The following is a 48,608-nucleotide window of genomic DNA, read 5'->3' as shown; positions in this document are numbered from 1 at the left end:
TTTAACTACTTAGCTTTATTATTTAATTAAAGTCTGATTAATAAACCTTGCAATTTAAATAAAATAGGCATCCCAACTAAAGAATACCCTTTAAATTTATATTATAAATTATAATTTTTAGAAACTATAATTAGCACCTAAATAAAAGCGTCGTCCTGAATACTGGTTATAAGTAAAGCGATTACTTTGTTTCCAATAACCTTCTTCAACTTCCTCAGTTAAGTTAACCACAGAGGCTGTTAATGACAACTGCTCAGTCAAACTATAAGCCGCATTAACATCTAACTGACCATAATCTTTCGTGTATAAATTGTAACCTTGATGGATGCCATTAGCCCGATCATCTTTCCAGTTATAGGATGCCCTTACACTAAAGTCATCATTTTCAAAATACACTGAAAGATTATATTGATGTTTGGCTGTTCCTGGGATTTCAGCATCTGTTTTTTGTCCATTCGTTGAAACTTGGCTGGTGCTTGTATCTGTAAAAGTATAGTTAGCTAACACCCCAAAGCCACTCTCGAAAGAGTGTTGAAAAAACAACTCAACCCCTTGTGATTGAGCGTCACCACCGCCAACTTTAGTATTCATTTCAACTTCTATGGGGCCATTACAACAATCATGCTCTCGTTGAACTATTTCAACAGCAGAAATGGGCAAATTAGCAATATCTTTAGTAAAGTATGTAGCACCTAGTGCTGAGCCTTCACCGTAATACCATTCGATACCTAGATCGAACTGATCAGAAATCATTGGATCTAGGCCTGTATTTACAGATGTACCAGTTCCTCGCCCTGTCCAAGAGTCTGGTGAGTTTATATTAACAGGAGGACCATATGACTCAGCTTGGCTCAGGTCAGAATAGCTTACACGAGACATCGTTCTGGCAGCAGCAAATCGAACAACAACATCTTCATTCGCATCCCATGCAAGGTTAAAGCTTGGTAATAATTCACCATCATCGCTGCTGCGTTCATTAGGCGTAGTGTCATTATTATCTTGACCAATAACATCATCATACGTAAGCGTACTTAAATCGGTATTGACATAGCGTACACCGAGATTGCCGCGAAAGTCCTGCCACTGGAAATTACTTTGCGCATAAACAGACCAAATATTTTCTTCTAGTGTATATGTCCCAGCTAAAGATGGCACAACGGTTTGCGTAAAGTTATTGCGTAGATAGCTATCTAATGCAGCAAAATCAAATGCTAAAAAGTTAAAAGCGCCAGTGTTTCCGGCACTGTTATCAACCACGGTATTGCTTACTAACGTTTCTGGATCAGGATGAAAATCTGGGTTATGAAACCATTCGTTTCCGGACAAATAACCACGGTAACCACCGTTATCAGCGATGCCATCATCCCAACGAAAATCATTTTTAATCCCCTTAATTTCATGATTGCGGTATTTAGCCCCAACAAAAAAGGTAGTAAAAATCCCTGTATCGATATCAAATTGCAGATCAGCTTGTGCGTAATCTTCAGTATCTTTATTTTCAGAAGAGTAGGAATCAAACCAGTCATAATATTGATAAGCTTGTTTATCAGACGCTAGATCGGTCGATACTTCATAGCTTGGTTTACCACCCACGGTTGACCACAACCAGCTATTCACAGATCCTTGGCGTGCATCTATATTGGCATAAGTTTCCCGTGAAGTTCCGCCTTCAGCCTCTGTATGGCCGATTTTAAAAGTAGCAGTAAATATATCCCCATAATATTTGGCTTCAAAATCAAAACTATCTGATTTAGAACCACCGATCCTTTCTCTCCCTGTTAATTGAGGAGACAATAAGCCACGGCGAACGGCTACGCCATTATTGACATCAGCATCTCCCCAGTTATTGTCATTAAGTAAACCATTATCTGCATTACCGTAAGCTACGACCGTATCACCGTCTAAAACAACGCCGTAATAGGGGTTATGATTGTCATTCCATTCCGCAAACAATACGCTCTGCGACGATGAGTCATAATCTAATTTTGCACCAAAGTAGTTCAGGTTTAAGTCTAATTTATCTGTAGGCATCCATTGAATAGCAACTTGATAACCATCGCGTGTGCGATCTTCTATTGAGTTACCTGCACTCATTGCACGAGGTGCCCATACATTGTTGTAAACTTCGCCTGTTGCTTGGTCAACAATGGCAGGACGCTCTGCCCCTTCGACTGTGTCAGAATGAAAGCGCCAGTGCGAAGCATTATTAGTAATGGTTGTTACCGTTTTATCTTGGCGAGTAAACCCAGCAAGTACACCAAAATTTGATTCATCATTTTTCCATGAATACAGCACATTCACTTGTGGCTGGGTGTCTTCAGACACATCATCATAGGTTGCCTCTAGGCTAAGTGCGCCTGAGTTAGCCTCCATATCTAATGGCTTGCGGGTGTGCAATATAACAGTCCCACCAATCCCCCCTTCATCTATACGCGCTTCTGCACTTTTAAATACTTCCACACTACTAATCATACTGGATGGCAACAACGTATAATTAAAACTTCGAGTGGGCACACCAGCCCCAGAAGAAGCAATATAATTGCCATTTAACTGTGTGAGGGTCCAATCTGGTGATGTGCCACGAATACTCACTCGACTGCCTTCACCACCGTCACGGTCAATCAATACACCTGAAACTCGTTGCAATGAATCAGCAACATTTTTATCTGGAAATTTACCGATATCTTCAGCTGTTATCGCATCAACAGTTGCATTAGAGAGTCGTTTTATAGCTAAATTTTCAGCAGTTGAAGAACGAATACCTCTCACTTCAATCACTTCAAAGTCATCGTTATTTTGATTATCTTTTTGATCTGCATACGCGACATTGCAGGCAGCCATTAATGCTAAAAATAATACTGATCTATTAAATTTTCGTGAAAGTTCAGTTGATTTATTAATGTTACTATAATCAGCCATACCAATCTCCATCATTGTGTGTGTTATATTTCACTCAGTAAATTTCTAGTTACGTCGAGTGATTTATTATATCTTTACAGCCACTAACTCATGCGGTTAATAAATTGTAAAGGTCACAGTTAGGATAAGGTTACTGTATATAAAGTGATAATATATTTTCGGTGTGAATTAGTATAAAATCGGCGTAAGCCACAATAAAAAACAATTTAAACGGTAAATATTCACCCTTTACTTTATATAAAATTATTCAATAAAAATCATAATTAAAAATTTCGTTGCTTCCTTAATAATTCACAAAATACTCGCCGCATCTAGTAATTTACTTCCTGTCTTAGAGGTTACTGCATAATTAAAACCAGGTTGAATACAATAAGAGCCATATTCACCAGATTTACTCAAGGCTAAAAAACCGACTTGAAACTGTTTATAATCACCCAGCTTATGAGCAATTCGCTCAACTGCGGCCTTACACGCTTGAGTAGGTGTCATACCTTGGCGCATCATTTCAACTACTAAATGGCAGCCTACCGTTTTTATCATCAACTCGCCCATGCCCGTTGCCGTTGCAGCACCGACTTCATTATCAACGTACAAACCTGCACCTATAATGGGCGAATCACCTACTCTGCCTGACATTTTAAAGGCCGCGCCACTAGTGGTACACGCCCCAGATAAATCGCCACTACTATCAAGCGCTAACATGCCGATTGTGTCGTGGTTTTCAATATTGATCACGGGCGCATATTTTGATTCCACCAGCCAATCTTGCCAGGCCTTTTTAGCTTGCGGGGTTAATAAGTTTTCTTCTATAAACCCTTGTGATTTAGCAAATTGCAGCGCCCCTTCACCTACTAACATCACATGCGGGGTGTTATCCATCACTAACCGGGCAACCGAGATGGGATGCTTAATATGTTGTAAACATGCAACAGAGCCGCAGTTTTGATTTTCATCCATAATGCAGGCATCGAGGGTAACGTTCCCTTCTCTGTCTGGATAACCACCATATCCTACTGTCATCACATTCGGGTCTGCTTCAGGAATTCGCACACCGGCTTCCACAGCATCAATGGCTTTACCATGCTCAGCAAGTACCTGCCACGCGGCTTTATTAGCCGCTATACCATGTTGCCACGTTGAGACGACGATAGGCTTATTAACTTTACTTTTAGCTACTGTCTTAAACGGTATTAATGCAACAGCACTTGAAATAGCTGATAACTTTAAAAAGTCACGTCTGTTAGTGATCATTATTGTTCCTCATTAAATTTGCGAATATCGGCTGTAAATCAAAAGCAAGCGATTTAATTTAACCACGACTTGCATACAGGGTTGGTATATCTGTTTAATCTTTAACGGAGCGTATATTTAAAGACTGTTGAAAACGCTCACTCCAATAATGAGTTCGTTTTAAATAGTAATCAGCAGCTAAAGGGCTGTAATCAAGGTACTTATAGTCACCCACTTGCTTCTCAATCGCAGGCTCAATCTGAGTCCCTTCGTGCCATTCATTAAATGAGGTCACTCCGATAAAGGTTGGAGCCACTGCAATTGCTTTTTTAAACATCGTGTCGTAGTACTTTCCAGCTTCGCGTGCTCTGAAGTTTTTTTTGTTCCACGGACGAATTCTATCGTCTGCATACCCAGGACCGACACTTGGAATAAATAGTTTATTATGTTGCTTTGCCCACTTAGCTAGGTATGGCCAGTTTTTAGTGGTACTGCCATAAACAAACCCATCAACAGCAAAGTAGGTATAAAAGCCATCCATACCACTGTTTAAAAAGAATGACTCCTCACCTTCATCAACCCACAGCCCTATAAAGTTAGCATCATACGTTTTACCTCTGACTGTTAATTCGCCTTTTGGTAGCAACACCTTCTGCCATTCACTGATTGGCATTTTGTATGAGTCATAAACATAATATAATGGCTTGCCTTGGTAATGATATAAAGCGGGATGTTGCCCAAAGCGCTGGTCTAGCTGTTTTACTACCTGTAAAAATTCAGCCGCACTGTGATAGATAGGTTCAATATGGAAGTTAACTTTAAGGCCGATTTTAGCGGCTTTATCCATAAAAACTGGCACTGAACTGGTACCAAAATCGCTATCGCCCCACCAGCTTAATATAATTACGCTAACTCCTGCTTGTTTCATCATCGCTAAATGGGTATCCATAAGTGCTTCGTCGTTTGCACTGTAAGTACCTAATTCAGGATAAAAATTAGCACCAATGTCATCGCCGCCAGGGTAGCCTTTACGTCCAACAATAGGTTGATCACCGTAAGGTAATACCTGATGATTCCAGTGCGCCCATTGACCATCAACTTTTAAGTTGCCATACCAACTGTAATAAAATATATGCAGACCACGCTGTTGTGATCCGGCTGCAGATCCAGCAGTCACATAAAAACTGCATAATAAAAAGCTTATTAAGATGGCCGGGCACCTTATTAATCGTGAAAGTTTATTCTTAAACAACATATTATTTACCTTTTCACCTAAAAACAGGCAGCTTGAAGCGCTATTTAGCACCTACAAGCTACCAAACAATCAAAACTAAAATGGTTGCTGTGGGCCTATTAGTTCAAGTTCAGAAACGTGAACTTGCTGAGCATCACCATTGTTAGCACTAATACTTAAGCGATATAAGCTAAAGGCAAAACCATTCCCTATTGTAAAGAGACGTCGTTGATTCAATTGTTCAAATTCCTCGTCTTTAAAGCTCGCTATTTCTAACCATGTTTTACCGCCATCATTTGAGCCTTGTAAGGTGAAGTTTTTCGGATCTTTGTTGTTACTATCACTGCCATTCGTGATTGCGATATTAGTGACAATCTGTGCTTGAGGTAATGCAACATCAAGCCATACAGGCATAGTTTCAGTGGCTGCCGTCCATACCGTCGCTTTATCATCATCCGTTGCATTACTTTCTACCACTCCCTCTTGCTCGCCAGTACCTGCAAGGACTGATGAGGCAGTTGCAGAATGATCAACTGAAGCAACCTGCGGACCTATTAGCTCGATCTCTGCTATTTGCATCAGCGTATCGTCGCCACGGTTTTTAGTTATATTGAAGCGATAAAAACTAAAACCTAAATCGTTAGTAAAAGTGAAAACACGTCGTTGAAAACGCTGCTCAAAGTTCTCACCTAACCAAGCACCAAGTGTGATCCAATTTTCACCATCATTTGACGCTGCTAAGTTAAAGTTTTGCGGATCGCGTGAGTCAGCATCGTTTGCACTTGTTAGTGCCAGCTTATTAACCGCTGTCGTAGTAGTGAACTGTACCATTGCCCAAGATGGATTTTCAGCGCTTGGCGCGCCAGTCCAATCATTATGGTCCAACCATTTGCTATCAACATCACCATCGAACGCTTTAACACCCGCCTCACCATCACCAATCTGATTACGAACAGTAATTATTGCATCGGCTGATAACGCATGATTTAAATCTGCCACTTTAGGTCCTACCAAGGCAATCTCAGCAATTTTTACCCCAGCGCCAGCGGCGGTTTTAGTTATGCTTAAACGATAGCTAGAAAATGCCAGTGTATTATTGGTCGCAAACGATAACCTTTCACCACGACGTTCAAATTTTTCATCTGAATAATCAGCTAAATGAACCCATGTTTGCCCATCATCATTACTTGCAGCAAGTGAAAATGTAGCGGGATCACCATCTGCGTTTTGAGCATCTGAGATCAGTACTAACTTATCAACGGCAGCGGCTTGTGCGAGCGTAGCTGTTATCGAAACGGGTACTTCAGTTGAAGGCACATCAGAGACCCAACTTGTGTCGTCATTATTATCAAATGCCAGTGCATAACTCTCACCTGCACTTGCAGATATTACAGCACTGCCAATTGGTTCTGCGTGATCAACACTTGCATTTATAGGCCCCACAAAAGCAATCTCTGATAACTGCATTAAACCATCATCACCTCTATTTTTAGTGATATTTAAACGATATGAGTAAAATTCTAAACCATTGTCAAAACGAAACTCACGTCGTTGGAAACGCTCATCAAAGTTCTCACCAATAAATTTAGCCAAGGTTAGCCAGTTTTCGCCATCGACAGAACCTTGAATATTAAAGTTTTGAGGATCTCGAGACTCAGCATCATTAGCACTCGTAATGAACACGCTATTAACAGCATGTTTTTCAGCGAAATCAACTTGGATCCAAGATGGGTCTTGCTCACTTGGCGCACCTGACCAATCATTATGATCAAGCCACTTGGTGTTCGTGTCACCATCAAATGCTTTACTTTCAGCTTCGTTGTCACTTATGCGATTACGAGCTGTGATCGTTGCTGTAGCAAGATTTTCAGCATTGGTAATTTCTTTAACAGGGCCACTAGATGCGGCACTTTCAAGAAAAGGGAGCGCAACATCAATGACATCCTCAGCTGATAGCGCTAATTTATCTAGGTAAGGAAAACCAGCAATGGTTTTCAACATTCGCTCACGCAATGGCTGTAAAGCGACTACATCCCCGTCATTGGCTAAGTTAATCGCGCTAATAAGTTCGTTAATAACACCCGCGACAGTTTCATCTTTACTAATACTTGCAAATACTGCGTTAGCTAAAGAAAGTTTAATAATATTAATGTCGGCCAATTGGTCAATACAATTACCTTCACTATCGCAATCTTGGCCTACTACAAAATTATCGTAGCTTTCGGCACTGATCAATTGGGTTTTAAATACATTGGCTTTACTGTCGATCCCCAGTGCTTTTAGTACTAAACGCGAGTTATCCGATAAAGCTAATTCATATAACTCACGCACAGCAACATTTAAACCATTGGCAATACCTTGCTCAACTAAATGAGTGGCGGTTGTAGTTAAAGCATTTACTTGAAAATTAGCGTCTGCTACGCCATCACTTGTGGATGCGTAAGGCACATCAACATATGTTAAAGTCGCTAACTGTAGATCAGCAATCTCAGTGCCACTGAGCTGTTCACCGATTAGGTGTTCAGCACAGCTGGGCGCATCACAGATCATCGTTGAGTTAGCATCCGTATTAACGGTCATCTTAAACATACCGTTAATACCAAAGCCTTGTTGACTTTCTATGCTCAGATTTACCATACCAGCAGCATCGGTTTGACTGTTAGACGTCACCTTAATATCTGAGCCATTCATTTGCTTTACAGTGACCGTTGCAAAACCTAATGTCCCTTTCACTGCACTACCGGCAATATCAGCAGAGGTAATATCAATTTTTGCTGGGATATCAGTCGGATCCGGATCATCAGCACCACCACATCCTGATAGGCCGATCATTGCTACCAGCATAATGCTAGATATTTTACTAAGTTTGGGCTTATTCATGTTTATTCCTCTATACGATTCTTGGTTATTTGTTCCGTCTCACCTTGCGCTATTAAAAGCGGTAAGTTGCACCTGCGTAAAAACGACGACCACTGTATGCATTTTGAATAAAGCGGTTTTTAGTATCGTCACCTAGATGCATGTAAGTATCTGATTGAGTGAGGTTAATAACGGAAGCAGATAACACGAGAGCATCAGTCAAGTTATAACTTGCATTGACGTCTACCTGATCATAGGCTTCATTGTAATAGTTCATTTCCCATGAGGCGTTGTAGCCTTGAACCGTTGGACCGCGCTTATTGTATGAGGCGCGAACACTGAATAAGTCATCTTCATAAAATACCGATAAATTCATTTGGTATTTAGAACTACCTATCAAAGGCGACTCTCCCACCTTTTCGCCATCAAGCTCTACATTGGCTTGATTAGTGTTATTGCGGGTATAATTAGCATAAAGACCAAAGCCATTATCAAAGAAGTGTTGGATAAAAAATTCAGCACCTTCAGAAGAAGCATTCGTACCATTAGCTACAGTGCTAAAATCCCTAACTGCAAAATTGTCGCCACTGACATTTACTTGCTCATCACCTGCGTTGGGTAAATTAAATGAAATGTCCGGTGCACTGCGGGTAACATCAATTATTAAAGGCACAACAAAGTTATCAACATCTTTTTTAAATAACGCAATACCAAAGCCAGAGCCAGCTCCGTAGTAGTATTCTAAAGACATATCAAATTGGGTTGACTCAAATGGCGCTAGCTGGTTATTACCACCGGATCCTGTCCACCCTTCGCCATCAATAATTGCATCAAAATTGTCTGCCGATGAGCGATCCGTTGAGTATTCATTCGACGTGTACGTTAAAGTCTGAAACTGGCCTAAATCATCATAACCAGGACGAGCCATGGTTTGTGATGCCGCTCCACGTAGTACCCAGTTGTCATCGATATCCCAGACTATATTAAAGCTGGGCAGTACCTTTGTTTCTGTACTCTCTTTTTCAATAAAAACAAAGTCTTCTACACGTTGTTGGTCGATTGGTAATTCATTGCCATTGTCGTCCTTCCAATCTAATCGGTAGGTGATTTTATCTGATGATCCGGTGGTCGTTTTGGTGCGCACTACGCGTACACCGAAATTACCCCGTACTTGTGAAAAACGATAATCAGCTTGCATATAAGCCGCTGTAATTTCTTCTTCAACACTATAAACATAGTTAGGTTCTATACGCGTATAATGAACAAAGTTTTCATTTAAATGATCTTGGTATTTATGCCAGTTTACAGCTGGGAATAAGTTCGTATTAATAACATCAGACAAGTTACCTAATGAATCTGAATAAATTAAATCTGCAATATCCGGTATGCCGCCATTTTTAGAATAATCATCGTCCAAATCAATGGTGCCTTCAGCTTCACCTTTTGCTATATCAAAATCTGGGGAGAGATAAAAGCTGTTACGAGTATCGCGATGAATTTTACCTTTGCGATATTTCGCACCAAAATGCAACGTTTCAATTACGCCATAATCCACAAAATAGTCAAAATCAATCTGTCCGTAATCTTCTTCTTGAGTACCGGTCACAAAACTAGAATCGGTGGCTGTTACATCGGGTTCGCCACCAATGCCTGCAGCCAAGTTACTGATCATACTTGGATCCATATAGGTGGTCATGCGCCCATCAGAAAAATCGTAACCATAGTAAAGCGAGGATTCATTTGCATAATAAGCGGCACGATACTTTTGTGAAGGGCCACCTTCAGCTTCGGTATGGCCCAGCACTAGCTTAACGTTGTAATTATCACCTTCGTATTTAGCATAAAAATCATATGTATCAGAGCTGGATTCTTCAATCGTATATTCACCATTTATACGTGGGATAGGAGAAACAGCCTGAGTGCCAGATGCACCAACAGAGTAGTCTATACCTGTAACAAACTGAGACTCTTCATCAACACGGACATCGGTCCAGAAATTATCGTTATTGTTCCATTCTGGGTATTCTAATTGATTTAAAATTGAGTCTTGGCCCAATTTAAAATTAAAATAATTAAAGCCAAGCTCTAAGTTACTAGTTGGTCGCCATTGAGTAGTAAACTGGATCCCGGTTCGATTTCGCTCTTCGTTTAAGACTTCCTGAACCATACTTTGTGCAGCATAACCTTGTGCCCCACCCTCAACCATTTGATTATCTTTCATTTCAGAATAAAGATAATTTTTATTCATGATATTGATACGCGAGCTTTGTGAGCGATTAGTGCGGTCTTGTTTTGTATAACCCACTAAAACCCCAAAGTCTTCATCATCATTTTTCCATGAATAAATACCGCTAAATTGAGGTTCATACTTATCGGTAATATCAGAATTACTGGTTTCAAAATTAATGATCCCAGAGTTTTTATCCATATCTAGAGGCTTGCGGCTATACAACAAGACCGTACCGCCGATTCCGCCCTCATCAAGGCGAGCTTCTGAAGATTTATATACTTCAACGCGTTGGATCATAGTTGCAGGTAATAATGCGTATGAAAATGAACGCGATGGTTCACCGGGCGACGATGCTATAAAGTTGCCATTTAATTGGGTGAAGGTTAAGTCCGATGATAAACCACGAATACTGACAGAGGCGCCCTCACCGCCATCCCGTTGTATAATGACCCCTGGCACACGTTGCAATGAGTCCGCCACATTCTTATCTGGGAACTTACCAATATCTTCTGCGGTAATGGCGTCAACGGTTGCATTAGACAACCGCTTAATCGCTAAGTTTTCAGCTGCCGAGGCGCGAATGCCCCTAACTTCAATTACTTCTAGGTCGTTTTCTGGTGCTTTTTGTTCTTCTTGTGCGTATACGACATGACAGTTTGCCATCAACGCTAGCAGCAGCGCGGATTTCTTAAACCGCCGTGCAAGATCCGCCGATTCACGACTGTTCTTATTATTGGTCATGTTTATCTCCAGTATTATTGTGTGTGGTTAGTTGTGTTAAAGCACTTTAAAACCCATGATAATCCCTGTGGGTAAACCTTAAGGCATTTCAGAACTGGGTTAATATCTTGTTAAACTGCTTTTCAAGAATAGGGTTCTGTCGAAAAAAGTGATAATAGAAATTCGGTTGCCTCTAGGACAAAATCGGCGTTAAGGTTAAAAAAAGATCCAATCAGTGCTGAGCTAGTTTATAGTCATCAATTTAAATTAATGGCATATAAAAACACTTTTCATATTCATGAAATGTAAAAAATAAAAATAAACAACTGATTTATAAATAAGTTTTATTTATTCTGATAGTATCAACTATTATTAAATATTTTATTGTTAACAACATCGCTGGTATTTTGGAACGAAACAATGCGTAAAAATTTAGAAGTCTGTTTAAACGCAGATGATCATATTCAGTTAGCTGATAATGTAAAAACCGCATTTACAGCTGGCGCCTCTAGAATTGAACTTTGCAGCACAATGCAACTTGAAGGTCTCACTCCAAGTGCAACAGCAATGACTATCGCAGCTCATGCAATGCCCTCAGAAGGCGAGTTGCTTATCATGATACGACCTGTTGCGAATCAATTTATTGTTGATGCAACAATACTGAAGCTAATGCTTACACAAATAGCACACGCGGCGCACGCAGGTGCTACCGGTGTTGTTTTTGGTGCGCTAAACGCCAATGACGTTGATATCGCAGCTACCACATCGCTTATTGCCTGCGCACATAAATATAATTTAGCAACGACATTTCATCGCGCTTTTGATTGTATAGAAGACAGCGAACAGGCAATTGGCCTATTAACTGAACTGGGCATTGATCGTATCCTCACAAATGGCACTAAATGGACTGATGATAAAGGCGTTATGCAAGGTCTTAATCATTTACAAACAATCATTAGCCACGCCAATGATCAGATAGAAATTGTTATTGGTGGTGGCGTAACCACTGATAATGCAAGTACACTTTGGCAACTTGCCAACAATAATTTAGTGTCACTACATGCCTACTCCGGCGTACACAACAAGGATGGCTGGGTGGATCCGTTATTAATTAACGCAATTTTAAATCAACGAACTAACGAGCAGGCTAAAAATGACTAACCACTTTCAACCGCCGCTGTATTTAGGTATTGATGGCGGCGGTACAAAATGCCGAGTCAGGCTTGAAAACGCACAAGGCACCCTACTTGCAGAGGCAGTAAGCGGTGCAGCAAATATTGCAACCTCTGTTGAAGTGGCGCAGCAATCCATTATTGATGCAACAACACACGCATTACAACAGGCTGGTTTAGGGCTATCAACACTTGGGGCAATTTATGCCTATGCAGGACTCGCTGGCGCTGGCATTGCCGGTGCAAATAAAAAGATGGCACAGTGGCAGCATCCATTTGCACAATTTAACTTTTCAACTGACTTACACATAGCCTGCCAAGGTGCCCATGGTGATAACAGTGGTGCGATTATTATTTTAGGCACTGGCTTTTGTGCTGGAGCAATAAAAAACGGTAACGTTATTGAATTAGGAGGCCATGGATTATTATTAAGTGATGGCGCAAGCGGAGGCTGGATTGGTTTAACTTTATTTCGTTATGCATTAGAGGTTTTAGATGGCTTATCCCCCTCAAGCCCATTAATAAATACCTTATTGGCACAGCTTAATTGTGATACAAGTAACCAGCTGACAGAATTAGCACTCAATGCAAAACCCGCTTACTTTGCCGGTTTTGCGCCTTTAGTTTTCGCAATGCAAGATGATCCTTGGACCATTATTATTTTAGAGCAAGCAGCGCGCTATATTACCCGTTATATCGATCATTTAGTTAGCCACGGCTATCACAACATTACATTAATGGGAGGCACAGCCGAGAAAATTACTCCTTGGTTATCTACCAAAGCACAAGGTTATCTATGTGATGCGCATTACCTGCCCGAGCAAGGCGCTATTCAATTAGCCAAACGGCTGGCTTAGGGCTCAATTTGGTCGCGCATTTGCGAGGGGATCTCACCAAATAAGCGTCTGAATTGTTTACTAAAATAGCTAGGCTCAGAAAAACCGCATTGATAGGCTATTTGTGAAATAGGTAAACGAGTTTCAACAAGTAGCTTACGTGCGTTTTCTAAACGTATTTCATTAATAAATTGATTAGGTGTTTTTGCTAAATGTTTTTTAAAACGCCGCTCTAACGCACTTACCGATAAATGAGCAAGCTCGGCAAGTTCTTCAATACAGATATTACGATGATAGTGTTCACGTATATAATTTACTGGCCCTTCAATCGCTCTTACATGCGACAAAGCCTTTGATGTTTTTTGTAAATGTCGTGTAACGCCATAGGTGCCCAGTATTTGACCATCGTCAGCTAAAATTGCTTTTTTGGACGTTGAAAACCAGGCCAATTCACCATTTGAGGTTTGGTTTAGCTCCAAACGATCAGTAACAACATAGCCATTCATTACACGTTTATCGTCATTGACGTATTGAAATGCTAAGTGCTTGGATGAAAAATCAAAATCAGTTTTCAGTAAAATTTGCTCTAATGACTTATACCCTTGATGTTCAATAAAATGTTGATTTGCGTACAGAATTCGACTATCAGAATCCTTCACCCAGAACAAAATATCGGGTAATAAATCAAATGCCGCGATCAGTTGATTTACACCCGCTTTATTTATGATCCCTTGCACTTCCATAATAATATATTCTATAAATATGAATTTATAATAATACATAAAACGCCGATTTTATTGCATTGTCAACCGAATTTTTATTATCCCTTACGCTGTTCATTCTCTATTATCAATAACATGATATTAACTAAACTCAGTAGACGATTACTGACATGGAGCTTTTTTCATGAATAATGCCAAAATCCGCATGGGGATGGTCGGTGGTGCACAAGGTGCATTTATTGGTGCAATCCATCGCATTGCTGCACGCTTAGATGGCTTAATTGAGTTAGTCGCAGGCTCCTTTAGTTCAGATCCAACACGCAGCCAAGCTACTGCTGCAATGCTAGGAATAAATCCAACTCGTTGCTATGACAGCTACCAACAAATGTTTAGCGAAGAAGCTAAGTTACCTGCCGATCAACGAATTGATTTTGTGGCAATAGTGACGCCAAATCATTTGCATTTCCCAATTGCAAAGTGTGCGATTGAAGCAGGTTTTCACGTTTTATCAGATAAACCAGCCACCCTAAATTTAGAACAAGCGCTGTTATTAGAAAAAACTCTGCAAGCCAGTGATTGTTTATACGGATTAACTCATACCTACACTGGTTATCCGATGATCAAAGAAGCACGCCAACGTATTACTGATGGCGAGCTGGGCGCTATTCGTAAAATTATTGTTGAGTACACTCAAGGTTGGCTTGCCACCAGCGAAGATGAAAATGCCAAACAAGCCAAATGGCGTTTAGATGCTGATAAGGCCGGTATTAGTTGTTGTATAGCTGATATAGGGGTGCATGCTGCAAATCTAGCTGAATACGTGAGCGGCCTAGAAATCACCGCACTATGCGCTGACTTAAATCATGTTGTTGCAGGCAGAACACTCGATGACGATGGCACCGTTTTACTGCGCTTTAACAACAACTCTAAGGGAGTTCTTCTTGCCAGCCAAGTTGCATTAGGAGAAGAAAACAATCTTAATTTGCGTATTTATGGCGATCAAGCAAGTCTTGAGTGGTCACAAATGGAACCAAATAGTTTGTGGCTCAAAAGTCATAACGCGCCAACCACCCTATTACGTGCAGGTGTTGGCCTAAAAAGTACTGCGGCACAAAATTCACTGCGAACACCTGCAGGTCATCCAGAAGGATACCTTGAAGCATTTGCCAATATCTATGTCAATTTTGCAAAACAAATTCACGCAAAAAAAGCAGGATACTCAGCATCTAACCATGACTTTGACGTGCCTGGTATTAAAGAAGCAATTCGCGGAATGGCATTTATAGAAAATGCTGTAGCAGCGTCGAGCAAAGACACTAAGTGGCAACCATTTAAAATTGGATAAAAAATGAAACAAATTAAAGGTCCAGCGATCTTCTTAGCACAATTTATCAGCGATGAAGCTCCTTTCAACAGCTTTACCACTATTTGTCAGTGGGCAGCAAATTTAGGCTATAAAGCTATTCAGCTACCGACTGCAAATTCTCGTATTTTCGATTTAGAAAAAGCAGCCCAAAGCCAAGATTATTGCGATGAAGTGACTAGTATTGCTGCGCAGGCGGGGCTTACAATTTCAGAGTTATCAACTCATTTACAAGGGCAGCTCGTAGCCGTTCATCCGGCATATGATGACATGTTTGACAATTTTGCCCCTCAAGCACTACGCGGTGATCCTATAGCCAGAACTAAATGGGCCATCAATCAGTTAATGATGGCCGCTAAAGCCAGTAAAAATTTGGGCTTAAAAAGCCATGTGACTTTTTCAGGAGCGCTACTTTGGCATACTTTTTACCCTTGGCCGCAGCGTCCAAAAGGACTGGTAGAGCAAGGATTCCAAGAACTTGCGAAACGCTGGCTGCCAATCCTCGACTACTTTGATGAAATGGATGTGGATGTTTGCTATGAACTTCACCCAGGGGAAGATTTACATGATGGCGTAACGTTTGAGCGCTTTTTAGCTGCGACAAATAATCATCCACGGGTAAATATTCTTTATGATCCCAGCCATTTTATTTTACAACAACTTGATTACTTAGAATTTATTGATATTTATCACCATCGTATTAAAGCATTTCACGTCAAAGATGCAGAGTTTAATCCAAATGGTCGCAGCGGTATTTATGGTGGCTATCAAGATTGGCAAGACCGCCCTGGTCGGTTTCGCTCCTTAGGTGATGGCCAAATTGATTTCAAAAGTATCTTTAGCAAATTAACGCAATATGGTTTTGATGGCTGGGCAGTTCTAGAGTGGGAGTGTTGCATTAAACATCCTGAAGATGGGGCGAAAGAAGGCGCACAATTTATAAAAGAGCATTTGATCCGCCCTACGGCTAAAGCATTTGATGACTTTAGCGCAATGGACACAAATGATCAGCGAAATAAGCGGATATTAGGTATTTAATAAACAGGGTCACACACAATGAATAACAACAATAATGGTATTATTTTTCGGCTTTGCTGCATTGCATTAATTGTCACATCAATGACTTTCGCAATAAGGGCTGGCGTTTTAGGACAACTAGGCGAGCAGTTCGGCCTCACTGGTACACAACTAGGTTGGGTAAATGCCATGGCATTTTTAGGGTTTCCGGTTGCAACCATGCTCGGGGGCATCATTTATAACGCGATTGGTGCTAAAAAGTTGGTTGCATTAGCGTTTATTTGCCACCTAGGCGGACTTATTTTAACTATCACTGCAGATGGTTTTTGGGGATTATTGATCTCGACCTTTTTAATTGGCTTTGCCAATGGATCGGTTGAAGCCGGTTGTAATCCACTGATCGCCCAAATGTATCCTAAAAACACCACCACTATGTTAAACCGCTTTCATGTTTGGTTTCCTGGCGGGATCGTAATTGGTGCATTAGCTTCAAATGCAATGACATCCGCTAGCTTCAGCTGGCAATGGCAAGTTTCGCTGATCCTTGTGCCCACCATTATTTATGGTGCGATGATGCTTAAAGCTCAATTTCCACAGTTTGATACACAGCAAAATTCAACCACCAGCAACTTAAAACACTTACTCTCGCCGCTGTATTTGTTTCTCATTATTTGCATGACACTGACAGCAGTCACCGAATTTGGCACACAGCAATGGATTGAGCAAATCCTTGGCTCGTCAGGCGCTTCGCCTATGGTTATTTTAGCTTTGATCACCGGATTGATGGCATTAGGTCGGTTTTTTGCGGGCCCGATTGTGCACCGCTTTAGTCCATCGGGTGTCCTACTGGGCTCAGCCATTTTTTCAACACTAGGGATATTTTTAATGAGCCAAGCGCAAGGTAATACCATCTACCTTGCCGCAGCACTATTTGCCGTTGGCGTTACTTATTTTTGGCCAACCATGATCGGTTGTGTCGCTGAGTATGCCCCAAAAACAGGTGCACTTGGCATGTCGTTAATTGGTGGAGCTGGCATGTTTGCAATGAGCATCTGGAACCCCGTCATAGGCCATTGGATTGATAATGCGCGAACACAAGCACAAACAACTAGTGTCAGTGTAGAACAAGTTGAAGTGCTCGCAGGACAAGCTGTATTACAAAATCTACTGGTTTTTCCGATTGTCCTGATCATTGTATTTATTGGTCTTCATCTGTTTATAACAAAAAATAAAAACGTTGAAAAATACGTTTAATAGCAACAAGTAACACACAAAAATAAGGGGTATTATATGCTTAAATCAATCTCTGTGTTGTCAATTGCACTGGCTTTTAGTAGCAGTGCTTTTGCCAAGACACCCGATAACCAACTTTCTAAAGAAGAACAAACAGCTGGCTGGCAATTACTGTTCGATGGCAAAGATATGTCGCACTGGCGCAATTTCAAAAGTGAGACACTCAGCCCCAAATGGACCATAGACAATGGCGCAATGTTACTCACTAAAGGCGGCGGCGACATACTCACTAAAAAAGTCTATCGCAATTTTGACTTGAAACTAGATTGGAAAATTAGTGAAGTTGGCAATAGTGGCATTTTTGTTCTAGCCGATGAGTTGGGTAAATATATTTACTCGCACGCCCCTGAAATCCAAATTATAGATAACGAACGTCATTCAGATACGAAAATAGATTCTCATTTATCTGGCTCTATTTATGATTTATTTACGCCACCTACTTCAGCTCACAAACCTGCAACTGAGTGGAACACGGTGCGTATTAGAATGCTTAATGACCATTTACAAGTTTGGCAAAATGATGTCAACACTGCCAGTATTGTTGTGGGCAGTAGTACTTGGAATACCTTGGTTAAAAACAGTAAATTTGCAACTTGGTCTAACTTCGCAACAGCAAAGGAAGGTCGCATAGGTTTACAGGATCATGGTGACAAAGTGTGGTTTAAAAATATAAAAATTAAGGAACTATAAGCATGTCTACATTTGATCATAAAGTACTGGTTGTTGGCTCCGGCGCAGGTGGCGCAATGGCCGCTTATACCTTAACTAAACTAGGCCATAAAGTATTATTACTGGAAGCGGGGCGTGATTACGATCCAAAAAAAGAAAGCCCAATGTTTCGCCGTAACAGTGAAGCTCCTTTAATGGGCGCAGGAAATAAAGACAAAAACTTTGGCTTTTACGATGCAACCGTCGATGGTGGCTGGCAAGTTCCTGATGAGCCTTACACTAACGCCAAAGGCACTGATTTTTACTGGTGGCGTGCACGCATGTTAGGTGGAAGAACTAATCACTGGGGACGTTACTCATTACGCTTTAGTGAACATGATTTTAAAGGTAAAAGCCAAGATGGCAACGGCGCAGATTGGCCTTTCACTTATGATGATATCGCACCATGGTACGACATCACGGAAGAACTAGTGGGTATTTGCGGCACCAATACCGGCCTTGATGATATGCCGCCATCTGCACCTGGGGTATTACAGCCACCACCAACGCCGCGAATTCCTGAGTTACTGATTGCTGCCAGTGCGAAAAAACTGGGTATCGCAGCCGTACCTATGCACAGAGCAGTATTAACTCGGCCAAAAGATGATCGTATGGCATGCTTTTATGCAACACCTTGTGGCCATGGTTGCTCAATCGGCGCGGCGTTTCAAACTACAACCTCATTATTACCTATGGCAAAAGCAACTGGGAATTTAGAAATAATTACTGATGCAATGGTTAAATCAGTCGCTGTTAATGATGACGGTAAAGTAACGGGTGTAACTTATATAGATAAGCAAACCGTAGCTGAAAAAACACTGACAGCAGATATCGTGATCCTTGCTGCTAGTGCCTGCGAATCCGCACGAATTTTGCTAAATTCAAAACACGCCAAGCATCCCAAAGGTTTAGCTAACTCAAGTGGCCAAGTAGGTCGTAACTTAATGGATTCAACCGGTGCTTGGCTTGGTGCGCAAGTTCCAGCATTAAAAGGTCGCCCACGTTATAACGAAGATGGCCACACTGGGAACCATTTATTTATTCCTTGGTGGGGACACAAAGCACATGCCAAAGGTGAGCTTGATTTTCCTCGTGGTTATCACTTTGAGATCAGTAGCGGTTTTAATCAACCTGGCTCTGGAGTCTCTGGCGATAAACGTGGTTATGGTATTGAACTAAAACAACAAGTTCGTGATGCCTACGGATCTTATGTTGGCTTTGCGCTGCGCGGAGAAATGCTCCCCAACGATGATACCTACATGGAAATTGATGAAAATGTTAAAGATAAATGGGGCATTCCGGTTTCGAAATTTCATTTCAAATGGTCAGATCGTGAGCTAAAACAAATTGAGCACGGCTTAAAAACAGCGAAACAGATCCTTGAAAATCTAGGGGCTACTGTGGGCAAATTACCTGCTGCTGAAAAAGCAATTTCAAAAGGTGGTGAGATCATTCATGAAGTAGGCACCACTCGCATGGGCAGCTCAGCAAAGGATTCAGTGACCAATCAATGGGGCCAAACATGGGATTGCGACAACTTATTTGTGATGGATGCAGGGGTATTTGCCTCTAATCCACATAAAAATTGCACATTAACCATCATGACATTGGCAATGCGTAATTCAACCTGGATAGCCAAACAAATAGAACAAGGAGCGCTGTAACATGCATAATGAAGATCGTGTTGACTCATACAAATATATTTCCGGCATGACACGTCGTGAATCGTTAAAGTGGCTTGGTTTATTAGCCGCAGGTTCCGCCGTATCACTTTCAGCAGGATGTAGTAAAGCGTTAGAAGAGAAAATTAGTGATAAAGGACATTGGCCTGACTTAGATTTACAACCTATAACAGCTAAAGGTTATGGCACTGATCCAAATATGGTTATGCCACCACAATCACCTTGGCCATTGACATTAACTCAAGCACAATTAAATTTAGTTGCGGTGTTAGCCGATTATATCGTGCCTAGCGAAGGTAACAACCCAAGTGCAACTGAGGTAAATGTACCGAGTGTGATTGATGAGTGGGTAAGCTCACCTTATAACGGTCAACAAAAAGACCGCGTTACTATTTTACACGGCTTAGCATGGATCGATGATGAGGCTGTGCTGCGTTATAAAGCACCATTTGTCGCATTGAAAAAAGAGCAACAAACAGCCATCTTAAATGATATTGCTTATTTTGATGATGAAACCCCTGCGCAGTTTCAACGCATTGGTAATGCTTTTTTACGCTTTAAAAACCTTGTACTTGGTGCCTACTTTTGTACACCGCAAGGTTGTAAAGATATTGGCTATTTAGGCAATGTGCCTATTGCAGGCGATTACCCAGGACCTACTGACGAAGCAAAAGCCCATTTAGATAGCGTTTTAGCTGAACTGGGTTTGACCGAGTATGCTTATCAAGATTCAGTTGCCAGTTAACGCTAAGTTATTTTTTAGCTAGCCCAGCCCTAAGCAGGGAGCAATTCCCTGTTTTTCCTCCTAGGTGTTTTTTATGTTCAAAATCAAATCATTATTTAATTATGTTATTTCAATTCTGTTTATTTTTTGTGTTTTAAACTCGCTGTCTATCTATGCAAAAACAAGCAAACAACTACTCCCCGTTAGTGTTCAGCTTTGGTCTGTTAAAGATGCCTTAAAAGCGGATTTTGATGGCACCCTTTCATCTATTGCTGATATGGGCTTTCAAGGTGTGGAATTTGCAGGTGACTTTGGGCCTTATAAGAACAATCCAAGTGCACTGAAGGACAAACTCGCGAAGCTAAATTTAGTCGCTAGTAGCGCACATATCGGCTTTGACTCCTTAACGGATGACACCTTAGCAGACACATTATTGTTTTATAAAACCCTTGGTGTCTCGATTTTATTTGTACCTTGGGATGAAAGAGCTTGGCACCCACAAGGAATTACCTCTCTGACCGAACAACTCGTTCAGGTTAATGAAATCGCTCAGCGCTATGCTATGCACATCGGTTTTCACAACCATAATAAGGAGTTTAATCAATTCCAAAACGCGACATACTGGGACGCTATTGCCAGTAATACGCCAAATACCCTGCCACTGCAGCTTGATATAGGTTGGGTACATTATGCAGGAAAAGATCCTGAATATTTCATTAAAAAATACCCAGGACGAACCCTGGCAACCCACTTAAAAGTTCGCACCCATCCTAACGATGGCTTAAGTCCTATATTAGGTGAAAATGATTATCCATGGCAAAAAATAATAGAAACATTGATTGTTGATGGCGCCACTCAGTGGCTAGTCGTAGAGCAGGAAGAATACCCGAATGGGTTAACACCAATGCAAAGCGTGGCTAAATCTAAAGTTAATTTAGATAAGATCCTCGCTAAAATGGGCGAATAAAGTAACTTTCGCCCTCCTCTGACACAAACAGTAGGGACTAACAACAGTACATTAACTATCTTAGTCCCTATGAACTCTTAATAATTATACATCCCACTCTTTCAGTGTGTATTTTAAGTATTCATAACGCCATGAGTTAAGTAAATCGGGCTTTGGAGTCTGTTCACGCTCAGCGCTGGTTAACTTCCAATTCCAACTGATCAACTGGTTGATTTGCTTTTTAGATGCAAATACATCTTCTGGAATGCCCTGTTTTTTAGCAACTGCAGTGATTTTTTGTTTAATTTCTTTGGCTACTTTTTTATAACTTGGAAAGTCAATAAGTCGTCTTAGTGGCTCAGGAAAATCTGCAACAGGGATCACTTTAGCTTTTTCAATACACTTTAAGATTTCAACGCCCGAGCGGTTAACTTCGATGCTATCGACTTCTGGGACATTACGCATTGCAGTTAAACTCGTTGGTTTGCGTTTTGCCAATTCAACCAAGCAATGCTCTTTTAATACAAAGTTAAGCGCTAAATTTTTGCGTATCGCTTTGTTACGACGCCAAGCCGAAAGCTCTCTTAATACAGCAAGATCCGCAGGTTTTAATTGCCAAGCATTTTTAATGTCTCGATACAGATGTTCATCCGGTGTTTGATAAGCCCGTTTTTGTGCAATCAACTCACTTTCATTGATCACAATATCAAAGAAACCAGCGTCGTTGATTTGTTCAATAATAATTTTAAAGCACGGTAATAAATGAAATACATCAGCTGCAGCGTAATCGAGTTGTTTAATTGTTAGCGGACGCTGTAGCCAATTGGTCCGTGATTCGCTTTTGTCGATTTCAATATCGAGTAAATTTTTTACCATATGAGCAAAGCCCATGCAGTTGCCATTGCCTAATAATTGCAAGGCAAACTGGCTATCAAATAAGGGAGCAGGTACGAAGCCGGCGTATTTTTGAAATACTTCAATATCTTCCGACGGTGAATGCAAGACTTTTAACACCGCAGGATCACGTAAAATCTGCCAAAAATCAAACAATGATAGCTCGGCTAGCGGATCGATTAATGCTAAATGTTCGCCGTCATAAACTTGAATAAGGGCAACTTCAGGATACAAAGTACGACGACGCATAAATTCTGTATCAATTGCTAAGATGGGTTTGTTACGGATCTGCTCTACAAACTCATTTAATTGATTTTGGGTTTGGATCAATTGATATTGCACTTAATCTCCTACAATAAAAAAGCCGACAAATGTCGGCTTTTTTAGCTTGCTAATCTTTCAAGGCTCGTCTGAGTATTTTGCCAACGTTTGTTTTTGGCAATTCATCCCTAAACTCAACCAGTTTTGGGACCTTGTAATTAGTTAAATTATCACGACAGTGTTTTATTATATCTTTTTCAGTCAAAGATGGGTCTTTTTTAACAATAAAAACTTTAACTTGTTCGCCGCTAACATCATGAGGGATACCAATTGCTGCTGCTTCTAAAACACCTTCATGCATTGCAATCACTTCTTCGATCTCATTTGGGAACACATTAAAGCCAGATACGATGATCATATCTTTTTTACGGTCAACAATATAAAAGAATCCTTCATCGTCATAAGTGGCTATATCCCCTGTGGCAAACCAACCATCTTGCAAACACTCAGCCGTTGCATCAGGACGATTATAATAACCAACCATCACTTGTGGACCTTTAACCCATAATTCGCCCGGCTCACCTTTGGCTGCTTCTTCACCATTATCTAACATCAACTTGATCTCAGTATTAGGTGCAGGTAAACCAATCGAACCATTGTATGAATCTAGATCATAAGGACTGACAGTAACTAATGGCGAACACTCAGTTAAACCATACCCTTCCATTAATTTGCTACTGGTGATCTTTTGCCATTTTTCAGCAACAGGTCGCTGTACAGCCATACCACCACCAAGGGACATTTTCAAACTTGAAAAATCAAGCTCGGCAAAACCCGGTGTGTTCAACAAACCATTAAATAATGTATTTACACCCGTGATCGCGGTGAATTTATGTTGGCCTAATTCTTTCACAAAGCCTTTCATATCACGCGGATTAGTGATCAATAAATTTAATCCGCCATACTTCATAAACGTTAAGCAGTTCGCTGTTAGTGCAAAGATATGATAAAGCGGTAAAGCAGTGACAACAACTTCTTTGCCACGTTCTAACACTTGATCTAAGCAACCAGAAACCTGCTCTAAGTTACCTACCATATTGCCATGGGTCAGCATCGCACCTTTAGAGACACCCGTTGTGCCACCGGTATATTGTAAAAAAGCAATATCAGATAAACACACTTCAGGTTTAATGTAATCTTTTTCGTTCGCTGCAAGTAAGGCTTCAAACTTAATGGGGTTAGGCAATGAATAGCTTGGCACCATTTTTTTAATATGCTTAACAACAAAGTTAACCAAGTGCTTTTTAAAGCCACCCACCATATCACCCACTTGGGTAACTACGATGTGTTTTACTTTAGTGTGCGGCAATGCTTTTTCAAGCGTGTCTGCAAAGTTAGCCAGTATAAAAATCGCTGATGTTTCTGAATCATTTAATTGATGTTCAAGCTCACGTACAGTGTAAAGCGGATTAACGTTAACTACGACACAACCGGCACGTAAAATACCGAGTATTGAAACAGGTGTTTGTAATAAATTTGGCATCATTACAGCCACTTTATCGCCTTTTTTCAATCCCAGCTCTTTTTGAATATACACAGCAACACGTTTTGTTGCTTGGTCTATTTCATCATAGCTCAATGTTTTACCCATATTGGTAAAAGCAGGCAAGTCTTTGTAGTCAGTGAAGCTTTTTTCAAACACTTCTAACAACGAGTTGTAGTGCTCAGGATCGATTGTTTCAGGCATACCCTCTGGGTAGCGCTTCAGCCAAATTTTGTCCACTCTTAGCTCCTGTTCTATTTATAATTTATTTTTATTAAACCTTAAACTAAGTAAGGCAATTTCACAATTGAGCAATCACTCTAATTCGCAAATATTCCCACATTTTGTGCAAATATACAATTAACATGCACCAGTTTGCAGCATAAAGGCATGAATCTGCTGTAAACACTGCTCAGGGCTTTGCATATGACAGTGGTGGCCACCTTCAACTTCATTTACTATTAAGCTTTTGTAATAATTAGCATATTTATTTAAATTATCACTAATAAATTGATACCCTTCACTGCCTAGAATTAATTGGCACGGCACATTTATTTCGCTTATTACCGCTATGCATTGTTGCTCATCAAATCTAAAACCTGAATGATTTTTAAGCTTTGGATCAGTTCTTAGCAGCCATCCTTGTTCAGTTTCTCGTATATTTCTGTCCATCAAAAGTGCTATTAAATCCAAAGGTAAGTCACTTTGTACCGCCCGTGCTTGGTGTATTATTTGTTTTGACTCGTACTGTCGGGGTGCTTTTTTATTTACACGACGTCGATTCAAAATTGCATTTCTAAGCTGCTCGACCACTTTTTTACTGGGTGTTGTGACAACTCCCAGTCCTTCTATCATAGTGACCGTATTTACTTTATCAGGAAAACAGCTGGCAAAAAGACCAGCGGCCATTGCGCCCATAGAATGACCAACCAAGTGTACTTTATTAACCCCAAGTTGCTCGATTAAGTTATAAATATCATCAATGTAATCAATGAAATAATAGTGTGCATCGCTTCCACGCCAATCTGATAAACCATGTCCAGGAAAGTCCACACAATACCAAGTTGCAGTTAAGGTGTTATGTTCTAACATGGGTAAAAAACTATGACAATTATCAAGCCAACCATGTAATGCAATGACAACCTCTTTTCCTTGCCCAAATGTTAGGCCATGAAGTGTTAATGCGCCACTTTGAACTGAAAATGGATGCACTGCGTAATTCCCCTTTGTTTTTAGTTTGTTTAACGTAAAAGACATTTATTTATACTACATTGCGTATACAATGGCACTACATAATAAACAGGGTACAAAGATGAAGAAACAAATAAGCCTCTTGGCATTATTATGCTCAGCAAGTGCATACGCAGAGCAAGCACCAAAAAACATAATTTATATGATTGGTGATGGCATGGGCCCCGCTTATACTACAGCATATCGCTACTTTAAAGATGATCCGTCGACCAAAGAAATTGAAGGTACGGTGTTTGATACAATTCTTAAAGGTATGGCACATACTTACCCTGACGACCATACCTATGTAACTGACAGTGCTGCTGGCGCAACAGCTTTGAGCTCCGGCCATAAAAGCTATAATGGTGCAATTGCAGTTGATACCGATAAAAAACCGGTAAAAACCATGCTCGAAATTGCCAAACAAAAAGGCATGATCACCGCATTAGTTGCAACCTCACAAATCAATCATGCCACGCCTGCAAGCTTCGCTGCACATAATGAATCTCGTCGTAACTACGATGAAATTGCCAATGATTACATTGATAATAAAATTGCCGGAAAACTTCCCGTTGATTTAATGCTCGGTGGCGGTACTAAATATTACATCCGCGAAGACCGTAATTTAGTTGCAGAATTTAAGCAAGCGGGCTATCAATACAGTGATGACTTTAGTGCGTTAAAAGATATTAAGCAAATTCCTGCGCTGGGATTATTTGCTCCAGTTGGGCTTGACTTTGCGTTAGATAATAACCCAACACGCTTAGCAAAAATGACCAATAAAGCGCTTGAGTTACTTGATGAAAATGACAAAAATGGCTTTTTCGTGATGATCGAAGGCAGCCAAATTGATTGGTGTGGCCATGCCAATGATATTGCCTGTGCAATGGCGGAAATGGATGATTTTGCTAAATCAATCGAGCAAGCAAAAGCGTACGTTGATAAAAACCCGGATACCTTATTGGTGATCACCGCAGATCACTCAACAGGTGGTTTAACATTAGGTGCGCATGGTCAATATAAATGGGAAACCGAGGTAGTAAAAGGCGTGAAAGCCACAGCCGTTAAATTAACTAAATTAATGTCAGAGTCTGATGATTTAAAAGCCATTTGGACTGCTAACACGAATATAGAATACACTCCCGAAAACCAGATCAAGCTTGAACAAGCAAAAAAATTAGGTGATAAACCACTTAATCTTGCCATTAAAGATATTATCAGTAGAGCCAGTTTCACCGGTTGGACTACCGGCGGTCACACTGCTATTGATGTACAAGTATTTGCCTATGGTAAAGGTGCTGATAAATTTATCGGCTCACAAAACAATACTGATATTGCCGATAAACTGATCGGCTTTATTGAACAGCAGTAATGTTTAATTGGCATGTTGCTTTTCCTGAGGGGAGAGGCTAACTGCAACATTAAAGGTTAATTATAAAAAGCCCAGTCATAACGTATCTGGGCTTTTTTTAATCACAGCTGGAGGTAAACTTTTGCCAAATACAAGCACATCAACACAGAGTTAAATTACTGTCTAATTGTTAAGCGTAAATGTCCACACCAATTAAGTTTTGTACTTCAGCTCGGCGTTCTAAATTAGCAAACTCGGTGTAGGTTGAAATAGCACGACTTACTTTGGCTGTCGGTTGGTCATAAATCGTTTGTCGGTAACTAGGTTGGGCAGTATCACTTTGTAACTTATCAGCCAGCGCAATACCTGCTTGGCTTGATTTAACAAACTCCGCAGACTGTTTATTATCAGCAGCAGATTGCTCCAATAAACCCTGAGGTTTATTAGTGTTGATCTGTCTTGAGGTAATTTTACCGGGTATGTCTCCCGAGTAAAACCCTGAGCCAATAGGTAGATTCAAAGTTGCGTCTCGTTACTTAGGTTATTAAATTATGTGCCAAATTTAATAACCTTGCAAGTTGCTTTATTAATCAGTTTATTCGCGTCCAGGTAATTTTTTCCAGGTTACTGTATCACGTACATATTTAGGTTGAGCTTGCGCAGCACTGACCGTACGTTGCGCACTGAAATCATCGCTAATTGTAGCCAACATAAAACCGGCATCAGGTAATATGATGTCGTTATTGATAGCTATTTGTGGGTTATCTGCCAGTGCCTCAGGGTATGTTTGCCAGCCAGTGCCCACTGCAATCCCTGGTTCGTCTGCAAGAGATAATAATGCGGGTTTTAATACTTGTTCGTCACCTTGTAAGGTCATCACACCATTATCACTGAGTCTATAATGGGCAAAATATATTTCTCCCATACGCGCATCAATAGCACTAAATACACTTTTTTCACCGGTTTGTTGATAAGCTTGCTGCGCCATCATTTGCAGCGTTGACACACCAACTAGTGGCAGTTTACATGCATAAGCTAAGCCTTGCGCAATGGCGACACTTATACGCACGCCAGTGAAACTACCTGGGCCTTGGCCAAAACCAATAACATCTAAATCAGTTAAACGGCAATTTGCCTTAGCTAACAACTGATCAACCAACGGTAAGATTTTTTGACTATGCTGTTGCGGGCATACTTCAAAATGGTGAAATAACTGACCATTATAATTGAGCACTAAAGACAATGCTTCGGTAGAAGCGTCAAATGCTAATAGATTAATATCACTAGTACTGATTGCGTTATTCATGGTAATTATTTCTCTAGTTAATGTGTTCTAAAAATTCACTGGCCACTTGAAGGCTTCGTGTGCGGCGCATCGGCGGCAAGCTTTTTAAAAAGACTTGGCCGTATTGGCGTGTCACTAAACGGTTATCGCAAATCACCAACACCCCTTTATCCTTACTATCGCGGATCAGTCGTCCAACGCCTTGTTTTAGTGCAATCACCGCTTGTGGCAATTGAATATAAGCAAAAGGATCATGTCCTTGTAATTGCGCATCTTGCATTTTAGCTTGGAGCAGTGGATCATCGGGTGCTGCAAAGGGTAACTTATCAATAATAACACAACTGAGTGTGCTACCTCTGACATCAACTCCTTCCCAAAACGACGCAGTACCTAATAATACGGCATTACCATGGCGGGTAAATTTTTCTAAAATAATACGTTTAGACATTTGCCCTTGCATATAAATAGGATAATCAATCTGCGTACTTAGCCCTTCGGCGACTAAATGCATCATCCGATAGCTGGTAAACAATACAAAGCAGCGCCCTTTTGCTGCTTTAATTAAATCGAGGGTAAGCTTAACAATCGCATGAGGCATATTCGCTGCATGTGTTTCAGGCAAATAACGCGGTAAACATAATAAGGCTTGCTGATAATAATCAAACGGACTATCAACCATCATACTTTTGGCAGGCTTAAGGCCTAGGCTTGCGTTAAAATGATCAAGTGCATTATCGACAGATAGAGTCGCTGAGGTGAATACAAAGCCAGCCCCCGTGTCTGCCATCATTTGCGCAAATTTAACTGATACGTTAAGCGGAGTTATATGTACGGTTAAATAGCGGCGTGTTGTTTCATACCAATAACTGTTACCTGTTTGGCTTATATCAAACACCCGTTCTAATTGCCCTTTAAAAGCTAAGGTACGCTCAAATGGGTGTTCTATTTTATCGCTACGGTCTAAACAATGTTTGAGTACTTGATACAAAAAGTCTAAATCGCTGATCACCCTATGTAACGCGGCGCAAATTTCTTTACTTGCCAGCATTTGTCGCCAATCACCTCGGCTACCATCTAAGCCAAATTGTAAGCGCAAGTCTGCAACACTGGTTTCAAGCTTATTTAAGGTTTTACCAAGTTGCAACATATCCGGAATGTCAGAGCGATAAATTGCTCGTAAATCATTAATTAAGTCCACCAGCTTTTTAGTGCTGATACTCTCACCAAAGTAATCACTGGCAATTTCACTTAATTGGTGTGCTTCATCAAATATATAGGCATCAGCTGTGGGAATGAGTTCAGCAAAGCCGGTATCTTTTACCGCCATGTCTGCAAAAAACAAATGATGGTTAACCACTACTATATCGGCATCCATCGCTTTTAAGCGGGCTTTGCGAATATAGCAATCTTGAAAATCAGGACACTCTTTACCTAAGCAGTTATCTGCAGTGGAGCTTACATAAGGTAATACTTTGGCATCTTCTTCGATACCAATACAATCAGCCAGATCACCGGTGTGCGTTTCACTGGCAAATTTAGCCACCATGGCCAATTGATGCATCACATCAGAATCATCGGTCGGTACATGGGCAACATGCTGATTAAGCCGATAAGTACATAGATAGTTACTGCGCCCTTTTAGCAGCGCGGTTTTTTTACTCGCACTAAGCGCTTTGACTAATTGTGGTAAATCACGGTGATATAATTGTTCTTGCAGCGCTTTCGTGCCGGTTGAAATTATTGTTTTACCTTTAGACTTTAGCGCAGGGGCTAAATAAGCGTAGGTTTTACCTGTACCAGTGCCCGCTTCAACCACTAATTGCGAGCGGTTTTTTAATGCATCACTCACCGCAACCGCCATATCGATCTGCGGTTGGCGAGGCGTATAACCATCTAGAGATTGCGCTAACGGGCCTGCTGCACTAAAAAGCTGTTTGATAATAACGATCGCTTTGCTAAAAATAATAGCGGGATTTTACGTAAGCATAGCCCCAAGGGCAAGTGAATACGCAAAGCAAATAGCAAAGGAGCAATGCCCCTTTGCTATTGTTATTATTGTGCGTTGATCGTTAAAGTAATACCACTTGCCGCAGTGTAACCTTGTAAATCAATATACCAAGCACCAGCTTGGGGATTGCTAATAGTACAGCTTTCATTATTACCATTTTTATAAGGTCGACATTGATATGTTGACGTTGATGACGGCGAACCAAAATTCACATACAGATCAGCATCCCCGCTACCACCTAAAATAGAAATATTTAACGACGCGTAACCCGCACTGATATTTTGACTAAAGCGAGTCCAACCTCCTGTTGCCACACTGACATTCGTCTCGGTACGATTAATCGGTGTCGGTACATTATTGTCACCATCATAACTACCCGTTAAGGAAACACCGGTAATAGCGCTCCATGCTTCAACCATGACATGATATGTACCTGATTGTATATTACTAATAGCGCATGCTTCATTACTGTTTGAATTAGTGCTGTTACAGTCAAAGTCTTGTAAAGTAGGCGGTGCGCCAAACTTAACGTATAGATCAGCATCGCCACTGCCACCTGCTGTAGTAAAGTTTAAATTACTACTTCCTGCAGGGACTGCTAAGGTATAAAAAACTTGCTCTTTAGCAAGCGCATTAATTCCAGACACTGTGACACCATTTTCCAGTTCATTGTCAGTGGGTGGTACTTCATAGCCGGCATTTTTAGCCATTTCAGCTAAGTAGCTCACCGCAAGCTTGGCAAATTTACTCGCATGATCGGCATCAAAATTACTGTCGTTTGCTGTATGGATTAGCGGGTTAATATCAGCCATGCGCGACTCAAATGGCATTGAGGCGGCAAAGCCCTGCTGATACCACGAAGCATGATCTGAACAGCCATAACCACACTGATCAAAACCATAACTTAGGGTGGGTAAATAAGTATCGATCAATTGTCCCAAAAACTGATTTTGGCCGCTGTTAGTATAATCTGTCATCATCACAATATCATCGCTACTGCCATGATTACCGGTCATATCAAATTGCACCATACCTACCACATTTTTGCCCTGTGATTTATACGCCGTTGCAATCGCTTTTGAACCTCGCAGCCCTACTTCTTCAGCTGCAAAACCCATAATTTGGATTGTTCTTTGTGGTTGATAGTTATTATCTACGATTGCCCGAAGCACTTCCGACAAGACCGCAATACCGGAGGCATTATCATCCGCCCCGGGCGCTCTGCCATTACTAGGATTTGATTGATTAATTGAATCTAAATGACCGCCAACAATTACTATTTCATCCGCTTTTTCGCTGCCTTGAATAGTCACAATTACAGATGATTGCGACCAACTATGGCTAAAGTAATCAACACTAATATCAGCGCGGTTGCTCGCTAACTGTTGCCAATAATCTTTTAACCATTGAGATGCATCAACTCCACTTTGTACTGAGTAATAGCGATTATTAAAAGCACTCAACGAATTAACGGTATTGGTTAGATCATTAGGACTAATGTTATTGATCAGTGTCTGTACCGTTTGCGCATTATCTATTGTGTAGTTAATAGCCAAGCTGTTGATTGACTGATTCTGTACTTTAGCTAATTGCTCAGTATAAAGCTGCGCCTCAAGCAATGATTCATGTGCTACAAAGCCACCGCAGCGATGGTAATTGTCGTGCATAAATTCACTTAAATTAGCCACTTCAGTCTGTTTAATACGCATAAAATTAATAGAAGATAAGCTGGATGCTTGTGGAGCGAGGAGCTCGGTACTGTGTTTATGAGCTGTTTGGTTTAATTTGTAATGTTTAGCTGCTACAGGGTCAATACTTACCCAAATACTGTCAGGCTCTTGTGCTATTACCAGCTGACTTACCAATAATGACACAGTGCCAAGCAGGACGCTTGGTGCAAAGATATTCATAACAGTTTCCTTTTTTTCTGTGTTTACCCAAATTCAGACTCTGAAAATATAAGGGTAAAAAAGGGAGCGAATGCTCCCTTAGGTGAGGGATTAGTTAGCCGTTATTGTTAACGTTACGCCACTTGCCGCACTGTAGCCTTGTAAATCAATATACCAAGTGCCCGCTTGTGGAGCAGTAATTTCGCAACTTTCGTTGTTACCATTTTTATATGGTCGACATTGATAAGACGATGTTGATGATGGCGAGCCAAAATTAACATACAAGTCTGCATCACCAGAACCACCCGCTATAGCAACATTCAATGTTGAATAACCTGCGCTTAGTTCTTGACTAAAACGAGTCCAACCACCTGAGCTAACACTTACATTAGTTTCAGTACGGTTTATTGGTGTAGTACCCGTATCACCGCCATCAAAACTCCCCGTGAGTGAAACGCCCGATATTTGGTTCCAGGCTTCAACCATTACATAGTAAGTACCTGCTTGAACATTGCTGATAGCACAGCTTTCAGTGCTGGTTGAAGTCGTGCTGTTACAATCAAAACTATTCAGTGTTGGTCTTTGCGCAAATTTTACATACAAGTCCGCATCACCACTGCCACCTACCGTGTTAAACTGCAAATTAGTGGCATTAGCTGGTACTTCTAAGGTAAAGAACAGTTGCTGTTTTTCTGTACCACTGATCCCAGTGCGTGGCACGCCATTGCTAAGTGGCTCGTCAATTGGTGGCTCTACTCCTCCACAACTACTACCAGGGCTTAAATTTGACGTTACACCCACTGCCGCAAGTGCGCTTTGTACATCATCTGGGCTGTAATCTAAATCACATGCCGCATCCATTACACCATTACCAGCCAAGTCCCAATTAGTACTAGCGGTCCAATATAATTGGTTTGCACGCGCCATAACCTCAAAAGCTTTTCTAGTATCCCAACCAGCTTTAGTTGCTAAGTTATAGAATGCTTTATTAAATACACCTGAGCTGTAATGTACATCCATCCCAGAATAATAACTCGATTGGTTATCAATTGAACTACCATCTTGGGTCGGGTTATTCATGTAACGCAATGCACCATTGCCTTTGAAAATTTCTTGGCCAACTAACCAATCATTAGTGCCTAGCATATAAAACTCGGCAGCTTCACCAGCCATATCAGAAAACGCTTCATTCAAGCCGCCCGATTTCCCACTGTATACAAGCCCTGAATTTTGTTCAGTAAAACCATGGCTAACTTCATGAGCAGAAACATCTAAACTAACTAATGGATAAAAGGTATTTTGACCATCACCAAAAGTCATTGCTGATCCGTCCCAAAAAGCATTTTCATAATTACTGCCGTAATGAACACGCATTTGCAATTGAAAAGACAGCGGAGGAGAACCAATCCAGTCGTTATACATATTAAAAATGACATTACCAAAGTAGTGCGCGTCATTTAATGGCGAATAAGCGCCATTTATTTCCTTAAAGGTGTTTTCGGGGCAAGTAAAGGAATACGCTGAAGAGCCACTGGTGCCACCATTTAAATTAATGGTTTTAACATTTGCGTTATTCATGGTGCAAGTGTTGCCTGATTGCGACACATCTAAACTACTAAAATCAGTTCCGTAAATGTACTTTCCTGTTTTTAAATTTCCACCAGGGCCTGTAGCATTGGCATGTTGAAGGTTATCAAAGCTATGCAAAACCTCACCAGAATTCGCATCAATGATCTGATAAGGTCGAGAAGGATTAGTACCATAAGTAACATACGATACTTCATACACTAAATGTGCGACATGTTGCGCATCAAGCCAAATCGCTAAACGCGATTGTTCATTGTGTTTTTTAAGACTTACTGATTTAGCCGCTGCGGGGGAGTTTTTTAACCCCTGTGTAATAGCCATTTTTTTACTGAGTTTTGGCATCACTGAGCTTATATCACTACTAATATCATATACAGCAGCACCATGAGCGCGTTTTAATTGGCCGTTATTATCAAACGTTAAACTCACAGTATCACCAATGACTGGTAATCCTTGATACTGTTGTTGATAACGGCGTGTCGTATCACCATTGTTACTTTTTACTTCTTTTAATACGACTAACTCATTGCCAGCATCTAAACCAACTAACTGCATTGGGCTTGCCATAAGTACCGATGACGCACTATTTTGCAAAGCTGTAGTTAGGGCTGCTTGTTCATTTAGATATTGTTTATTTGCAGCTACTGCACTTGATGCTTGCGTTACCGCAAGAGCAGCAAGTGTTGCTAATGTGATTTTAGATAAATTCACGTTTACGCTCCATTTAAGTTGTTATTTATTTAATATTTTTGTATTAAACCGGCACTACCCGTTCCCGATTCAAGTTCAGCCTATACTGCTTTCAGTGAAATTGAAAATGAAACAAAAAATTAACATTAAATAACAAAAAACCAAAACAGAAACATTTTAAAACAACAACTTAAACCAATATTGTTAATTAATCACTAACAAAACCCCGAAAAACTGTAAATAAATAATTACATTAAATTAACACATAGTTACATATCATTTGTTTTTATTATTGGTAATACATTAAATGTCATTGCTACTCGGCTCTATAATTAATTGGCAATAGGGCTACCGATATAGATAGCAAACTGCAAATGTTGACGACTAAAAAAAGAAGCTGTTGACGTTTAGAAGCTGTTCATACCTATAAAACTTCAAACAAAACCATCAATTAATTTCGCTGTCATTGCGTCAGTAGCATAAACGCCTATTAAAAGTGTAATTAACAGCATTATCGCGGTGACATTTGAAAGTCTCAGGAGTAACATACCTGCGCGAAAGTACATTCCTTTTTGCTCATTCCAATATATTATTTAAGGTCAAACAATGAATGCTTGGTACCTCATTTGTTTTTTATCTGCATTAGCGATTTTTATCGCATTTGCTAACCAGTATATCCTCAAAATGCAAACCACTATTGCCATAACAACTGGCTCAGTAGTGATTTCACTGTTATTAATACTCGCGGTAAAATTATTGGGCGATTCAACGGCACTGGAGATTACACAGATAGTCTCAAGTATCGATTTTAATCAATTATTACTCAAAGGCATGCTCGGTTTTTTACTGTTTGCAGGCGCATTGGAAATTAACCTTGCAGCACTCAAAAAACAACGTTTCGAAATTACCGTACTGGTGTTATTTTCGACCTTAGCTTCAACCTTTATCATTGGCTTTTTAAGCTTTTACTTATTTGCCGCGTTAGGCTTTGCGGTGCCTTTTATCTATTGTTTATTGTTTGGTGCATTAATAAGTCCAACCGATCCAATTGCAGTGCTTGCAATTATTAAACAAATGCGTGCCCCTGAAGGCATTTCTGTGCAAGTTGAAGGTGAATCATTATTTAATGACGGTATTGGTTTAGTTATTTTTACCACTATTTTTGCCGTGGCTTTTCTCGACACTGAAGCCAGTGCAGCAGGCATTGCAGAGCTATTCTTTGTCGACGCACTGGGAGGGATTGCATTTGGTTTAGTGATTGCGTTAGTGGGTCATTATCTGATCATCAACAGTCGTGATGTAAATATTCGCTTGTTACTAACCTTAACTATACCGACAGCAGGATTCGCCGCTGCCAATATATGGGAAATATCTGGCGCACTGGCGATGGTAACTAGCGGTATATTGTTAGGTAATATAACCCGTACTAAAGCGACAGAGCGCACCGGGCCTGAAGACACTCGCTACGTAAAAGACTTTTGGCACGCCACCGACAGCTTTTTGAATGCATTGTTATTTTTGATTATCGGGATGCTAATTGTCACTATGCCCATCAGCCTAGCTGAAATTGGTTTAGGACTACTAATGGTGCCTGCAGTATTACTTGCTCGCTTTATCAGTGTTGGCGCACCATTTGTGGTATTTAAGAAATTTAGAAAATACGACAAACACTCAGTTAAAATTTTAACCTGGGGCGGCCTACGCGGTGGCCTTGCTTTAGCAATGGCTGCGGCAATTCCTCGTGATCAGGTATTTGTGGGCGGCTCTGATTTACACAACCTGCTTGTTATTGTTACCTACGTTGTGGTGATATTTTCGATTATTGTGCAAGGGCTCACTATTTCGCCGTTAATTCACAGTAGCATTAGTGCCAAACAACAAAACTAACATTTAAACTTACTTCTGGCGCCGCAAGCTAATGCTTACGGTGCTAGAATTAGTTATGCATTTTCTATGCATAAGATCCTAGAAATATTACGCCCATGTGTCTAAATGGGTTTCGTCTTCCTCGTCTGTATTGCGCTCTTTCTTAGCTGTTTCAAGCTTTTCTTTAGACAGTAGTTCTTTGCGCTCCAACTGACGTTTTTGCCGCTTTTCACGTTCAATTCGCTGCGCGTTCGAATCTTTTAGCCCCGCAATATGAAAAGCGCCTTTCGACTCAAGTTGCAAACGAGTGATCTGCCCTAAATAAGGGATCATAATATCCATACGTTCCTCCTTTGGTTACTCTTATCATCGGCCGTTATAGCTTATTCTTTAATTTATGCAAAAAAAACTTGCCAGCTTCCCCACAAATGTGTTTTTCTATATGTGAAATTTACTTAAACAGATTAAACACTTTTGTTTACATGAAGCAATGATAAAACGAAAGTTATTTAGGATATATTATAATGCGCTTAAACCTGACAACAGTACATCATCACCACCATTCACCGGAATAACCTGTCAGGTCTTTCGCTGAGAGGTTATTCCTAAAAGGAACCTCTGGCGAGTCAACATACAATGATTCATTTTTCGCCCTGAGGTTCCCTCGGGGTTTTTAGTTTTTAAATTAAAGGAAAAATGAATAATGAGTAATAGCAACCGTCTACGTATCGCCATCCAAAAAGGTGGCCGCCTTTCTAAAGATTGCCAAGACTTACTAAAACAGCTAGGTGTTAAACTTAACTTGCGTGAGCAACGTTTGATTGCCCACTCGACCAATATGCCGATTGACGTACTACGGGTGCGCGATGACGATATACCCGGTCTGGTAATGGACGGCGTGTGTGATTTAGGCATAGTAGGCGAAAACGTACTCGTTGAAGTACAAGCTGAGCGCCAGCGCCAAGGCGTACCAAGTGAAGTTACTAAACTGTCTAAACTTGATTTTGGCTACTGTCGCCTTGCACTTGCATGGCCGTCAGAACTTGGCAAGCAAGATAAAAGCTGGTTTGAAGGCAAACGCATTGCTACCACCTACCCTGAAATCTTAACTCAATACTTAAAGCGTGAAGGCATAAACGCCAGCACAGTAATGCTGACTGGCTCTGTAGAAGTCGCACCACGTGCAGGACTTGCCGATGCAATTTGTGATTTAGTATCTACCGGTGCCACACTTGAAGCCAACGGCCTTATGCAAGGCGATACTATTTTAGAATCAAACGCCTGCCTTATCCAAAATAAAGACTTACAAGATGCTGACAAACTAGCGCTTATCAACAAACTTATGCCACGCTTACGCGGCGTGAGACAAGCCAAAGAAAGCAAATACATCATGCTGCACGCGCCAAAAGATAAACTGGATGAAATTTGCGATATTTTACCAGGCTCTGGCCAACCAACGGTATTAGCGCTTGCTGGCTCTGATGAGTACGTAGCCCTGCACATGGTGAGCAGTGAAACATTATTTTGGGAAACAATGGAGCAATTAAAAGCGCTAGGCGCCAACTCTATCCTCGTTATGCCAATTGAAAAAATGATGGAGTAAGTCAATGTTGCGCTGGAATGAGGTTTCCAAAGATGCACAAGCAGCGGCGCTAATGCGCCCTGCTGTTAGTGCAAGTGTGGAAGTAGAAGCTATTTGCCAAACAATTATGGCAAACGTAAAAGAGCAAGGCGACACAGCCTTACTCGACATGGCTAAGCAATATGATAACCGCGAAAATCCGCGCTTATTAGTGCCGCAAAGTGAGATCAATGCCGCTGAGCAGCAGTTAAGCGCTGAGCTTAAATACGCGATAGACACAGCCTACGCTAATGTAAAACGTTTTCACCAAGCACAGCTACCCAAAGATATTAAATTGTCGACTCAGCCCGGTGTGTTATGTGAACTAAAATACCAAGCCATTGAAGCCGTTGGAATATATGTGCCAGGTGGCAGTGCGCCATTGCCTTCATCAGTGATCATGCAAGGTGTACTGGCGCAGCTAAGTGGTGCGACAACCGTAGTGTTAGCAACACCGGTGCAAGGTGATTTACCGATAAACCCAGCAATTTTATATGCGGCTAAACTATGCGGTATCAAAACAATCGTAGAAAGTGGCGGCGCAGGTGCAATCGCCGCAATGGCTTATGGTACAGACTCAGTGCCCAAGGTGAATAAAATTTTTGGCCCGGGTAACAGCTTTGTGACTATGGCTAAACAACTAGTAGCTCAGACCATACCAGGCATGGCGATCGATATGCCTGCGGGCCCATCTGAGGTGTTAGTGATTGCCGATGAGCGCGCAAACCCTGAATTTATTGCCGCTGATTTATTATCTCAAGCTGAGCACGGCGCTGATTCGCAAGTAATTTTACTGTGTAACAGTGAACGTATGATTGCCCGCACCGAGCAAGCCATTGAACGCCAATTAGCTAAACTATCGCGTCAAGATATTGCCGCAAAAGCATTGGCTAATTCATCGCTTATTTTGGTTGATTCAATCGAGCAAGCATTTGCTGTATCAGCACAATACGGCCCTGAACACTTAATACTGCAACTGGCTGATGCCAACCCGTATTTAAACAAAGTTAAAAATGCAGGATCTGTATTTGTGGGTGACTACACGCCAGAATCTGCTGGTGATTATGCCTCTGGTACTAATCACGTATTACCAACCTATGGCTACAGTGCCACTTATTCAAGCTTAAACTTACTTGATTTTTTTCGCACTTATACCGTACAAACCATTACTCAAAATGGTTTAAAAAACTTATCAAAAGCAATTTTACCATTGGCTGATGCAGAAGGACTTGATGCCCACGCAAATGCCGTTAAGGTGCGTTTAGAGGCGATGAACAATGAGCAATAATCCTTTATTACCGGCCAATATTGATGCATTAGCAGCATATAGCTCGGCAAAAAGTGAGAAACTAACCGGCACAACGTGGCTTAATGCAAATGAAAGCCCGTATGTTAAAAGTATCGATATCAGCATTAATGATTTAAATCGCTACCCTGATCCGCAGCCTATGAATGTTATTAACCGCTATGCTGATTACGCAGGACTCACTGCTGAACAAGCACTTATGACCCGTGGTGCGGATGAAGGTATTGAGCTACTGGTACGCACCTATTGCCAACCAGAGCAAGATTCGGTTGCTTTATTTTTACCTACGTACGGCATGTACAAAGTCACCGCCGACACCCACAACGTAGCAATAAATGGCTTAAGCCAAGCATTATTACTCGATGGTACTGTTGATGAAATAATCAACGCTGTTGGTAATAGCAAATTAGTGTTTATTTGTAATCCAAATAACCCAACAGGCAGCTTAACACCGCTTGAAAAAATAAAGGCTATTGCAACAGCACTTGCCGATAAAGCACTGGTCGTTGTGGATGAAGCCTATATTGAATTTTGCCCAGAGCAAAGTGCAAGCAAACTCATCAACGAATTTGCCAACATAGTAGTACTTAGAACGCTCTCTAAAGCATTTGCGTTAGCAGGCCTGCGTACAGGCTTTACTCTTGCCCAATCGTCAGTACTAGCGCCAATCCGTAAAGTGATTGCACCGTATCCAGTATCAACGATAGTGGCAAGCATTGCTGCAAATGCACTCAGCCCAGATGCCATTACTTCAATGCGTCGCCAAGTAAGTATTTTAAATGCACTAAGGGCAAAGCTAAAGCAGTGGCTCGAAGCCTCCCCTGCCGTATTACAAGTGCTCAGTGGCGAAGGAAACTTTGTCACCCTAAAGCTCGCCGATAAAAACAGCTTTAATATCGCACTTGAGCAAGGCTTAGTTATGCGTGCTTTTACTTTATACGGCGAAAACGATTGGCTACGTATTTCAATCGGCAGTGAGCAAGAACTAGAACAAGTAAAAATATGGTTAGATGGCCTAAGCCAATCAGCCACTTTTAAAGAGCAGGAAGTATCATGAGCAACCCGTATTTATTTATCGACCGTGATGGCACTATTATTGAAGAGCCAATCACCGACAAGCAAGTAGACAGTCTTGAAAAGTTAGCGTTTTTACCAAACGTGATCCCTGCTCTTTTGCAATTACAAGGCGCAGGCTATCGTTTAGTGATGGTGTCAAACCAAGATGGCTTAGGCACTGACAGCTTTCCAACGGCTGATTTTGATATTGCCCAAGATAAGATGATGGCTATTTTATCAAGCCAAGGCATTAAATTTGACGACGTATTAATTTGCCCACACTTTAATGAGCAAAATTGTGATTGTCGTAAGCCAAAAACAGGGTTGCTTACCGAGTTAATGCGCTCAGGTAAAGTCGATTTAGCACGCTCATTTGTGATTGGCGATCGCCAAACAGATATTGGCCTTGCACAAAACTTGTGTTGTGAAGGTATTTTGTATGACGGTGATTGGAATGCAATTGTCACTAAACTTACCACCGCTGATCGACAAGGCCGCGTGACTCGCAACACTAAAGAAACGCAAATTGATGTAAAACTCAATTTAGATCAAAGTAAAAATGGCGAGATCAGCACCGGCCTTGGCTTTTTTGATCACATGCTTGATCAAATTCGCACCCATGCCAATATTGGCCTTGATATTCAAGCCAGCGGCGACTTGCACATTGACGAGCACCACCTTGTTGAAGATATCGGCATTGCCCTTGGTTTAGCGCTTAAACAAGCCCTTGGTACTAAATCACAAATTGCTCGCTATGGTTTTGCCCTACCGATGGATGAATGCAAAGCAGAGGCACAAATTGACTTGTCAGGTCGTGCTTCGTTTGTATTAAACGCTAACTTTAGCCGTGAAAAAGCCGGTGATTTAGACGTACAAATGGTTGAGCACTTTTTCAAAAGCTTAAGCGACAATGCAGCGATCAGCTTAATATTGTCGGTTAGCGACGGTAACTGTCATCACCAAGTTGAAGGTTTGTTTAAAGCGTTTTCTCGCGCTTTACGTATGGCCATTGCCGCTGACGCCAGCCAACAAACAGCAAGCTCTAAGGGGTGTTTATGATTGCCATAATTAACACCGGTTGTGCCAACATAAACTCTGTACGCTTTGCTTTTGAGCGCTTAGGGCAAACGCCAGAAGTGATCACCTCGCCAGAGCAACTTAAAAACTTTGAACGCGCCATTTTACCAGGTGTTGGCCATGCATCTGTTGCTATGAAGCGCTTGGTAGAAGGCGGTTGGCAACAGGCAATCAATGAATACCAACGCCCTCTGATGGGGATTTGTTTAGGCATGCAGTTACTGTGCGAAAGCACTGAAGAAGGTAATGTGCAATGCCTTGGCAAAATACCTGGGCACGTTAAAGCACTTGATGTGGGTAGTTTAACGTCTCCGCACATGGGTTGGAATAACCTCACCGTTAATCGTGAACATGCTTTAACCAAAGGCCTTGATGCAAACAAGCAAGTATATTTTGTGCATAGTTTTGCTCATACCGTGAATGATGCAACATTGGTTAGTGGCGAATACGGGCAAACCTTCTCAGCGATTGTTGCCAACGATAACTACGCGGGTATGCAATTTCACCCTGAACGTAGCGCTAAAGTCGGCACTCAGTTATTGCAGAACTTTTTAGACTGGCAGCTATAAATAAAGCGTATCAACACAAATTAATAAAGAGAATTCAAGTGATTATTCCAGCATTAGATGTATTACAAAATCAAATTGTGCGCTTATATCAAGGTAAATACGATACCGCACAGTTTTACCCGTTTGAGCTTGGTGCGCGCTTACAAGAGTATGCACAAAGCGGCGCAGGTAAATTACACCTTGTTGATTTAGAAGGCGCACGCGATCCTAATAAAAAACAATGGCAACACATTCAAGCAGCCACCAAAGTACTTAACGTACCGTATCAAGTTGGTGGCGGTATTCGTACTGAACAAGACGTAAGCGACTGGCTTAAAGCCGGTGCTAACCAAGTAGTAATTGGCTCTATGGCGGTTGAAAAACGTGATGAAGTAAAAAGCTGGATTGAAAAATTCGGTGCCAAGCACTTTGTTATCGCCCTCGACGTTAATAAAACCGACAATGGCTGGGCACCTGCCACCCACGGTTGGTTAAGTGAATCAGAATTCGGCTTATTTGAATTAGTCGATTTTTATGTAGCACTGGGTGTAATTGATTTTCTATGCACGGACATCAGTAAAGACGGCACCATGACTGGTCCTTCGTTTGCATTATATGAAGACTTAATAAAACACAACAGCAATATTAAAGTACAAGCATCTGGGGGTGTAAGCTCGCTTGATGACATTAAAAAGCTCAAAGAGCTTGGTGTAGGCGGTGTTATTTTAGGTAAGTCACTGCTTGATGGCGCATTTAATGTAGAGGAGGCGTTGGCATGTTATCAAAACGCATAATCCCGTGTTTAGACGTTAAAGACGGCCAAGTAGTCAAAGGCGTTAAATTTAAAGGCCACGAAGTGGTTGGCGACATATTAACAATGGCTAAAGCGTATAGCGAAGCTGGTGCTGACGAACTGGTATTTTATGAAATTAGCGCCAGTGTTGAAAAACGCCTTCTCGATGTAAACTGGGTAGAGAGCATAGCACGTCATATTGATATTCCATTTTGTGTTGCAGGTGGTATTAAATCAGTGGCTGATGCAGCACGCGTATTAGAACGCGGCGCTGATAAAATCAGTATAAACAGCCCTGCTATTGCCCGCCCTGAGCTTATCAAAGAACTACATGATGAGTTTGGTAAACAATGTGTCGTTGTCGGCATTGATAGCTTTTACGATGAAGTAACTGGCGAATATTTAGTGTATCAGCTTACTGGCGATCCTAATGCGTCAAGCCGCACCCGTTATAAAACGCAAGAATGGGTAAAACGCGTGCAAGACTTAGGCGCAGGCGAAATCGTACTCAACTGCATGAACCAAGATGGCGTACGCAATGGCTACGATAACCAGCAGCTGTCTAAAATGCGTGCTTTGTGTGATATTCCTCTTATCGCCTCAGGTGGTGCTGGCACCATGCAAGATTTTGTCGATGTATTTAAACAAAGCCACGTTGATGGCGCACTGGCAGCCAGCGTATTTCACAAAAATGTGATCAACATCGGCGAATTAAAACAATATTTAATAGATAACCAAGTGGCGGCGCGACTATGCAACTAACCAAACAAAACCTTACCCAAGTTGATTTTGCTAAAAGCGAATTGATCCCTGCCATCGTGCAAGATGCCCGTACTGGGGTTATTTTAATGCAAGGCTTTATGAATCAAGAATCGCTGGAAGTCACCTTTGAAAAGCAAAAAGTGACGTTTTACTCGCGTTCAAAAAACCGTTTATGGACCAAAGGCGAAACCTCTGAGAATTACTTAGAAGTAGTGTCTGTCCATACTGATTGCGACTATGACTCTATTTTAGTGCTGGCTAACCCGCTTGGGCCAACTTGTCACTTAGGCACACAAAGTTGTTTTGGTGATGCTGCAAAACCAAGCCTAAGCTTCTTAGCGCAGCTTGAGCAAGTAATTGTATCGCGTAAAAACGACGACCCTGAAAAAAGCTACACCGCCTCTTTGTTTGCTAAAGATTTAAGCCGCAGTTGTCAAAAAGTGGGTGAAGAAGGCGTTGAGGTCGCTTTAGCTGCAATGAAACATGATAACGAAGAGCTAACCAACGAATCAGCTGATTTGTTATATCACTTAATCGTATTGCTACAGCGCCAAGGCCTAGAGCTACAAGACGTAGTAGCGTGTTTGCAAGGAAGACATAAGTAAGTTTATCTGCTCTTGTTTATTAAGCGCTGAGTTTGCTCAGCGCTTTGTTTAAAGACCTTTAAGTAAGTTGTTTACAAAAAGGCTAAGAGGCGCCGCGCTGAATACCAAGCAAAAAGTCTTTTAAAATAAAATAGTTAAAACAGAAAATGCAACTGCGGAATATGAAAGGCTAGACTGCATCCAAGTCAGCTTTTAAAGTCTAAATCACGCTATTGCTGCAAGAGCTTTATTTTCTGGCAGTGAGAGCATTTTTAACGCTGCGTCTCTTGGTTTACTTTCACCTTGTTCCATTTCCTCACTCGTTATCACTAACATTAAAATAGCAAGCGAATACAGGTTGGGAAAGATTATTTTGTTGCCTAAACTTCGTACTTTCTCGGGCGTAAATTCATGTACCGTAGTTAAGCAAAGCGCATCAAACTTTCGCATTAAAATAAAAATTATCAAATCCCCTTTAAACCTTTTTAGTCGCTCTATACGACTAAACTAAAAACACCACAAAAATGAAAGGGAATAATAATGATTAACGCATTCACACGATTGACTCTGATTGGCACTGTACTGCTATCTGCTCAAGCTTTGGCTTGGAATAACGAGATGACACTACAAGACACAAAAAAGCTTACCCTTGATGCTCAATCACTATCAGCATTAAACGTTGAAGCAGGTTCGGGCTTTTTACATATCGTAGGCAGTAATACCGACACTGTGACGGTAAAGGCTGAAATTTATCAATATGAAGCGCATGACAACTACTGCCTTACTTTAGATAAAAGTGGCAACTCAGCAAAATTAACTGCGAATAATTGTGATAACCACAGTGAAGATCATACGCGCATAGATCTAACGGTGTCGCTACCAGCAACATTCTTGCTTGATATTACCGATGGATCAGGCGAGATCTCGATTGAAAATGCAGCTGAAACTAGCATTCATGATGGTTCTGGCGCAATTATAATCAATAATATTTCGGGTCAATTAACCATTGAAGATGGCTCAGGCGCAATCACTGCGAGCAATATTACTGACAGTGTAAACATCCATGACGGCTCTGGCAGTATTGAACTGGCAAACACTCAAGGTGATGTAATCATTCATGATGGATCGGGTAATATCGATGTGCAAAACATTGTCGGCAAAGTAACAGTAACCGATGGATCTGGTGGTATTTATGTTAACAAAGCAGGCGATTTTACTTTACTTGCTGATGGTTCAGGTAGCGTTACAATAAAAAATGTGCCTATTCAAAATCTATAAGTGGCTGCGTTTGCTTAAAGAAATACTTAGTTTTGGGGCAAAAAAATTTAAAAATTGCGCTAAAACGTTTGATATAAGTCATGCAATAATTTTATTTTCACGTCTTTAATGGCATTTTTTCAAGCCCTTAGGTATCCTTTAAGCAACTACGAAGGATTAGCTATCACAAAAGGATAGTCCACTATGAAAAAGTATTTATCGGTATTATTAACAGGCCTTATTTTATCGGGTTGTAGCAGCTTAACAACAGAGCAAAAAGCAAGTATTGATAACCTCACGCCTTGTGAAAAAATCAATGGTTTATTAGCCGCCTACGACTCACGTTTTGAAGTGTTAAAGCGCACCCGTGTAAATACAAAGTACGCAGAAACCTGGACAGCTAAATACAATCTCGTTGGTGAAGCATGCCAAATCAGTGCTTTGGATGCCGATACAGTGACTTATCGTTGCCAAGATAATTACCAAGAAAAAACGCAAGCGGTGGCCATTCATCAAAAGGCTGTTGATTTCACCCGAGCTTGTTTAGCGCAAAATAACTGGCACGAACAACAAAAAGAATCTGCTGATTCATTACGCACTACCTTTGTACTTGATGAAAAAAACCCAGCTATTTCAATTCATACCGGAAAAACTTTATCTCGCTCAACGCCTTGGTCTACCTCATTTGAAGTAGGTAAATCGGTAGCAAATAAATAGCATTAAAACCATAAAACAGGTCAGCAAATGTTGACCTACTTGGCTAAGGATTTATGAATTCAACACCCCAAAAAAGTTCATCGCTATTAAAAACCGACTGCATTGGGAAATGCCACCGTCTCAAAGGCTATTGCAGCGGCTGCGGCCGAACTAGCGACGAAATATTTGACTGGATCATTTTATCAGACCAAGAGAAACAAGCTATTTTAGATACTCCAAGAGAGGATACTAATACCCCATAGCTTATTATTAAGGTGCATTGCGTTGCGACGGGTCGCGTTTAAAGTCTTTAATTAATTGCTTAGGGTCAAGCTCCTCACGTTGCTTACTTGCTGCCTCAGCCCACCACAGTAACTGATTAAACGACCGCGAAAAATATTCGCGCCATGATGCTTGCTCTGCCTCATTGTTTGTTTCACCACTTTCAATAAATACATCCTGTGCTTTTGGCACATGGATCATAGCCGACACCGGCAAACACCCAAGTTCACTTAAAAAACTGCGCATCCCAACAGCGGCACGAACGCCACCCCACTGCCCCGCAGAATACGTAACAATAACGCTGGGTTTGTAAGCAAATAAAGAGCTACCAAAATGGTTTAATAGATTAGCCAATGCTGGACTCATTGAATGATTGTACTCAGGGCTGACCATAATAAAACCATCACTGGCTTTAATTTTTTCCGCTAGGTCATCGAGTTTTTTAGGCACCTCGGCTTGTGAATAAGCAAAGTGCGGTTTGAATATAGGGTCCAGCTCATAGTCTAGCGGATCTATCAGTTCAATATCGTGATCACTGTATTGCTCAAGCAAACAGCGTTGGCATGCCTTGGCAACTCTTTCACCGAGACGTGCCGGCTTAGGTGGCGAGCTTTTTCGAACTGAACCTAAAAAAATTAATAGTTTCATGTACTGGCACTCCATTTTATTTAAATCATTATACGAATATAAACGTAAATTTGTGCGGTAGGTCATAAATAAAACCTACCTTACAAGCAAAACATAAAATGCATGTTTAAACATTAATGTGGATCACGCTTTACCCTGTAGCTAACATTACTAAGCTTTATCGAGCGCTTGGCTTACATCAGCAATGATATCGTCGATGTTTTCAATACCCACTGATAAACGAATTAAATCGCGGCTAACCCCTGCGTTCGCCAATTCTTCATCATTTAATTGTCGATGCGTGGTTGATGCTGGGTGGCAAGCCAATGACTTTGCATCACCGATATTTACTAAACGTAAAATCATATTCAGCGCATCAATAAAGTGAGTGCCAGCTTCAAGGCCACCCGCTATCCCAAAGCTTAAAATACCAGACGCTTTGCCACTAGTGGTTGTTTTACTCATTGCGTTATAGGGACTTGACGCTAACCCCGCGTAATTAACCCAAAGCACCTTAGGGTGATTCTCTAGGTATTCAGCAAGCTGTTGCGCGTTTTCACAGTGGCGCTGCATTCTTAGCCCTAAAGTTTCAAGACCAATTAAAATGTCAGAGGCGTTTTTAGGCGCAAGTGCCGCACCGGTATTTCTAAGTGGAACAACACGGCAGCGACCAATAAACGCCGCTTCAGCAAAAGCATCGGTATAAACCACATTATGATACGACGGATCAGGCTCATTCATCATCGCAAAACGAGTGGCATTAGCTTTCCAGTCGAACTTACCCGAATCAACAATTATGCCGCCAATCGCCGTACCATGGCCGTTAATATATTTAGTAAGCGAATGCACCACAATATCGGCACCCAACTCAAATGGCCGGCATAAATACGGCGTTGCTACCGTGTTATCAACAATCAGCGGCACGCCTTTGCTATGGGCTATTTTAGCTAATCGAGCGATATCAACAATATTCCCTGCAGGGTTACCAATCGACTCACAAAAAACCGCACGGGTATTCTCATCAATCGCGTTTTCAAAACCGGCAAAGTCATCCGCTTTAATCATCCGCGCTTCAATACCTTGGCGAGGTAGACTATGGGCAAATAAGTTATAAGTACCACCATACACTTGGCTGGTACTGACAATATTAGTGCCCACTTCACACAAACATTGAATTGCGTAAGTGATGGCCGCCATACCAGAGGCCACAGCAAGCGCACCAATGCCCCCTTCCATGGCCGCAATACGCTGTTCAAGCACCGCATTAGTCGGGTTCATAATACGAGTATAAATATTCCCGGGTACTATTAAATCAAATAAATCAGCACCATGTTGAGTACTATCAAACGTATACGATGAGGTATTATAAATCGGCACCGCCGCCGATTTAGTTGTAGGTTCAGATTCATAACCGTGATGCAGCGCTAAAGACTCAAGTTTCATAATTATTTCCTTCAATTAATTTGCCACTAAGCTAGCATTTATTGGTTATAAAGTGCACATGAAATATATTAAAGGATGTTGAAGTAATTAGATTTAAGTTAAATTCTGCTAAGAGAGAATTATGTTAGTTTGTTCCACCTTAAACGAACACCTGCTTTTCTTAAGAAAGTGGACATAGCTGTTTATTATGGTTTAGGCTGTGAAGCGTGCATTGACTGATTGAACGTATCTTAACTCCAGATCGTCCTCTGGACTTTTCAGCTATAAAAAATAAAAAGAACAATAATCTGTTGTATT

The 48,608-nt window shown here is 41.1% G+C and carries 40 protein-coding genes; 22 read left to right on the top strand and 18 right to left on the bottom strand.

Annotation, left to right across the window (positions count from 1 at the left end):
- Positions 1–117: 117 nt before the first annotated feature.
- The 5 genes from FW757_RS20615 to FW757_RS20595 form a co-directional block, all read right to left on the bottom strand.
- Positions 118–2,919 carry a TonB-dependent receptor gene (locus FW757_RS20615; RefSeq protein WP_182761051.1) on the bottom strand — a complete coding sequence of 934 codons (2,802 nt, stop codon included), beginning with the start codon at positions 2,917–2,919 and terminating at the stop codon, positions 118–120.
- Between the two features lie 291 nt (positions 2,920–3,210).
- Complete coding sequence (locus FW757_RS20610; RefSeq protein WP_149980228.1) at positions 3,211–4,170, bottom strand: isoaspartyl peptidase/L-asparaginase family protein; 960 nt, start codon at positions 4,168–4,170, stop codon at positions 3,211–3,213.
- Between the two features lie 94 nt (positions 4,171–4,264).
- The gene (locus FW757_RS20605) at positions 4,265–5,326 is read right to left on the bottom strand and encodes an alpha-mannosidase (RefSeq protein ID WP_446441637.1); all 1,062 of its coding nucleotides are present in this window, start codon (positions 5,324–5,326) and stop codon (positions 4,265–4,267) included.
- Positions 5,327–5,479: 153 nt separating this feature from the next.
- A complete protein-coding gene (locus FW757_RS20600) occupies positions 5,480–8,263 on the bottom strand; it encodes a discoidin domain-containing protein (protein WP_446441636.1) in 2,784 nt (927 codons plus the stop codon).
- 52 nt (positions 8,264–8,315) lie between these two features.
- The gene (locus FW757_RS20595; RefSeq protein WP_446441635.1) at positions 8,316–11,213 is read right to left on the bottom strand and encodes a TonB-dependent receptor; all 2,898 of its coding nucleotides are present in this window, start codon (positions 11,211–11,213) and stop codon (positions 8,316–8,318) included.
- Between the two features lie 399 nt (positions 11,214–11,612).
- On the opposite strand from FW757_RS20595, the gene FW757_RS20590 reads away from it, so the two are divergent.
- Positions 11,613–12,353 (top strand): copper homeostasis protein CutC, encoded by a 741-nt coding sequence (locus FW757_RS20590; protein WP_182831151.1) that lies wholly within the window; start codon positions 11,613–11,615, stop codon positions 12,351–12,353.
- Positions 12,346–13,221 (top strand): BadF/BadG/BcrA/BcrD ATPase family protein, encoded by an 876-nt coding sequence (locus FW757_RS20585; protein ID WP_182718788.1) that lies wholly within the window; start codon positions 12,346–12,348, stop codon positions 13,219–13,221. Before FW757_RS20590 ends, FW757_RS20585 begins: the two co-directional genes overlap by 8 nt.
- Here FW757_RS20585 and FW757_RS20580 read toward each other — a convergent pair.
- Positions 13,218–13,943, bottom strand: coding sequence for an AraC family transcriptional regulator (locus tag FW757_RS20580; RefSeq protein WP_182718797.1), 726 nt, complete (start codon positions 13,941–13,943; stop codon positions 13,218–13,220). The genes FW757_RS20585 and FW757_RS20580 overlap by 4 nt on opposite strands.
- A gap of 163 nt (positions 13,944–14,106) precedes the next feature.
- Between FW757_RS20580 and FW757_RS20575 the strand changes: the two genes are divergently transcribed.
- From FW757_RS20575 to FW757_RS20545, 7 genes are all read left to right on the top strand, one after another.
- Complete coding sequence (locus FW757_RS20575) at positions 14,107–15,267, top strand: Gfo/Idh/MocA family protein (protein ID WP_446441634.1); 1,161 nt, start codon at positions 14,107–14,109, stop codon at positions 15,265–15,267.
- Between the two features lie 3 nt (positions 15,268–15,270).
- A complete protein-coding gene (locus FW757_RS20570) occupies positions 15,271–16,323 on the top strand; it encodes a sugar phosphate isomerase/epimerase family protein (protein WP_182718786.1) in 1,053 nt (350 codons plus the stop codon).
- Between the two features lie 18 nt (positions 16,324–16,341).
- Positions 16,342–17,556, top strand: coding sequence for an MFS transporter (locus FW757_RS20565; RefSeq protein ID WP_182718785.1), 1,215 nt, complete (start codon positions 16,342–16,344; stop codon positions 17,554–17,556).
- 36 nt (positions 17,557–17,592) lie between these two features.
- On the top strand, positions 17,593–18,285 hold the full coding sequence (locus FW757_RS20560; protein ID WP_182718784.1) for a 3-keto-disaccharide hydrolase: 693 nt from the start codon (positions 17,593–17,595) through the stop codon (positions 18,283–18,285).
- Positions 18,286–18,287: 2 nt separating this feature from the next.
- A complete protein-coding gene (locus tag FW757_RS20555) occupies positions 18,288–19,967 on the top strand; it encodes a GMC family oxidoreductase (protein WP_182718783.1) in 1,680 nt (559 codons plus the stop codon).
- A 1-nt stretch (position 19,968) separates the two neighbouring features.
- Entirely contained in the window at positions 19,969–20,730 is a 762-nt protein-coding gene (locus tag FW757_RS20550; protein ID WP_145235681.1) for a gluconate 2-dehydrogenase subunit 3 family protein, read from the top strand.
- Between the two features lie 73 nt (positions 20,731–20,803).
- Positions 20,804–21,676, top strand: a complete 873-nt coding sequence (locus tag FW757_RS20545) for a sugar phosphate isomerase/epimerase family protein (RefSeq protein ID WP_182718782.1) — start codon at positions 20,804–20,806, stop codon at positions 21,674–21,676.
- A gap of 84 nt (positions 21,677–21,760) precedes the next feature.
- On the opposite strand, the gene rnd is transcribed toward FW757_RS20545, so the two are convergent.
- The 3 genes from rnd to FW757_RS20530 all read right to left on the bottom strand — a co-directional run bounded on the left by rnd (position 21,761) and on the right by FW757_RS20530 (position 25,565).
- Positions 21,761–22,891, bottom strand: coding sequence for a ribonuclease D (gene rnd, locus FW757_RS20540; RefSeq protein WP_182718781.1), 1,131 nt, complete (start codon positions 22,889–22,891; stop codon positions 21,761–21,763).
- A 49-nt stretch (positions 22,892–22,940) separates the two neighbouring features.
- The gene (gene fadD, locus FW757_RS20535) at positions 22,941–24,593 is read right to left on the bottom strand and encodes a long-chain-fatty-acid--CoA ligase FadD (protein ID WP_145235691.1); all 1,653 of its coding nucleotides are present in this window, start codon (positions 24,591–24,593) and stop codon (positions 22,941–22,943) included.
- A 120-nt stretch (positions 24,594–24,713) separates the two neighbouring features.
- Entirely contained in the window at positions 24,714–25,565 is an 852-nt protein-coding gene (locus FW757_RS20530; RefSeq protein ID WP_145236301.1) for an alpha/beta fold hydrolase, read from the bottom strand.
- Between the two features lie 100 nt (positions 25,566–25,665).
- On the opposite strand from FW757_RS20530, the gene FW757_RS20525 reads away from it, so the two are divergent.
- Positions 25,666–26,955 carry an alkaline phosphatase gene (locus FW757_RS20525; protein WP_182718780.1) on the top strand — a complete coding sequence of 430 codons (1,290 nt, stop codon included), beginning with the start codon at positions 25,666–25,668 and terminating at the stop codon, positions 26,953–26,955.
- Between the two features lie 169 nt (positions 26,956–27,124).
- On the opposite strand, the gene FW757_RS20520 is transcribed toward FW757_RS20525, so the two are convergent.
- The 5 genes from FW757_RS20520 to FW757_RS20500 all read right to left on the bottom strand — a co-directional run bounded on the left by FW757_RS20520 (position 27,125) and on the right by FW757_RS20500 (position 34,414).
- Positions 27,125–27,454 carry a hypothetical protein gene (locus tag FW757_RS20520; RefSeq protein WP_149980212.1) on the bottom strand — a complete coding sequence of 110 codons (330 nt, stop codon included), beginning with the start codon at positions 27,452–27,454 and terminating at the stop codon, positions 27,125–27,127.
- A 75-nt stretch (positions 27,455–27,529) separates the two neighbouring features.
- Entirely contained in the window at positions 27,530–28,240 is a 711-nt protein-coding gene (gene tsaB / locus FW757_RS20515; RefSeq protein ID WP_182718779.1) for a tRNA (adenosine(37)-N6)-threonylcarbamoyltransferase complex dimerization subunit type 1 TsaB, read from the bottom strand.
- 13 nt (positions 28,241–28,253) lie between these two features.
- A complete protein-coding gene (locus tag FW757_RS20510) occupies positions 28,254–30,080 on the bottom strand; it encodes an ATP-dependent DNA helicase (RefSeq protein WP_220491309.1) in 1,827 nt (608 codons plus the stop codon).
- Positions 30,081–30,271: 191 nt separating this feature from the next.
- Positions 30,272–32,137 carry a M28 family metallopeptidase gene (locus FW757_RS20505; protein WP_182767958.1) on the bottom strand — a complete coding sequence of 622 codons (1,866 nt, stop codon included), beginning with the start codon at positions 32,135–32,137 and terminating at the stop codon, positions 30,272–30,274.
- 90 nt (positions 32,138–32,227) lie between these two features.
- Positions 32,228–34,414 (bottom strand): M4 family metallopeptidase, encoded by a 2,187-nt coding sequence (locus FW757_RS20500; protein WP_446441633.1) that lies wholly within the window; start codon positions 34,412–34,414, stop codon positions 32,228–32,230.
- A gap of 585 nt (positions 34,415–34,999) precedes the next feature.
- Between FW757_RS20500 and FW757_RS20495 the strand changes: the two genes are divergently transcribed.
- The gene (locus FW757_RS20495; protein WP_182718776.1) at positions 35,000–36,280 is read left to right on the top strand and encodes a cation:proton antiporter; all 1,281 of its coding nucleotides are present in this window, start codon (positions 35,000–35,002) and stop codon (positions 36,278–36,280) included.
- Between the two features lie 87 nt (positions 36,281–36,367).
- On the opposite strand, the gene FW757_RS20490 is transcribed toward FW757_RS20495, so the two are convergent.
- Entirely contained in the window at positions 36,368–36,601 is a 234-nt protein-coding gene (locus FW757_RS20490; protein ID WP_182718775.1) for a hypothetical protein, read from the bottom strand.
- Positions 36,602–36,962: 361 nt separating this feature from the next.
- Between FW757_RS20490 and hisG the strand changes: the two genes are divergently transcribed.
- From hisG to hisIE, 8 genes are read left to right on the top strand one after another with little or no spacing between them, the layout of a single operon-like run.
- Positions 36,963–37,862 carry an ATP phosphoribosyltransferase gene (gene hisG / locus FW757_RS20485; RefSeq protein ID WP_145235723.1) on the top strand — a complete coding sequence of 300 codons (900 nt, stop codon included), beginning with the start codon at positions 36,963–36,965 and terminating at the stop codon, positions 37,860–37,862.
- Between the two features lie 4 nt (positions 37,863–37,866).
- Positions 37,867–39,168 (top strand): histidinol dehydrogenase, encoded by a 1,302-nt coding sequence (gene hisD, locus FW757_RS20480; RefSeq protein ID WP_446441632.1) that lies wholly within the window; start codon positions 37,867–37,869, stop codon positions 39,166–39,168.
- Positions 39,158–40,243 (top strand): histidinol-phosphate transaminase, encoded by a 1,086-nt coding sequence (hisC, locus tag FW757_RS20475; protein WP_446441631.1) that lies wholly within the window; start codon positions 39,158–39,160, stop codon positions 40,241–40,243. Before hisD ends, hisC begins: the two co-directional genes overlap by 11 nt.
- A complete protein-coding gene (gene hisB, locus FW757_RS20470; protein ID WP_145235732.1) occupies positions 40,240–41,301 on the top strand; it encodes a bifunctional histidinol-phosphatase/imidazoleglycerol-phosphate dehydratase HisB in 1,062 nt (353 codons plus the stop codon). The genes hisC and hisB overlap by 4 nt, the downstream gene beginning before the upstream one ends.
- Positions 41,298–41,888, top strand: a complete 591-nt coding sequence (hisH, locus tag FW757_RS20465) for an imidazole glycerol phosphate synthase subunit HisH (RefSeq protein ID WP_149980203.1) — start codon at positions 41,298–41,300, stop codon at positions 41,886–41,888. Before hisB ends, hisH begins: the two co-directional genes overlap by 4 nt.
- 38 nt (positions 41,889–41,926) lie before the next feature.
- Complete coding sequence (locus FW757_RS20460) at positions 41,927–42,661, top strand: 1-(5-phosphoribosyl)-5-[(5-phosphoribosylamino)methylideneamino] imidazole-4-carboxamide isomerase (RefSeq protein ID WP_149980202.1); 735 nt, start codon at positions 41,927–41,929, stop codon at positions 42,659–42,661.
- Positions 42,643–43,422 carry an imidazole glycerol phosphate synthase subunit HisF gene (hisF, locus tag FW757_RS20455; RefSeq protein ID WP_182740262.1) on the top strand — a complete coding sequence of 260 codons (780 nt, stop codon included), beginning with the start codon at positions 42,643–42,645 and terminating at the stop codon, positions 43,420–43,422. The genes FW757_RS20460 and hisF overlap by 19 nt, the downstream gene beginning before the upstream one ends.
- Positions 43,413–44,027: a bifunctional phosphoribosyl-AMP cyclohydrolase/phosphoribosyl-ATP diphosphatase HisIE gene (gene hisIE / locus FW757_RS20450; RefSeq protein ID WP_145235744.1), complete on the top strand. Its 615-nt coding sequence runs from the start codon at positions 43,413–43,415 to the stop codon at positions 44,025–44,027. The genes hisF and hisIE overlap by 10 nt, the downstream gene beginning before the upstream one ends.
- Positions 44,028–44,231: 204 nt before the next feature.
- Here hisIE and FW757_RS20445 read toward each other — a convergent pair whose 3' ends face one another.
- Entirely contained in the window at positions 44,232–44,474 is a 243-nt protein-coding gene (locus FW757_RS20445; RefSeq protein WP_446441630.1) for a helix-turn-helix domain-containing protein, read from the bottom strand.
- 72 nt (positions 44,475–44,546) lie between these two features.
- Here FW757_RS20445 and FW757_RS20440 point away from each other — a divergent pair, with 72 nt between their 5' ends.
- The 3 genes from FW757_RS20440 (at position 44,547) to FW757_RS20430 (ending at position 46,222) form a co-directional block, all read left to right on the top strand.
- Positions 44,547–45,284, top strand: a complete 738-nt coding sequence (locus tag FW757_RS20440) for a hypothetical protein (RefSeq protein ID WP_182740261.1) — start codon at positions 44,547–44,549, stop codon at positions 45,282–45,284.
- A gap of 183 nt (positions 45,285–45,467) precedes the next feature.
- Positions 45,468–45,980: a hypothetical protein gene (locus tag FW757_RS20435; RefSeq protein WP_182740260.1), complete on the top strand. Its 513-nt coding sequence runs from the start codon at positions 45,468–45,470 to the stop codon at positions 45,978–45,980.
- Between the two features lie 53 nt (positions 45,981–46,033).
- The gene (locus tag FW757_RS20430; RefSeq protein WP_145235756.1) at positions 46,034–46,222 is read left to right on the top strand and encodes a DUF1289 domain-containing protein; all 189 of its coding nucleotides are present in this window, start codon (positions 46,034–46,036) and stop codon (positions 46,220–46,222) included.
- A 7-nt stretch (positions 46,223–46,229) separates the two neighbouring features.
- On the opposite strand, the gene FW757_RS20425 is transcribed toward FW757_RS20430, so the two are convergent.
- Positions 46,230–46,889: an NADPH-dependent FMN reductase gene (locus FW757_RS20425; protein ID WP_182767963.1), complete on the bottom strand. Its 660-nt coding sequence runs from the start codon at positions 46,887–46,889 to the stop codon at positions 46,230–46,232.
- 150 nt (positions 46,890–47,039) lie between these two features.
- Positions 47,040–48,311: an O-acetylhomoserine aminocarboxypropyltransferase/cysteine synthase family protein gene (locus tag FW757_RS20420; RefSeq protein WP_182767964.1), complete on the bottom strand. Its 1,272-nt coding sequence runs from the start codon at positions 48,309–48,311 to the stop codon at positions 47,040–47,042.
- Positions 48,312–48,608 lie beyond the last annotated feature (297 nt).

It is taken from the genome of Pseudoalteromonas sp. 1181_04 (assembly GCF_052850545.1).
Note: the sequence above shows the minus strand (reverse complement) of the source record. Positions and strands in the feature narration are given on the sequence as shown.

Excerpts from the sequence above, each read along its gene's own strand:
- FW757_RS20435 (WP_182740260.1), top strand. The coding sequence starts at position 45,468 with ATGAAAAAGTATTTATCGGTATTATTAACAGGCCTTATTTTATCGGGT.
- FW757_RS20545 (WP_182718782.1), top strand. The coding sequence starts at position 20,804 with ATGTTCAAAATCAAATCATTATTTAATTATGTTATTTCAATTCTGTTT.
- hisG (WP_145235723.1), top strand. The coding sequence starts at position 36,963 with ATGAGTAATAGCAACCGTCTACGTATCGCCATCCAAAAAGGTGGCCGC.
- FW757_RS20595 (WP_446441635.1), bottom strand. The coding sequence starts at position 11,213 with ATGACCAATAATAAGAACAGTCGTGAATCGGCGGATCTTGCACGGCGG.
- FW757_RS20590 (WP_182831151.1), top strand. The coding sequence starts at position 11,613 with ATGCGTAAAAATTTAGAAGTCTGTTTAAACGCAGATGATCATATTCAG.
- FW757_RS20575 (WP_446441634.1), top strand. The coding sequence starts at position 14,107 with ATGAATAATGCCAAAATCCGCATGGGGATGGTCGGTGGTGCACAAGGT.
- FW757_RS20570 (WP_182718786.1), top strand. The coding sequence starts at position 15,271 with ATGAAACAAATTAAAGGTCCAGCGATCTTCTTAGCACAATTTATCAGC.
- FW757_RS20440 (WP_182740261.1), top strand. The coding sequence starts at position 44,547 with ATGATTAACGCATTCACACGATTGACTCTGATTGGCACTGTACTGCTA.
- FW757_RS20600 (WP_446441636.1), bottom strand. The coding sequence starts at position 8,263 with ATGAATAAGCCCAAACTTAGTAAAATATCTAGCATTATGCTGGTAGCA.
- hisF (WP_182740262.1), top strand. The coding sequence starts at position 42,643 with ATGTTATCAAAACGCATAATCCCGTGTTTAGACGTTAAAGACGGCCAA.
- FW757_RS20550 (WP_145235681.1), top strand. The coding sequence starts at position 19,969 with ATGCATAATGAAGATCGTGTTGACTCATACAAATATATTTCCGGCATG.
- FW757_RS20490 (WP_182718775.1), bottom strand. The coding sequence starts at position 36,601 with ATGGATATTATGATCCCTTATTTAGGGCAGATCACTCGTTTGCAACTT.
- FW757_RS20585 (WP_182718788.1), top strand. The coding sequence starts at position 12,346 with ATGACTAACCACTTTCAACCGCCGCTGTATTTAGGTATTGATGGCGGC.
- FW757_RS20560 (WP_182718784.1), top strand. The coding sequence starts at position 17,593 with ATGCTTAAATCAATCTCTGTGTTGTCAATTGCACTGGCTTTTAGTAGC.
- FW757_RS20425 (WP_182767963.1), bottom strand. The coding sequence starts at position 46,889 with ATGAAACTATTAATTTTTTTAGGTTCAGTTCGAAAAAGCTCGCCACCT.
- tsaB (WP_182718779.1), bottom strand. The coding sequence starts at position 28,240 with ATGAATAACGCAATCAGTACTAGTGATATTAATCTATTAGCATTTGAC.
- FW757_RS20555 (WP_182718783.1), top strand. The coding sequence starts at position 18,288 with ATGTCTACATTTGATCATAAAGTACTGGTTGTTGGCTCCGGCGCAGGT.
- FW757_RS20615 (WP_182761051.1), bottom strand. The coding sequence starts at position 2,919 with ATGGCTGATTATAGTAACATTAATAAATCAACTGAACTTTCACGAAAA.
- FW757_RS20510 (WP_220491309.1), bottom strand. The coding sequence starts at position 30,080 with ATGGCGGTTGCGGTGAGTGATGCATTAAAAAACCGCTCGCAATTAGTG.
- hisH (WP_149980203.1), top strand. The coding sequence starts at position 41,298 with ATGATTGCCATAATTAACACCGGTTGTGCCAACATAAACTCTGTACGC.
- FW757_RS20580 (WP_182718797.1), bottom strand. The coding sequence starts at position 13,943 with ATGGAAGTGCAAGGGATCATAAATAAAGCGGGTGTAAATCAACTGATC.
- FW757_RS20505 (WP_182767958.1), bottom strand. The coding sequence starts at position 32,137 with ATGAATATCTTTGCACCAAGCGTCCTGCTTGGCACTGTGTCATTATTG.
- FW757_RS20495 (WP_182718776.1), top strand. The coding sequence starts at position 35,000 with ATGAATGCTTGGTACCTCATTTGTTTTTTATCTGCATTAGCGATTTTT.
- FW757_RS20525 (WP_182718780.1), top strand. The coding sequence starts at position 25,666 with ATGAAGAAACAAATAAGCCTCTTGGCATTATTATGCTCAGCAAGTGCA.
- FW757_RS20420 (WP_182767964.1), bottom strand. The coding sequence starts at position 48,311 with ATGAAACTTGAGTCTTTAGCGCTGCATCACGGTTATGAATCTGAACCT.
- FW757_RS20430 (WP_145235756.1), top strand. The coding sequence starts at position 46,034 with ATGAATTCAACACCCCAAAAAAGTTCATCGCTATTAAAAACCGACTGC.
- hisD (WP_446441632.1), top strand. The coding sequence starts at position 37,867 with ATGTTGCGCTGGAATGAGGTTTCCAAAGATGCACAAGCAGCGGCGCTA.
- hisIE (WP_145235744.1), top strand. The coding sequence starts at position 43,413 with ATGCAACTAACCAAACAAAACCTTACCCAAGTTGATTTTGCTAAAAGC.
- hisC (WP_446441631.1), top strand. The coding sequence starts at position 39,158 with ATGAGCAATAATCCTTTATTACCGGCCAATATTGATGCATTAGCAGCA.
- hisB (WP_145235732.1), top strand. The coding sequence starts at position 40,240 with ATGAGCAACCCGTATTTATTTATCGACCGTGATGGCACTATTATTGAA.
- FW757_RS20610 (WP_149980228.1), bottom strand. The coding sequence starts at position 4,170 with ATGATCACTAACAGACGTGACTTTTTAAAGTTATCAGCTATTTCAAGT.
- FW757_RS20565 (WP_182718785.1), top strand. The coding sequence starts at position 16,342 with ATGAATAACAACAATAATGGTATTATTTTTCGGCTTTGCTGCATTGCA.